Consider the following 50,000-nt stretch of genomic DNA (forward strand, 5'->3'; position numbering starts at 1 on the left):
AGCTCTGAACTGAAGCCCCAGTAAACGGCGGCCGTAACTATAACGGTCCTAAGGTAGCGAAATTCCTTGTCGGGTAAGTTCCGACCCGCACGAAAGGTGTAACGATTTGGGCACTGTCTCAACCAGAGACTCGGTGAAATTATAGTACCTGTGAAGATGCAGGTTACCCGCGACAGGACGGAAAGACCCCGTGGAGCTTTACTGTAGCCTGATATTGAATTTTGGTACAGTTTGTACAGGATAGGCGGGAGCCTTTGAAACCGGAGCGCTAGCTTCGGTGGAGGCGCTGGTGGGATACCGCCCTGACTGTATTGAAATTCTAACCTACGGGTCTTATCGACCCGGGAGACAGTGTCAGGTGGGCAGTTTGACTGGGGCGGTCGCCTCCTAAAGTGTAACGGAGGCGCCCAAAGGTTCCCTCAGAATGGTTGGAAATCATTCGTAGAGTGCAAAGGCATAAGGGAGCTTGACTGCGAGACCTACAAGTCGAGCAGGGACGAAAGTCGGGCTTAGTGATCCGGTGGTTCCGCATGGAAGGGCCATCGCTCAACGGATAAAAGCTACCCCGGGGATAACAGGCTTATCTCCCCCAAGAGTCCACATCGACGGGGAGGTTTGGCACCTCGATGTCGGCTCATCGCATCCTGGGGCTGTAGTCGGTCCCAAGGGTTGGGCTGTTCGCCCATTAAAGCGGTACGCGAGCTGGGTTCAGAACGTCGTGAGACAGTTCGGTCCCTATCCGTCGTGGGCGTAGGAAATTTGAGAGGAGCTGTCCTTAGTACGAGAGGACCGGGATGGACGCACCGCTGGTGTACCAGTTGTTCTGCCAAGGGCATAGCTGGGTAGCTATGTGCGGAAGGGATAAGTGCTGAAAGCATCTAAGCATGAAGCCCCCCTCAAGATGAGATTTCCCATAGCGTAAGCTAGTAAGATCCCTGAAAGATGATCAGGTTGATAGGTTCGAGGTGGAAGCATGGTGACATGTGGAGCTGACGAATACTAATAGATCGAGGACTTAACCATATAATATGTAGCAAATGTTATCTAGTTTTGAAGGAATATGCCTTCATAGTTTGGTGATGATGGCAGAGAGGTCACACCCGTTCCCATACCGAACACGGAAGTTAAGCTCTCTAGCGCCGATGGTAGTTGGGACCTTGTCCCTGTGAGAGTAGGACGTCGCCAAGCAACTAAAAACACAAGTCTTTTGACTTGTGTTTTTTTGTGTTTTCAAACAGTATGCAAAAAGAAGTAATGGTAATACAAACACGTTGCCCAAGGATGAATCATATTATATAAGAAATCGATGTATATTTTTCTGTAAATTGTTAAGGAATAGAAGTATAAAATATGTCCATTTAAATAGGGAGGAAAAGATATGAAATCACAAAACGAAGTTTGTATTGTTTGTGAGACAGAAAGAAAAGAAGGGATATATGTTTATAATAATTTAATATGTTATGAATGTGAAAAGGACATGGTGAATACAGAAACAAATGATCCGAAGTATATATATTATTTAAAACAGCTTCGGAAATTAGAAGTATCATATTTTTAAATAGGCATATGCCTATTATTTTTTTTGTTCTGTATAATAGATAAAGAATGAAATAATAAGGAAGAGATATAGATGAATCAAAATCGCATACCTTTATATGAAGCATTAATAGAGTTTAAAGAAAGAAGGCCGTTATCTTTTCATGTTCCAGGTCATAAAAATGGTTTAAACTTCCCTCAAGGGGCAGTAGAGGGGTTTAAAGATATACTATCTATCGATGTAACTGAGTTATCAGGGTTAGATGATTTACATAGTCCGTTTGAATGTATAGATGAGGCACAACAATTATTAGCTGATGTATATGAAGTGGAAAAAAGTTATTTTTTAATTAATGGTTCAACAGTCGGGAACTTAGCAATGATTTTGTCTTGCTGTAGGGAACATGATATTGTTCTTGTACAAAGAAATTGTCATAAATCAATTATTAATGGTTTAAAATTAGCAGGAGCAAATCCAATTTTTTTAGATCCATGGATTGATGAAGCTTATAACGTACCCGTGGGAATTCATGATGAGATTATTAAGGAAGCAATTGAAAAATATCCAAATGCGAAAGCACTTATTTTAACACATCCTAATTATTATGGTATGGGGATGGATTTAGAGGCAAGCATTGCTTATGCACATGCACATAAAATTCCTGTGTTAGTAGATGAAGCGCATGGAGCTCATTTTTGTTTAGGCGGGGCATTTCCAAAGTCAGCTTTAGCATATGGTGCAGATATTGTAGTTCATTCCGCACATAAAACATTACCTGCGATGACGATGGGATCCTATTTACATATAAATAGCCGCTTAGTGAAAGAAGAAAGAGTTTCTACTTATTTAAGTATGCTACAATCTAGTAGTCCATCGTATCCAATTATGGCTTCTCTTGATATTGCACGCTTTACGATAGCGCGTATAAAAGAAAAGGGACATGATGAAATTGTCGAGTTTTTACGGGAATTTAAAGAAGAATTGTCTTCTATCCCACAAATAGCTATTTTACAATATCCATTACAAGACGAGCTAAAAGTTACCGTACAGACACGTTGTCAGTTATCAGGATACGAATTACAATCTGTATTAGAAAAGGTTGGTATATATACCGAAATGGCAGATCCATATAATGTCTTATTTATTTTGCCTTTGCAAGTAAATAAGACGTATATGAAGGCTATAGAGATGATCCGGGCGGCATTGCAATCTTATGAGGTGAAAGACAAGACAGAATCTATTCGTTATACTTATAAAGGAGAAATTTCTCCTTTACCGTATACATATAAACAACTGGAAGGATATGAAACAAAAGTAGTATCTGTAGAAGAAGCAGTTGGGATGATAGCGGCGGAAATGGTAATTCCATATCCACCTGGTATTCCATTGATTATGTATGGGGAAAGAATTACTTCAGAACATAAAGAACAAATTATGCATTTAGAGAGAGCAGGCGCCCGTTTTCAAGGTAGCACGAAATATATGAAAGTGTATGATATAGAAAGTAGGTTTTAGGATGAAGGGATTATTTGTAACAATTGAGGGGCCAGAAGGTTCGGGTAAAACAACGTTAATTCAAGGTTTATTGCCATACTTTGAACAAAAGGAACAAAAGGTAATGGCGACGAGAGAACCAGGTGGTATTGCAATTTCTGAGGATATTAGAACGATTTTACATAAGCAAGAATATACGATGATGGAAGCACGTACAGAGGCACTTCTATATGCCGCTGCACGTAGACAACATTTAGTGGAAAAAGTTATGCCGGCACTTAATGAGGATTACCTTGTATTATGTGATCGTTTTATAGATAGCTCTTTAGCGTATCAAGGCTATGCAAGAGGGTTAGGTATGGATAAAGTATTTGAAATCAATCGTTTCGCAACAGAAGATTGCATGCCTAGTTTAACAATTTACCTAGACATTGAACCAGAGGTTGGTTTAGCTCGAATTGCAAAAGATGCAGGACGTGAAGTGAATCGGTTAGATATGGAAGATATCACTTTCCATAAACGTGTGCGTGAAGGGTATTTACAAGTTGTAGAACGTTTCTCGGATCGTATTGTATTAGTAAATGCTGATCAACCAATGGAAAAACTTATAGAAGAAGTTATTCAAGTTATAGAAGATAAATTGTTATAATAGAAGGAAAGAATGAAATAAGTGAGGTATGCATTATGACGAAGACGTGGGAGCAGCTTTCTGCTATACAACCCATCGGTGTAAAAATGTTGATGAATAGCATCGCAAAAGAGCGTATATCCCACGCTTACTTGTTAGAGGGAGGGAAAGGGACAGGAAAGTTTGCGACAGCAATTCAAATGGCAAAGAGTTTCCTCTGTTCTCAGCGGAATGGGGTAGAGCCTTGTCATGTATGTACAAATTGTAAGCGAATTGATTCAGGTAACCACCCAAACTTACATATTGTAAAACCAGACGGATTATCTATTAAGAAGCAGCAAATTCATGATTTACAAGAAGAGTTTTCAAAAACAGGATTAGAAGCAAATAAAAAAGTATATGTTATTGAGCACGCAGACCGTATGACAGCAAATGCGGCGAATACACTGTTAAAATTTTTAGAAGAACCAAGTAGTGATACAACAGCTATTTTACTTACTGAACAAAGTCATCAAATTTTAAATACGATTTTATCTCGTTGTCAAGTTGTTACATTTAGACCGTTACCTACGGAATCTTTAATTAGAAGATTACAGGATGAAGGTGTTACGACATCTTTATCGACACTTGCTGCACAACTCACAAATAGTTTTGATGAAGCTTTAGCTTTATGTAGTGATGAATGGTTTGCACAAGCACGAGCTTTAGTGATAAAATTATGTGAAGCGCTCGAAAAAGATAAAGCCTCTATTTTTTTTGTACAAGAAAAATGGGGAAAACACTTTGGAGAGAAAGAACAATTACAGCAAGGTTTAGATATGTTACTCCTTATTTATAAGGATTTATTATATGTTCAACTTGGAGAAGAAGATCGTCTTGTTTTTCATGAGCAGAAAGAGATGTTTGAATCTTTCTCCTACGCTCAGAAGCGCATTGTATCAGCTCTCTTTAATATATTAGAGGCAAAAAATAGAATCAACGCTAATGTAAATGCGCAGCTTGTGTTCGAACAGTTAGTGTTGCGGTTGCAGGAGGGATGACCGTTTTGTATGATGTAGTAGGTGTTCGCTTTAAGAAGGCCGGAAAGGTGTATTACTTTGATCCGAATCAGTTCGATATCTCTGAAAATGAGTTTGTAATTGTAGAAACGGTAAGAGGTATTGAATACGGAAAAGTAGTTATTACCAAAAAGCAAGTTGATGAAAACGACGTTGTATTACCGCTAAAAAAGGTTATTCGCATTGCAAATGAAAACGATCGTACCATTGTTGAAGAGAACAAACATGCTGCAAAAGAAGCATATCAAGTTTGTCAGCAAAAGGTAGTAGAACATAATCTTGATATGAAACTTGTAGATGTAGAGTATACGTTCGATCGCAATAAAATTATTTTCTACTTTACTGCGGATGGTCGGATTGATTTTCGCGAACTAGTGAAGGACTTAGCAGCAATTTTTAGGACAAGAATTGAACTAAGACAAATTGGTGTTCGTGATGAAGCGAAAATGCTTGGTGGTATTGGTCCATGTGGTCGTATGCTTTGTTGTTCTACTTTTTTAGGGGATTTTGAACCTGTATCCATTAAGATGGCAAAGGATCAAAATTTATCATTAAATCCTGCAAAAATCTCTGGTTTATGTGGTCGCTTAATGTGTTGCTTAAAATATGAGAACGATGAATATGAGGCAGCAAAGGAACAACTTCCTGATTTAGATCAACGTATACAAACCCCGCATGGTACTGGCCGTGTTATCGGATTAAATATTTTAGAAAGATTAATTCAAGTGGAACTAGTAGACAAGGAACGGATAGTAGAATATACGTTAGATGAGTTAGTGAATAAAGGGGTCGTTTCGAGTCAAACCACAGATTAATGAGGTGGGTGCTTGTGGAGAAAAAAGATATTTTTGCATCGGTTTCTAGTATGGAAGAGCAAATTGGACATTTATACAAACAGTTGGGAGAATTAAAACAACATCTTGCAGAGTTACTGGAAGAAAACCAACATATAAAAATGGAAAATGAAAATTTGCGACACCGCTTTGAAGAAGTGCAGATTAAAGAAAAACAAAAAACTCAAAAACGTAAAGAAGTGAAGCCGAAGACAGATATTGGTGAAGGCTACGATAATTTAGCAAGACTATATCAAGAAGGTTTTCATATTTGTAATCTGCATTATGGAAGTGTACGTAAAGAGGGAGATTGTTTATTCTGCCTGTCATTTTTAAATAAAAAGTGAAATTACCTTTCCAATAATAATTGGAAAGGTAATTTTTTATACATGAGAGTAGAATCGAATATGTTTTTTATTAGTAGAAGATGAAATAGGGTAGGTTAAGTGTAAGAAAAGGAGCAACATATGAATTTATATGAAGATGAACGTTTAGATTACTTATTAGCACAAGATTTGAAGATTATACAAAGCCCATCAGTATTTAATTTCTCGTTAGATGCTGTTTTACTTGCAGACTTTGCTTGGGTGCCAATTCAAAAAGGTAATTTACTTGATTTGTGTACAGGTAATGCCGTTGTGCCCCTTCTATTAAGTACAAGGACGAAAGGGAATATTACTGGTGTAGAAATTCAAGAACGCTTATATGATATGGGAATAAGAAGTGTTCAATACAATAAGTTGGAAGAAAGAATTCACTTAATACACGGGGATTTGAAAGATATGCCGGAGAAACTTGGACGTCATCAATATGATGTTGTCACATGTAATCCGCCTTATTTCCAAACACCTGCAACTTCTGAAAAAAATATGAATGAACATTTAGCAATAGCTCGTCATGAAATTATGTGTACACTAGAGGATGTTGTATCTGCAAGTAGTCAGCTAGTAAAGCAAGGCGGGAAAGTAGCATTTGTACATCGTCCAGGTCGTTTACTAGACATTGTTACATTAATGCGTAAGTATAAAATTGAACCGAAGCGTGTACGATTTGTTTATCCTAAGGCAGGAAAAGAAGCGAATACATTGTTAATTGAAGGAATTAAGGACGGAAACGCAGATTTAAAAATATTGCCACCTCTTTTTGTATATGAAGAAAATAATGAATATACAAAGGAGATTCGTTCTATTTTATATGGAGAAGAATAAGCATTGTTTTTATGTAGTGGAGTGCTCTGATGGAAGTTACTATGCTGGATATACAAATCATATAGAGAAGCGGATTGAGACCCATAATAGCGGAAAAGGGGCTAAGTATACGCGTGCTAGACTTCCTGTTGCTTTAAAATACGTAGAGTTTCATGAAGATAAGCGTACAGCTATGCAAGCAGAGTACTATTTTAAGCAATTAAATAGAAAACAAAAAGAAGAATATATGCAAAAAGGAGAACCTTATGTGGCAACAAAAAAGTTTTCAACAAAATGAAAAGGGCGTTTTATATTTAGTACCAACCCCTATTGGGAATTTAGAAGATATGACATTTCGTGCAATCCGAATTTTAAAAGAAGCGGATTTAATTGCTGCTGAAGATACGAGACAAACGAAAAAACTTTGTAATTACTTCGAAATTGAAACGCCTGTTATGAGTTACCATGAGCATAATAAGGAAGTAAGTGGGAAGAAAATATTAGATAAGTTAGACGAAGGAAAGACAGTAGCACTTGTTAGTGATGCTGGTATGCCGTGTATTTCCGATCCAGGTTACGATATTGTTGTAGAGGCTGTAGCGGAACAGTATCATGTTATCCCGCTTCCTGGGGCAAATGCAGCCCTTACAGCATTAATTGCATCAGGCCTTGAAACAAAACAGTTTTATTTCTATGGATTTTTACAAAGAAATAAAAAAGAAAGAAAAATGGAGTTAGAGAAGCTTCGTTATATACAAACTACAATGATGTTTTATGAAGCACCTCACCGTTTGGATGATACTTTAATCTCGATGCAAGAAGTATTGGGAAATAGAGAAATTGTATTGTGCCGAGAGTTAACAAAAAAATTCGAGGAATTTATTCGTGGAACAGTTGAAGAAGCAATTGAGTGGACGAAACAAAATGAAGTTCGTGGTGAGTTTTGTATTTTAGTAGCTGGTTCAACGGAAGAACCTGCTCCAGAGGAACAATGGTGGGAAACTATTTCGGTATATGACCATATTGAACATTATATAAACGAAAAAGGTATGAATTCAAAAGAGGCGATAAAAACAGTTGCTAAAGATCGAGATTTGTCGAAACGCGATGTATATCAAATCTATCATGTCGATAAAAAATAAGCTTCTCATAATTGAGAAGCTTATTTTGCTGTTTCGATATAATCTTGAAGCTCGTTTAAGATTTGCTCAGCGCCTTCTTTGCTTAAGATAATTTTACCTTCAGCTAAAGATAGGTTACCATCAGATACTTCACCAGTTACTTGGCAAGTCATGTTTGGCTTATATTTTTTTAAGATGATTTTCTCGTCATCAACATAGATTTCAAGAGCATCCTTTTCTGCAATACCTAAAGTACGGCGTAATTCAATCGGAATTACTACACGACCTAATTCATCAACTTTACGAACGATACCAGTAGATTTCATAATTCTTTTCCTCCTAAAGAAATAGTTTATAAGTTTCGAGTCTATTTTTAGATTCGTCATTTTTCGACAAAATACCCTATGGACATATGATACCAATCATTTACATTTCCGTCAATTCTTTAATTCTATATTTTTTAAAAAGATTTATAGATTTCTTACTTCTTATATATAATAGAATTTGAGTAATTTCTACTATTATTTCACTTTATTTTCAGAAAAGTTCAGAAATTATAGGTAATGACTGTATATTTTCTTGAAATATGAGTAATAGATGATAAATATAAAAATATGAAGTTGTTTTTATCCTGCATTAACGAGTAGTAAGATTCTAAATTTTAAATTCGGCTGGGCCAAAGAAGTTAAGTGGAAGTCGGATTGCTCGTAAAAGTCCGATGGGTGTGGGTTGATAATCCGTGGGAATGAACAAGATCCTCACAGATTAAAGTTTCACTTTATATATAAGTTTTTGATATACTATTTATAAATACATATGAGGTTATCCGGGAGGTCCAAAACAATGACAAAGGAAAACAAATCCTTTTATATTACTACCCCAATTTATTATCCAAGTGGAAAATTACACATTGGACATGCTTATACAACAGTAGCAGGGGATGCTATGGCACGATATAAGCGTATGCAAGGATATAATGTTCATTATTTAACAGGAACTGATGAGCATGGACAGAAGATCCAAAAGAAAGCAGAAGAATTAAATGTTACACCACAAGCATATGTGGATAACATCGTTGCAGGAATTAAAGAACTTTGGGAGAAGATGGATATCTCCTATGATGATTTTATTCGTACAACGGAAGATCGTCATAAAGATGTTGTCGAAAAAATCTTCAAGCAACTAGTAGATCAAGGTGATATTTATCTTGATGAATATGAAGGTTGGTATTCTGTACAAGATGAGACATTCTATACAGAGCATCAATTAGTAGATCCAATTATGGAAGGTGACAAAGTAGTTGGGGGAAAAAGTCCAGACAGTGGTCATGATGTAGAACTTGTTCGTGAAGAATCATATTTCTTTAGAATGGGTAAATATGTTGACAGACTATTAAAGTTCTATGAAGAGAATCCACATTTCATTCAGCCAGAGTCTCGTAAGAATGAAATGATTAATAACTTTATTAAACCAGGCTTAGAAGATTTAGCAGTTTCTCGTACTTCATTTGACTGGGGAGTTCGTGTTCCAGGTAATCCGAAACACGTTATTTACGTATGGGTTGACGCATTATCTAACTACATTACAGCATTAGGTTATGGAACAGAAAATGAAGAGATGTATAAGAAGTTCTGGCCAGCAGATGTGCATTTAGTTGGAAAAGAAATCGTTCGTTTCCATACGATTTATTGGCCAATCATTTTAATGGCATTAGATTTACCTCTTCCGAAAAAAGTCTTTGCTCACGGTTGGATTCTAATGAAGGATGGAAAGATGAGTAAGTCAAAAGGAAACGTAGTAGATCCAGTTACATTAATCGATCGTTACGGATTAGATGCATTACGTTATTACTTACTTCGTGAAGTTCCATTTGGATCTGATGGCGTATTCACACCAGAAGGATTTGTGGAGCGTATTAATTTCGATTTAGCAAATGACTTAGGTAACCTATTAAATCGTACAGTAGCTATGATTGATAAGTACTTTAACGGAGAAATTCCTGCATTTAAAGCAAATGTAACGGAATTTGATGAAACATTAGTAACGTTTGCACAGGATACATTGAAAAAAGTGGAAGAAGCAATGGAGAACATGGAATTCTCTGTAGCTCTAAGCTCAATTTGGCAATTGATTAGCCGTACGAATAAATATATTGACGAAACACAACCGTGGGTATTAGCGAAAGATGAGAATGATCGTGAAAAGTTAGCCTCTGTAATGGCTCACTTAGCAGAAGTACTTCGTCAAACAGGTATTATGCTTATGCCATTCTTAACAGTAGCACCAAGCAAGATGTTTGCTCAGCTTGGCCTTACTGAAGAAGCACATACATCTTGGGAAAGCCTGTCTACAATTGGATGCATTCCAGCTGGAACAAAAGTAGAAAAAGGAAACCCGATTTTCCCTCGTTTAGAAATGGAAGTAGAGGTAGCGTACATTAAAGAACAAATGAAAGCCTCTGCTCCTAAAGTAGAAGAGAAAAAAGAAGAAGAACCGAAGGCAGAAGAGATTACAATTGATGATTTCTTTAAAGTAGAATTACGCGTAGCTGAAGTTCTATCTGCGGAACCTGTGAAAAAAGCAGACAAGTTGTTAAAAATTCAACTAGACTTAGGCACAGAAAAACGTCAAGTGGTTTCTGGCATTGCAAAGTTCTATTCGCCGGAAGATTTAAAAGGTAAAAAAGTTATTTGTGTAACAAACTTAAAACCTGTAAAATTACGCGGTGAATTATCACAAGGTATGATTTTAGCAGGTGAAGAGAATGGCGTATTGTCATTAGCATCAATCGACCAAAATCTACCAAACGGTACAAAAATTAAGTAATTAAGACAAGAAAAGAGATGTTTCACGTGTAACATGTGTGAAGCGTCTTTTTTCTTTTTACACCTCAATTTTTGCATTAAGATTGTAGTATTGTTATCGTTAAGTTATAAAAGAGCTTATTTGCGTAGAATAAATTTGATTTCAATATAAAAGGAGTTATGTATTATGTTGTTTGATACACATTCACATTTGAATGCAGAGCAATTTGAAGAAGACTTGCAAGAAGTGATTGTCCGAATGAAAGAAGCGGGTGTTACTTATACAGTTGTTGTTGGTTTTGATGAAGTAACGATAAAAAAGGCGATTGAATTAGCTGAAGCCTATGATTTTATTTATGCTGCGGTTGGATGGCACCCTGTTGATGCAATCGACATGAAAGAAGAGCATTTAGCTTGGTTAGAAGAACTTGCTTCTCATCCTAAGGTCGTTGCACTTGGAGAGATGGGCTTAGATTATCACTGGGATAAGTCTCCAAAAGAAATACAGAAAGAAGTATTCCGTAAACAAATTGCATTAGCGAAAAAAGTAAAATTGCCGATTATTATACATAACCGCGATGCAACTCAAGATATTGTGGATATTCTAGAAGAAGAGAATGCAGCTGAAGTAGGAGGCATTATGCATTGCTTTAGCGGTAGCGTAGAGGTAGCGGAGCGATGTGTTGATATGAACTTTTTAATTTCGTTAGGTGGACCAGTTACATTTAAAAACGCTAAGAAACCGAAAGAAGTTGCTACGGAGATTCCATTAGAGAAATTATTAATAGAGACGGATTGTCCGTATTTAACACCGCATCCATTTCGCGGGAAACGAAATGAACCAAGTTATGTAAAACTCGTAGCAGAAGAAATTGCGAACTTAAAAGGAATTTCTTATGAGGAAGTAGCAGAAATGACAACGAAAAATGCAAAAGCTTTATTTGGCGTTGAATAAAAGAGTGGGAGAACCCATTCTTTTTTATTTTTGTGAAAAAATAGCAGGCGTGACAGAGAAGATAAGGGCGAATGAGTAAGTGGTACAATAAGGAGAGAGAACAAAGTTTTGGACATTCTACTTTTTAAAATGTAACAATGGGGAAAATAATAATGGAAAAGTCGTCATTTTTTTGTTTTACTAAGTAGAGACGAAACGAGTGTGGAGGCAAGCATGAAAATTAAAGAGATTATCGTTGTAGAAGGTAAAGATGATACAGTTGCGATTAAGCGTGCTGTTGATGCGGATACAATTGAAACGAACGGTTCAGCAATCGGTGATCATGTTATTGAACAAGTTAAATTAGCGCTGCAAAAACGAGGCGTTATTATTTTCACAGATCCGGATTATCCTGGAGAGCGTATTCGAAAAATTATTTCTGATAAGGTGCCTGGATGTAAACATGCGTTTTTACCGAAGGAAGAAGCACTTGCTAAGAGGAAAAAAGGTGTCGGAATTGAACATGCTTCTAATGAATCAATTCGCCGTGCTTTAGAGAATATACATGAAGAAATGGAAGCTTACACAAGTGAAATCAGTTGGAGCGATTTAGTCGATGCAGGTTTAGTGGGCGGAGAAATGGCAAAGAGTCGCAGAGAAAGAATGGGTAAGCTATTAAAGATTGGTTATACAAACGCAAAACAGTTACATAAACGTTTACAAATGTTTCAAGTTTCAAAAGAATCATTTGCAGAAGCGTATAAGCAAGTCATACAGGAGGAAAGAAAATGAAGGATATCGCAACGCCAAATCGTACGAAAGACATTGTTGAAAAGTATGGATTTTCATTCAAAAAAAGTTTAGGACAAAATTTTTTAATTGATACGAATGTATTAAATCGTATCGTTGATCACGCTGAAATTGGTTCAGAAAGTGGTGCAATTGAAATTGGACCAGGTATCGGTGCATTAACAGAACAATTAGCGAAGCGTGCTAAAAAAGTAGTGGCTTTTGAAATTGATCAAAGGTTATTACCGATTTTAGATGAGACGTTAGCTCCATATGGCAACGTTACTGTTATCAATAAAGATGTACTAAAGGCAGATGTACATGAGGTGTTTAGTGAGCAATTTGAAGAAGGGCAAGATGTAATGGTAGTAGCTAACTTACCATACTATATTACGACGCCAATTTTATTTAAATTGCTGGAAGAGAAATTACCGGTTCGTGGATTCGTTGTTATGATGCAAAAAGAAGTTGGGGATCGTTTAGCGGCTAAACCTGGAACGAAAGAGTATGGTTCTTTATCCATTGCTATTCAGTATTATACAGAGGTAGAAACAGTTATGACTGTACCGCGTACGGTGTTTGTACCACAACCAAATGTTGATTCTGCAATTATCCGCCTCCTAAAGCGTCCGAAACCAGTGGTAGAGGTAACAGATGAGACATTCTTCTTTGAAGTAGTACGAGCAAGTTTTGCACAGCGTCGTAAAACTTTAATGAATAATTTATCAAATAATTTAAATGGTTTCCCGAAAGATAAAGAGCTGTTGGATCGAATTTTAACAGAAGTAGGAATTGATCCGAAACGAAGAGGCGAGACGCTATCTATCGAGGAGTTTGCAACATTAAGTAATGCATTAGTTCTTCATAAGTTATCATAAGAATATAAAAGGGACAGTTCAACTTGAACTGTCCCTTTTGTCACCTTTCCCCTCTTACATTCATACTTTAAAAACAGGTAAGATGGCCTAATGAGTTTGGAGGTAGGAGAATGGCTTTACATGTTGGAGAATTAGTGGAACGATACTCTCATAATAGGGATATTCTTTTTCGTATTATAGAAATAAAAGGCGAGATAGCTATATTGTTTGGAGAGGAAATTAGATTGGTGGCAGATGCGCCACTTGAAGATTTAATTAGTATAGATCAACGAGAACATAAAAAGAGAGCGAAGCGTGAGAAAGAAACGATGGAGCGGACGTATCGTTTGTTTCAACAAGATTACGTATTAATGAAACAAAGGCATGAACACACTTCAACTGGTGGATATACAAGTGAAGTGAATTATTTTCAAATGCCAGGGCGTGTCTTGCACATAGATGGAGACCCGTTATATTTGCGCAAGTGTCTAGATTTATATAATAAAATTGGTGTTCCTGTACAAGGTATTCATTGTAAAGAAACAGAGATGCATGAAAAGGTAGTAGATTTAATAGATCATTTTCGTCCGGACATTTTAGTTATTACAGGGCACGATGCGTATACAAAATCAAAAGGAGTAAAGGGAGATTTAGCAGCATATAGGCATTCAAGGCATTTTGTACAGGCTGTTCGAGAAGTGCGAAAAAAATATCCATCGTTGGATCAACTCGTTATTTTTGCTGGGGCATGTCAATCACACTTTGAAGCATTAATTCGAGCAGGCGCTAATTTTGCTAGTTCCCCATCTAGAATTAATATTCACGCACTAGACCCTGTATATGTGGTTGGTAAAATTAGTTTTACGTCATTTATGGAAAGGGTTAATGTATGGGATGTTGTACGTAATACGATTACTGGTGAAAAGGGACTTGGCGGGATTGAAACAAGGGGGATTTTACGAACTGGATTACCTTTTCAACATTATGAAGAATAAGCAAGGTACATATGTATCTTGCTTTTTTGTATGGAAAGGATTTAAATCAGTTTGGATAAAAAGAGACAAGAACGCACAGACTACATAATGATACTTTTACAATATAGTATTTCTTCTATCTATTCGAACGCATGATGCTTTTATAATGATATTGTCTGTGAGTTGCGGTTAATAATTGGGATAGATATATCGTGTTTTAAGTGTTCAATCTAAATTACAGCGAGGTGTAACGAAGTATATGTCAAAACGTTTAGATGAAATTAAAAGCGAATTAGATCACCATCTTGGACAGAGACTGATGTTAAAGGCGAACAGTGGGAGAAGAAAAACTGTAGAACAATCAGGTGTACTTGCAGAAACGTACCGTTCTGTTTTTGTTGTACAACTGGATCAACAAGAAGATGCGTTACAACGTGTATCGTATAGCTATGCGGATGTTTTAACAGAGACAGTAGAGTTAACATTTTATGGTGAACCTCATAATGAAGTGATTTTATAATTCATGTATCGTTACATATATTCCCACAAATGAAAAGCTATATTATTTTGCATACTAATGATACCGTAGCAAAATAAGGAGGGACTCTGCATTGAGTAGACGAAGAGGTGTCATGTCAAATCAATTTAAAGAAGAGCTTGCAAAAGAGTTGGGCTTTTATGATGTTGTTCAGAAAGAAGGATGGGGCGGAATTCGTGCGAAAGATGCTGGTAACATGGTGAAACGTGCTATAGAAATTGCAGAACAGCAATTAATGAAACAAAACCAGTAGTTGTAAGATACTTTCTATGCTACGGTAGCCGAGGAGTGATTCCTCGGCTTTTTGTACTATAAAAGGTGCCATCATTTTACATAAGTAGTTTCATTCTGAATGCTTTTCGTTATAATTAGGGAAGTGTCATCGTCTTACTATAAATTTATGGTAAAATAAACGATAAAAGATTGAGTACATAGAGTGGGTGAATAGATTGAAGCTACTAGTGAAAGCACCAGCAAAGATTAATCTGTCGTTAGATGTACTGGGAAAAAGACAAGACGGATATCATGAAGTGAAAATGATTATGACAACAATTGATTTAGCGGATCGTTTAGAACTAATGGAATTAGCAGAAGACCGTATTGAAATTTTATCCCATAATCGGTATGTCCCAGACGACCAAAGAAATCTGGCTTATCAAGCAGCGAAATTATTAAAAGAGAAGTTTAATGTAAAAAAAGGTGTATCTATTACTATTGAAAAAACGATTCCAGTAGCAGCTGGATTAGCGGGTGGAAGTAGTGATGCAGCAGCAACATTACGTGGTCTTAATAAATTATGGAATTTAGGGCTTACAATTGATCAGTTAGCAGAGCTTGGCGCAGAAATTGGGTCAGACGTATCGTTTTGCGTATATGGTGGGACAGCAATTGCCACTGGAAGAGGAGAGCAGATTGAGCACATAAAAACTCCACCTTCTTGTTGGGTTATTTTAGCAAAACCCCATATTGGTGTATCTACTGCTGATGTGTATGGAAATTTAAAGTTAAATCGAGTTACACATCCAAATGTAGATAAAATGGTGGATGTCATAAATGCTGGAGACTACAAAGGGATTTGTGATACTGTCGGTAACGTTTTAGAAGATGTAACGTTTGCGATGCATCCTGAAGTTGCACGTATTAAGGCACAGATGAAGCGATTTGGGGCAGATGCTGTATTAATGAGTGGTAGTGGTCCAACTGTATTCGGTCTGGTGCACCATGATTCGCGAATGCATCGTATATATAACGGGTTAAAAGGATTTTGTGAACAAGTATACGCAGTACGTTTATTAGGAGAGCGAGAAACGCTTGAATAAAGACGTATAATACGTTATGATTTGTTTAGAATATTCGTGATTTGAGGTGAGAGTATGAAAATTAGACGAAGTACAAGATTAGTCGATATGACTTATTACTTGTTACAAAACCCTCGTCAGCTAGTTTCTCTCACTTTTTTTGCTGAAAGGTATCAATCAGCTAAGTCTTCTATTAGTGAAGATTTAGTTATTATTAAGCAAACGTTTGAACAACAAGGGGTCGGCACATTGCAAACGATACCAGGAGCAGCAGGAGGAGTGAAATATATACCATATATAAGTGAAGAAGAGGCAGATCTAATTATTGGTGAGCTTTGTAGCTTATTCGAAAATCCAGATCGTATTTTGCCTGGTGGTTACTTATATATGACAGATCTTTTAAGTAATCCTCGTCATATTAATGGCGCAGGTCGTTTGTTTGCTTCTGTTTTTGCTAGGCAACCAATTGATGCAGTTATGACGGTGGCAACGAAGGGGATTCCACTTGCATATGCAGTGGCGAACTACTTAGATGTACCGGTAGTGATTGCAAGAAAAGATAATAAGGTAACAGAAGGACCCACTGTTAGTATTAACTATGTATCAGGTTCTTCTAAGCGAATTCAAACAATGACGTTAGCAAAGCGTAGTCTTCCGGAAGGATCAAATGTTTTAATTATTGATGACTTCATGAAAGCTGGCGGGACAATTCAAGGTATGATGAGTATGTTAGAAGAGTTTAAGGCTAATGTTGTTGGTATTGGTGTATTAGTAGAATCCACGGATATTGAAGAAAGACTAATTAATAACTATGTATCATTGATTCGTCTATCGGAAGTTGATGTGAAAGAAAAAGCGATTCAAGTGGAAAAGGGAAATTATTCACTGGCACCATTTGATGAAGGGCTTGTAGAGGCTGAGTAAAAAGGTAAAGCAAATAGCTTTATCTTTTTTTATTCTATTTATAAGTTACAAAATAGATGGACAAACTGCTTTTCGTGCACTATTTTTAAAGAGTAAAAATAAATAATAAAAGGGTGAAAAGTATGAAAGTTGTTCAAACAAAAAATGCACCACAAGCAATTGGACCATATTCACAAGGGATTATTGTAAATAATATGTTTTACAGTTCAGGACAAATTCCGTTAACTGCAAGTGGAGAGCTTGTAGCAGGAGACGTAACAGTACAAACAGAGCAAGTATTTCAAAATTTACAAGCAGTATTAGAAGAAGCAGGTGCTTCATTTGATACGGTAGTAAAAACAACAGTATTCTTAAAAGATATGGATGATTTTAATGCTGTTAATGAAGTATATGGATCTTATTTCTCTGCTCATAAGCCAGCTCGTTCTTGTGTACAAGTAGCAAAATTACCGAAAGATGTTTCAGTTGAAATCGAAGTAATTGCCCTAGTTAAGTAATTCTTTGTAAGCGATAACCTCTACTAATCTCTATATTCAATTACATTAAAAATTTTTATCTTAAAAATTTTTAAAAAATTAAAGGGAAAATAGAAATTTTGTGGAATTTATACAAATATATCGCTTATTTAGAAAAGGGTGGTGAACACAAGATGGAAGTGACTGACGTAAGATTACGCCGCGTAAACACAGAAGGCCGCATGAGAGCAATTGCCTCTATTACTCTAGACCATGAATTTGTTGTTCATGATATTCGTGTAATTGATGGTAATAATGGATTATTTGTAGCAATGCCAAGTAAACGTACTCCAGATGGAGAATTCCGTGACATTGCACATCCAATTAATTCTGGTACACGCTCTAAAATTCAAGATGCGGTTTTAACAGAGTATCATCGTTTAGGCGAGTTAGAAGAGGTTGAGTTTGAAGAAGCGGGTGCTTCGTAAAATTCGAATGAAAAGGGCTTTTTAGAGAAGCCCTATAATTTTGCAACAAACTCCTGTAAGCATTTACAGGGGTTTGTTTTTTTGTGTTTATACATATATTTTATTCGGAAAATTCTAAATTGAGAAAAAGAAGGGTGGGAACTTCTAATTTTTTCAAAATCATTTTAAATAGTATAGCTTATTTCTTAAAAAAGATACTAAAGAGTAAAACATCTTATAAGAATTATGGTAAAATTTAATAGTTAAAATGTGTTTCTTGAAATATATGATGATTTAGGATAATATCGTTAATGGATAAATAGGTTGCGATGGAGGGTCTATATGTCAAACAGATTTGCAGTGATTCTAGCGGCAGGTAAAGGCACACGTATGAAGTCTAAGCTATACAAGGTGCTTCATCCTGTATGTGGAAAACCTATGGTACAACATGTTGTCGATCAAGTATCTCAATTAGGATTGCAGAAACTTGTAACAGTCGTAGGACATGGTGCTGAAATGGTACAAGAACAGCTAGGAAACGTAAGTGAGTTTGCATTACAAGCAGAACAACTTGGTACAGCACATGCTGTAGATCAAGCTGCAAGTGTACTTGCAAACGAAGAAGGAACAACTTTAGTTATTTGTGGTGATACACCGCTAATAACTGCTGAAACGATGGAAGCATTACTTCAGCAACATAAAGAAGCAGGGGCAATGGCAACGGTATTAACAGCTTACATAGAAGAACCTGCTGGATATGGTCGTATCGTTCGTAATGAGAATGGTCACGTTGAAAAGATTGTTGAGCATAAGGATGCAAATGAGAAAGAATTAGCTATTAAAGAAATCAATACAGGTACGTATTGTTTTGATAATAAAGCTTTATTCGCTTCACTTTCTAAAGTTTCAAATGATAACGTACAAGGTGAATATTACCTGCCAGATGTTATTGAAATTTTAAAAAATGAAGGTCATATTGTATCAGCTTATCAAACAGAGCACTTCGATGAAACGTTAGGTGTTAACGACAGAGTCGCTCTATCGCAAGCGGAAATTATTATGAAAAACCGTATCAACCGAAAGAACATGGTAAATGGTGTTACTATTATTGATCCAAGTAACACGTATATTTCTGCTGATGCAATTATCGGTAGTGATACAGTTCTTCATCCAGGAACAATTATTGAGGGGAACACTGTAATTGGTTCTGATTGTGAGATTGGACCGCATACAGTAATTCGCGATAGTGAAATTGGAGATCGTACGACAATTCGTCAATCTACTGTACATGATAGTAAGCTTGGTACAGAAGTATCGGTTGGCCCATTTGCACATATTCGCCCAGATTCAGTTATTGGAGATGAAGTACGCGTTGGAAACTTCGTGGAAATCAAAAAAACTGTTTTTGGTAATAGAAGTAAAGCTTCACACTTAAGTTATATCGGGGATGCACAAGTTGGAGAAGACGTGAATCTTGGTTGTGGTTCAATTACGGTGAACTATGACGGTAAGAATAAATTCAAAACTGTGATTGGTAACGGGGTATTTATTGGATGTAATTCAAACCTTGTTGCTCCTGTAACAGTTGAAGACGGTGCTTATGTGGCAGCAGGCTCTACAATTACAGAGAATGTTCCATCAAAAGCATTGTCTGTAGCACGTGCACGTCAAGTTAACAAAGAAGACTATGTTGATCAATTGCTGAATAAGAAAAAATCATAATGTGGAGGGTTAATCTAGATGTCGACTCAATATCTAAATTCTAATTTGAAAGTATTCTCTTTAAACTCTAATAAGGAACTTGCTGAGCAAATTGCAAAGCATATTGGAGTAGGACTAGGAAAATGTTCTGTTGATCGTTTTAGTGATGGAGAAGTTCAAATTAACATTGAAGAAAGTATCCGTGGTTGCGATGTATTCATTATTCAATCTACAAGCTTCCCAGTAAACGAACATATCATGGAATTACTTATTATGATCGATGCATTAAAGCGTGCATCTGCAAAAACAATTAATATTGTTATTCCTTACTATGGTTATGCGCGTCAAGACCGTAAAGCGCGTTCTCGTGAACCAATTACATCGAAACTTGTAGCAAACTTGCTTGAAACAGCAGGTGCAACTCGTGTAATCACTCTAGATTTACATGCTCCACAAATTCAAGGGTTCTTTGATATCCCAATCGACCACCTAATGGGTGTACCGATTCTTTCAGATTACTTTGAAACAAAAGGTCTTAAAGATATCGTAATCGTGTCACCTGACCACGGTGGAGTAACTCGTGCTAGAAAAATGGCAGATCGCCTAAAAGCACCAATCGCTATTATTGATAAGCGTCGTCCTCGTCCGAACGTATCTGAGGTAATGAACATTATCGGTAATATTGAAGGTAAAACAGCAATTTTAATTGATGACATCATTGATACAGCTGGTACAATTACATTAGCAGCAAACGCTCTTGTTGAGAACGGTGCTTCTGAAGTATATGCTTGCTGTACACACCCAGTATTATCTGGTCCAGCAATTGAGCGTATCCAAAACTCAAATATTAAAGAGTTAGTTGTAACGAACTCTATCGTATTACCAGAAGAGAAGAAAATCGACAAAGTACATGAACTTTCAGTTGCTCCACTAATCGGAGAAGCAATCATTCGTGTATACGAAGAAGAATCTGTAAGTGTATTATTCAATTAATTGGATAGAATGAGACGTAACCAAGATTGGTTACGTCTTTTCGTATCGAAAAAAGAAAGTAGTGGTACAAGAATGAAATTGATAGTAGGACTTGGGAACCCAGGTAGAGAATATGAATTAACAAGGCATAATATTGGATTTATGGCGATTGATGAACTTGCAAAGCGTTGGAATATTTCTTTGAACGAACAAAAATTTAAAGGAGTATTTGGTGCAGGATTTGTTAATGGAGAAAAAGTAATCTTATTAAAGCCACTTACATATATGAATTTATCTGGGGAAAGTATTCGTCCGTTAATGGATTACTATAAAATTGATGTAGAGGACTTCGTTGTTCTGTACGATGATTTAGACATCCCTGTAGGTAAATTACGTCTTCGTATGAAAGGCAGTGCGGGTGGACATAATGGTGTGAAATCAACAATTTCACATTTAGGAACACAAGAGTTTCAACGTATCCGCATGGGGATCGATCGTCCGAAAAATGGAATGAAGGTAGTAGATTACGTATTAGGACGTTTTACATCAGAAGAGATTCCTGATGTAAATCATTCTATTGAAAAAGCAGCAGATGCATGTGAAGAATGGTTAAATAAACCTTTTCTTCAAATCATGAATACTTTCAATAGTTAAGGGTACGATTGGGAATATTTTATTTTATTTTTACCCATACTAGCAGTAATTGGATTTTTAGGAGGCTAGTATGGAAGGGTATTATTATTGCAGACATTGCGGGAGTAATGTAGGCTCCGTTACCGCAGAAAAAGTATATAGCGACGTTTTATTTCAACTAACAGAGCAAGAAGTAGTAGAAATGATTCATTTTCATGAGAATGGAAATATATATATAAAAACGATTTGTGAATTGTGTCAAGAAACGCTCGCATCTTATCCTGAGTATTATGAATATGAAAAATTTCTGCAATAAAATGTTGTCGCTTTGGCATGTCCAAAGCATTTTTCTGTTTTCTTTTTCCGAAATATTTGCATAAAATATAGTGGCTTGCTCTTTTATGTTGAGAGGGGTTTTGAAAATGATAGGTTTATTAGAGCAATTTTATAAAAATGAAGAGATCCAATCGGTCATTAATGGATTAGAAGATGGTTTAAAAGAGCAACTTGTATCAGGTATGGCAACCTCTTCTCGTTCGTTATTAATGGCGGCCTTATATAAAAAAACAAAAAAATCACAACTTATTGTGACGCATAATTTATATCAAGCACAAAAAGTACATGAAGATTTAGTGGCGTTACTTGGTGAAAAAGATGTATGGCTATATCCAGTAAATGAATTGATAGCATCAGAACTTGGTGTTGCAAGCCCAGAATTGAAGGCGCAACGTATTGAAGTGTTAAATCGCTTAGCTGCAGGAGAGCACGGGATTATTGTAGCACCAGTTGCAGGACTACGCAGATTTTTACCAATGAAAGAGTTGTGGAAGCAAAGGCAAATCGAAATCAGTCTAGGGCAAGAGATTGATTTAGATACATTTTTGCATACTTTACATCATATCGGCTATGAGCGTAAGTCTATGGTAGAAGCTCCTGGAGAATTTAGTTTGCGTGGGGGAATATTAGATATATATCCACTAACTGAAGAGTTACCATTTCGTATTGAATTTTTCGATACAGAAGTCGATTCTATTCGATTATTTGATGTGGATGAACAGCGCTCTCAAGATAAAAAAGAAAGTGTTAGATTTGGTCCAGCAACAGAGTTTTTATTTTCGCAGGAAGAATTGAAATCAGGAATTAAGCATCTTGAAGAAGGTCTGACTAAGACGATGCAAAAACTTTCTGATGATAAGTTGAAGACTACAGTGCTTGAGACGGTAAGTCATGAAATTGAGATGTTAAAAAACGGGCAAAGTATAGAACAGATGTTTAAATATTTATCTATTTTCTATAACGAACCTGCTAGTCTGATAGATTATTTACCAGAAGATGGTGTTGTTATTTTAGATGAGATTTCACGTATTCAAGAAACAGCATCACATCTTGAAACGGAAGAGGCGGAATGGTATATATCCCTTCTCGGTGAGGGAACAATTATTCAAGATTTATCTTTCTCTCATTCGTTTGAAGAATTTCTTCATCATAAAAAAAGAAGTTTTGTATATTTAACGTTATTCTTACGTCATATAGCACATACACATCCGCAAAACATTGTGAATGTGACATGTAAAACAATGCAAGATTTCCATGGGCAGATGCAGTTGTTGAAAACTGAAATTGATAGATGGAACGAAGGGCATTTTACGACTGTTGTGTTAGGTACAGATGATGAACGTGTGAAAAAACTACAACATATTTTAAGTGATTATGATATTGAGGCAGATATTGTAGAAGGCACAGATATATTATTGCCTGGAAGGTTACAAATTGCTGTAGGTGATTTACATGCAGGATTTGAAATGCCGATGCAAAAGCTTGTTGTCATTACTGAAAAAGAGCTTTTTCATAAGAAAGTTAAAAAATCACAACGTAAGCAAAAGTTATCGAATGCTGAACGTATTAAAAGTTATTCGGAATTAAAAGTTGGGGATTATGTAGTTCATGTAAATCATGGTATAGGTAAATTCTTAGGTATTGAAACATTAGAGATTAACGGTGTTCATAAAGATTATTTGAATATTAAATATCAAGGTAATGATAAGTTATACGTTCCAATTGAACAAATTGACCAAGTGCAAAAATATGTAGGATCTGAGGGTAAGGATCCGAAAGTTTATAAACTGGGCGGAAATGATTGGAAGAAGGTCAAAACGAAAGTTGAAAAATCTGTACAAGACATTGCGGATGACCTAATTAAACTATATGCTGAGCGCGAAGCTTCAAAGGGTTATGCATATACACCGGATACGGCAGAACAACAAGAATTCGAGTCCTCTTTCCCGTATCAAGAGACAGAGGATCAATTACGTTCTATTGAAGAGATTAAAAAGGATATGGAACGCGGACGTCCGATGGATAGGCTTCTTTGTGGTGATGTAGGATATGGAAAGACGGAAGTAGCTATTCGTGCGGCGTTTAAAGCAATTATGGATGAAAAACAAGTTGCAATTTTAGTGCCGACAACGATCCTTGCACAACAACACTATGAAACAATTCGAGAGCGTTTTCAAGATTATCCAATCAATATAGGATTATTAAGTAGATTCCGTACGAGAAAGCAGCAAAATGAAACAATTAAAGGTTTAAAAGATGGCACAGTAGATATTGTAATCGGAACGCACCGTATTTTATCTAAAGATGTTACTTATAAAGATTTAGGTCTTCTTATTATTGATGAAGAACAAAGATTTGGTGTAACGCATAAAGAAAAAATTAAACAACTAAAAGCAAATGTTGACGTATTAACACTAACGGCAACTCCGATTCCGCGTACGCTCCATATGTCTATGCTTGGTGTGCGTGATTTATCTGTTATTGAGACGCCACCGGAAAATCGTTTCCCGGTTCAAACATATGTAGTAGAGTATAATCCAGCATTAATGCGAGAAGCGATAGAACGGGAGCTTGCAAGAGGTGGTCAAGTTTACTTCCTATATAATCGTGTAGAGGATATCGAACGAAAAGCAGATGAAATTTCGATGTTAGTTCCAGATGCGCGTGTAACTTATGCACATGGGAAAATGAACGAGAGTGAATTAGAGTCTGTTATGCTATCGTTTTTAGAAGGACAGCATGATGTTCTTGTAAGTACAACGATTATTGAGACGGGTGTAGATATTCCAAATGTAAATACATTAATTGTATTTGATGCAGATCGTATGGGATTATCGCAGTTGTATCAGCTTCGTGGGCGTGTTGGACGTTCTAATCGTGTTGCATATGCTTACTTTGCATACAAACGGGATAAAGTGTTATCGGAAGTTGCGGAGAAGCGCCTGCAAGCCATTAAGGAGTTCACAGAGCTTGGATCTGGTTTCAAAATTGCGATGCGAGATTTATCAATTCGTGGTGCTGGTAACTTGTTAGGAGCCGAACAACATGGATTTATTGATTCTGTCGGATTTGATTTATATTCTCAAATGTTAAAAGATGCAATTGAACAGCGTAGAGGAACAGACGGAGTTGAAAATACAGTTAATGTTGAAATTGATTTAGAAGTAGATGCATATTTACCGGATGCTTATATTTCTGATAGTAAACAAAAAATTATGATGTATAAACAGTTTAGAGGTGTTTCTGCAATTGAGGATATTGAAGAGTTGCAGGAAGAGATGATAGATAGATTTGGTGATTACCCGCAAGAAGTTGGTTACTTATTACAAATCGCAAATATTAAAGTATTAGCAATGAAAGAACAAATTGAATTAATTAAGCAAAATAAATTTGAAGTAACAATTCTGTTCTCAGAACAAGCGAGTCAAAACATTGATGGCGGAAAATTATTCATGCTTGGAAATAGTTTTGGACGAATGATCGGTCTAGGAATGGAAGGATCACAATTGAAAATCGTCATGAAAACAAATGGCTTAGAGACATCGAAGTGGTTAACAATTGCTGAAAATTTATTAAAAGGCTTGCCAGATGTAAAAAAAGAAGTCATAAATGCCTAATATTAGATAAAAAAATGCAATTCGACGTGCATAGAAGAACTAATGTGTAAAATACTATGTCTAACAGTTGGTGATTTTTACATGAACAGGTAAATTCACCACTTTGATCATCAGTAGAAAGTGAGGCAGCATTAGAATGAAAGCAACTGGAATCGTACGTCGAATTGATGATTTAGGTAGGGTAGTAATCCCGAAGGAAATTCGTAGAACTTTACGTATTCGAGAAGGGGACCCACTAGAAATATTTGTAGATCGCGATGGAGAAGTAATTTTAAAGAAATATTCTCCAATTAGCGAGCTAGGTGATTTTGCAAAAGAATATGCAGATGCTTTATATGATAGCTTAGGACATAATGTGCTTGTATGTGATCGAGATTCTATTATCGCAGTATCAGGTGTATCAAAAAAAGAATACTTAAATAAAAGCGTTGGCGATCTAATTGAAAAAACGATGGAAGAAAGAAAGTCTGTTATTATGACGGACGAAAGTGATATTTCCATTATTGATGGTGTAACAGAAAAGGTTCATTCTTATACAGTTGGGCCGATTGTTGCAAATGGAGACCCAATTGGGGCTGTCATTATTTTTTCAAAAGAAGCGATTATAAGCGAAATAGAGCACAAGGCGGTCAATACTGCTGCCAGTTTCTTAGCGAAACAAATGGAACAGTAAAGGTGTATGGTTTTAGAAGTAGCAATCTTTCCTAATTATGATATTTCTTCTTGAGAAATCAATTATTTGGAGATATATGTATATTGAATGAAGGTAGCGCTTTGCTACCTTTTTTCATTGAATATTTCTAGCGTTGCACGAACGTATTCTTACTTGTGTAGGTAAGGAAGCTTGTCCTTTTCTTTATGATATAATACGAGGGGTGAGAATAGAAAAAGGAGTTTTCTTGCATGGAATCGAAGAAGTATCAAGCCTTTTGGCGTGGGGCTATTATATTAACAATCGCAAGTTTTGTTACAAAGGTATTAAGCGCCTTTTACCGTATTCCATATCAAAATATAGCGGGTGACGTTGGTTTTTATATTTACCAACAAATTTATCCATTTTATGGATTTTGTTTAATTTTAGCTACTTATGGGTTCCCTATTATAATTTCAAAAATGGTTGCGGAACGATTAGAGCGAGGGAAAAAACAAGAAGCAGAGGAAATTATTTGTGTATCTTTTTGGTTTTTATTAGGTATTGGTTTCATAGGATTTTTTACATTGTTCTTTGGTGCCGAAGCAATTGCGATAGCTATGGGCGATATACACTTAGATAAGCTATTACGCGTTATTTCCTTTTCATTCATATTGATGCCGTTTTTATCTGTAGCAAGAGGATATTTCCAGGGATTCAATAATATGATGCCAACAGCTGTTTCGCAAGTGATAGAACAAACGATTCGTGTTTCTATTATTGTATTTTTATCTCTATTCCTAATTGCTCACGAATTTGATTTATATACAGTTGGTGCAGGTGCTATGCTCGGTTCAATCGCAGGTGGATTGATTGGGATTATCGTACTTATACTTTATATGCGTCATGACTTTCGTTCTATATTCTTCAAAAGTGTAAAGAGGATTAAAGGGAAAAAGAAGATTATAAAAATCCTGTTTTGGCAGGGGTTAGCGATTTGTGTTAGTAACTTAGTGCTTATTTTTATACAAATGGCTGATTCTATTTCTTTCTATTCTCTACTTATTGGAGCGGGAGAGCCAGCTGAAAGTGCAAAGGTGTTAAAAGGTGTTTATGACAGAAGTATCCCGCTTATGCAATTAGGTACTGTCGTGACAACTTCCTTCTCGTTGTCGCTTATTCCAATTATTACAGCAGCGAAGGAAAGAGGAGATCTTACCTTTATTCGAGAAAAGGTAAGGTTAGCGATGAAAATAACATTTGTTATCGGGTTTGCAGCAGCCATTGGATTAACTTGTATTATCCAACCTACGAATATTATGTTGTTTGAAAATAGTGATGGGTCAGATGTTTTATCTATTTTATCTTTATCTATTCTATTTAGTTCATTGTCGATTACAACTGCTTCTATTTTGCAAGGGTTAGGACAAACATTAAAACCAGCAATATTCGTTATATTTGGCGGTTGTTTAAAGTTAGCTTTAAATTATATATTAATGCCATATTTTAGTGTGAAGGGAGCTGCAATTGCGACGCTAGTTGCGTTAATTGTAATTTCTATACTAAATAGTGTATTACTTATGCGAGCTGTATCCGAATCGCTTATCGACAAACGGAATATGTTAGGTGTAGTTATTAGTGGTATCGGTATGGGATTTGTACTAATAATGTTTATGCGTGTATTGCAAATGTCTGGATTAGTGATGGATACAAGTCATAGAGGTGTTGCAACACTTGAGGCGTTGTTAGGTGTAGCCATCGGCGGATTGGCATATATGTTTTTCATTTTAAAATTACGTGTATTTACAAAAGCGGAAATAGGAACCGTTATGAAAAAAGAGAAAAAAGAAGGTTCATTGAAGAAGAGTGGATAGAGGTGGCAGGTTGTGAGTGGAATCATTACTATTTTAGGATTAGGTGCTGGTGAATTAGATCAGTTAACGATGGGTGTATATCGAAAAATAAAAGAAGCAGATCACATGTTTGTTAGAACGAAGGAACATCCCGTTATAGAAGAGTTGGAGAAAGAAGGTATACAATATACTGCCTTTGACAATGTATATGAAGCACATGATACATTTGAAATTGTATATGAAACAATTGCGAATACATTGTTAGAACAAGCTGAAGATACAGAAATCATCTATGCTGTTCCAGGGCATCCGCTTGTAGCGGAAAGAACGGTTCAGCTACTATTGGAAAAAAGTGAAGTAGCGAATGTTGAAGTGCGAATTGAAGGTGGGCAAAGTTTCCTTGATCCTATGTTTGCAAGTCTTAAGATTGATCCGATTGAAGGGTTCCAATTAATTGACGCCACATCATTTGAAAGAGGACAATTAGAATTACGTCAACACTTAATCTTTTGCCAAGTATATGACGCATTCGTTGCATCAGATGTGAAATTAACATTAATGGAGATGCTGCCAGATGATTATGAAGTGTATATCGTAACAGCTGCGGGGACTTCATTTGAGCAAGTGAAAAAGGTGCCGTTGTACATGTTAGATCATGAAACGGAGTTGAATAACTTAACGAGTGTATATGTACCACCAGTTCAGGAACGTGCGTCCTTATATCAACAGTTTGATGTACTTCGAGAAATTATTGCAGACCTTCGTGGTCCAAATGGTTGTCCGTGGGATAAAAAGCAAACACATCAATCTTTAAAGAAGTATTTAATTGAGGAAGCGTATGAAGTGTTAGAAGCAATTGATGAAGAGGATGATGATCACTTAGTAGAAGAACTGGGTGATGTATTATTACAAGTTATGCTTCATGCCCAAATCGGAGAGGACGAAGGTTGGTTCTCTATAGATGATATTATTCGAACTTTATCTGAGAAAATGGTTCGTCGTCATCCGCATGTATTTGGGAATACGGATGTAAATAATGCCGATGAAGTAATTGCCAATTGGGAAGAAATTAAAAAACAAGAAAAAGGGTTTGTAAAAGAATCTGTTTTAAATGGAGTTCCAAAAAGTTTGCCGCAGTTACTACGCGCTTATGAAATCCAGAAAAAAGCTGGTAAGGTTGGTTTCGATTGGGTGGATGTACAGCCGATGATAGAGAAAGCCTTAGAAGAATGGCAAGAGTTCCAACAAGAAGTCGCAAACATGGATGAGGCGAAGATGTTAAGTGAATTTGGCGATTTACTATTTGCGTTTGTTAATATAGCTCGTCATTATAAAATAGATCCAGAAGAAGCGTTACGTTCAACAAATGAGAAATTCGTCAGTCGTTTTTTATACATGGAAGCAAAGGTAGCTGAAATGAATAAAGAGATGCAAGATTTATCATTAGAGCAGTTAGATGTTTTCTGGGAAGAGGCAAAACAAACAGAGCGTTAATAGGGGGATTTAATATGCGTCTAGATAAGTTTTTAAAAGTATCACGTTTAATTAAAAGAAGAACATTGGCGAAAGAAGTAGCTGATCAAGGAAGAATATCCATTAACGGTCAAGTGGCAAAAGCGAGTTCGGATGTGAAAGTAGCTGATGAATTAACAATTCGTTTTGGTCAAAAAATAGTAACTGTAAAAATAAATGAATTGAAAGAAACGACTAAAAAAGAAGATGCAGCAAATATGTATAGCTTAGTTCGTGAAGAAAAAGTAAAGGCCGAAGAAGGCTTGTTCTAAAATCGATTATCCCTTCATACATTACTATTAGCTAGTATAAATGTATGGGGGGATTTACGTGAATAATGGTTACTCACCTATGTCTTCTAATCAACAAAATGTTTCTGTAGAGCATGATATTATTATGCGTGGCAGACGTGTAATTGATATTACCGGTGTAAAGCAGGTAGAGAGTTTTGATAGCGAAGAGTTTTTACTTGAGACTGTAATGGGCTTTTTAACAATTCGTGGTCAAAATTTGCAAATGAAAAATTTAGATGTAGAAAAAGGTGTTGTATCGATTAAAGGGAAAGTTCATGAGATGCTGTATATTGATGAGAATCAAGGGGAGAAAACTAAAGGCTTCTTTAGTAAGTTGTTTAAATGAGTCTAACAATTCAGTTGTATACGATGCTCTCAATGATCGGAATGGGTGCTTGGATTGGAGCGTCTTTAGATACATACCAACGATTTTTAAAACGTCAAGAACGTAAGCGTTGGATTGTATTTATACATGATATACTATTTTGGATTGTCCAAGCATTATTCGTTTTTTACGTATTGCTTCTTGTAAATGAAGCTGAACTACGTATATATGTATTTTTAGCATTATTATGTGGTTTTGCGGCATATCAAAGCATGTTGAAAGCAATATACATGAGACTGTTAAATTTTCTCATCTATATTTTTGTGCAAACAACACACTTTTTTGTTCAAATTATACAGCTACTCATGATAAAACCTGTTATTATTATAGCGCAGCTATTTATTGCATTTATATTATTCTTATTTCGTATACTGCTTTCAATTGGACATGTGTTATGGAAAATGGTGATTTGGATATTACTTTTCATATGGAAAGTTTTTTTCTGGCCTGTTCGATTTATTGCTTCGCTCATATGGAAACTTCTCCCTAATCGTGTTAAACTTTTTATAATGAAGCATGTAGGGTTCCTGCAATATATAGCAAAATTGAAGGGACATATCTTCCAATTATGGGAGCGTATAAAAAAGAAGTTAGGGGGACCTCGGAAATGAGGGAACTGAGACAAAGAACAATCGAAAAACAGAGTCCAAATCCTGTTAAAGAGCATATAATACAAACGGATGAGAACAGGAAGCGACTTTATCGCCGTTTAGCGGTTTTTCTTGTCTTTGCTTTTACAATTATTGCGAGTATTAGTGTAACGTTTTATCAACAAAACAGTTCCATTAAAGCAAAAGAAGCAAAAGTTAAGGACATGAAAAAAGAACTGGATTCATTAACGAACAAAGAAAAGAGTCTAAAAGACGAAGTTCAAAAGTTAAATGATGAAGAGTACGTATTAAAGATTGCTAGAAGGGATTATTTCTTCTCTGGAAAAGGGGAGATAATTTTTCCTGTTTCTAAGTAGAGTATGTCTTATTGACACTATATTTTAGGATTATATATAATAAAGTAAAATTTGACTTTTTAACCACTAAGGAGGAGCATTTTTTTTATGTCAATCGAGGTAGGCAGCAAGTTACAGGGTAAAGTAACAGGTATTACAAATTTTGGGGCTTTTGTGGAGCTGCCAGAAGGCTTAACGGGTCTTGTTCATATTAGTGAAGTTGCTGATAATTATGTGAAAGATATTAACGATCACTTAAAAGTGGGCGACCAAGTAGAAGTAAAAGTTATTAACGTTGAAAAAGATGGTAAGATCGGTCTATCTATTAAAAAAGCGAAAGAGCGTGAAAAAACAGAAGGAGATCGTCCACGTGGTGAATACCAACGCGGTGGTGATCAACAACGTTCTGGACGTCCACAACGTAATCGTTCTTTCAACAGAGATAACCGTGGTGGCGGTAACGACCGCGCTCCAAAAGAAACATTCGAGCAAAAGATGGCACGTTTCTTAAAGGACAGTGAAGATCGTTTAACTTCTTTAAAGCGTAACACTGAATCTAAACGTGGTGGCCGTGGCGCACGTCGCGGATAATAAGAACGTTTAATTCTTAGAATATAGAGAGGTGCCCAGGGCGATTGCTCAGGGTGCTTTTTTATATGTGAAAATATATTTTTAAAAAAGTTTTCAAGATGTGTTGACTTTAAATTATATCTGAGGTAAGATAATAATTGTCCGTTAAATAAGACGACATGGCGGTGTAGCTCAGCTGGCTAGAGCGTACGGTTCATACCCGTGAGGTCGGGGGTTCGATCCCCTCCGCCGCTATATTTAATTTAACGGCCCGTTGGTCAAGTGGTTAAGACACCGCCCTTTCACGGCGGTAACACGGGTTCGAATCCCGTACGGGTCATCTAAAAAGATCATGCAAATGCGCATGATCTTTTTTTGTTAAATAAATTAAGACATACAACACTTCTACAAAATCACCCTATATTTTCTGAATGTTCGATTAAAATATTAAAAATAAAATACATACTGTGTATATATGTAGAGTTATTTCGAATAAAAAGTCGAACGATTATAAAAGTGAAAACTGTTGTTTTGACAAAAATCCCAATAATCATCTTTTATAATGACAGTAATTAAACTATGCAGGTGGTGTTAAAAATATGCCTAAAGCAGGAAGGAATACTATGAATACAAGTGCATTGGCAATGAATGAAGGTCAGCTTGGAGGAGTAAAGTGGACGAGTAAGTTGCGAATGAAGTTTGAGCAAGTTTTCTTTAGATGGGGATTTATTATTGTTGTTATTGGTTTTCTTTTGGGACGAGCATATATATTAACAAACATTTTACCGTTTGCACTGCCGTTTTTTGCAGCTGTTTATGTTATGAAGCGGGATAAAATGCCGCTCGCGTTCTTGGCTCTAATGGGGGGCGCACTTTCAGTTTCGATAGATAATTTATTCTTTACCTTTGCATCTATTTTTACTTTCTTCATTTATAATATCTTCTTTAGTCGGTTTACACGTAAAACTGTTGGACTTGTACCATTCCAAGTATTTATCTCCGCATTAACTGCACATTTAGTTGTCGTATATTTTGCACAACAAACTGTTACCATGTACGATTTACTCGTTAGTACGATTGAGGCAGGGCTTAGCTTCGTATTAACTATGATATTTTTACAAAGTGTCCCGCTTTTAGTAGAAAGAAAAGGGAAACAACAAGCGTTAGAGACAGAAGAAATTGTTTGTTTAATTATATTACTAGCATCTGTTTTAACTGGTACAACAGATTGGTTCATATATGACGCTTCTATTCAACATATTTTTACTAGGTATTTAGTGCTTGTGTTTGCGTTTATCGCAGGAGCGGCTACAGGATCTACAGTAGGGGTCGTCACTGGGTTAATATTAAGCTTAGCAAATGTCTCTAGTTTGTCCCAACTTAGTCTGCTTGCTTTTTCTGGATTGCTTGGTGGTTTGTTAAAAGAAGGGAAACGCTTAGGTGTTAGTTTAGGTTTATTAATTGGGACAAGCTTGATTACGCTATATGTAGACAAGCAAACAAACATTGTGACAACTTTAATTGAATCTGGTGTGGCGATTGCTTTCTTTTTATTAACACCGAAACTTGTTATGGATCGTATTGCTAAATTTATGCCAGGTACACAGGAGCATTCGCAAGATCAACAACAGTATTTAAGAAGGATGCGTGATGTTACAGCGAATAAAATCAATCAATTTGCCAATGTATTTGCTGCTTTATCTAATAGCTTTTCTGTATATGGATATGTGGAGGAGGAAGATAAAGAGACGGAGGCAGATTTGTTTTTAAGTACAATTACTGCAAAAACATGTCAAACATGTTTTAAAAAGGACCAATGCTGGGTAGTTAATTTCGATAAAACGTACGATTATATGAAACAAATAATGAGCGAAACAGAAGAAGGAACTCTGCAGCATAATCGGAAGTTAGTTCGTGAATGGGACAAGCATTGTGTGAGAGGAAAGAAAGTGACGGATTTAGTAGCAGGTGAATTAGATCACTTCTATGAGGGACAAAAATTACGAAAACAAATGAAAGAAAATCGTAGAATAGTAGCAGAGCAATTGTTAGGTGTATCAAAAGTTATGGAGGATTTTGCCAAGGAGATACAAAGGGAAAGAGAAAATCATCAAGTACAGGAAGAGCAGATTCTGCAAGCATTTCGTGATTTTGGTGTAGAAATAGAGCATGTTGATATTTATTGTTTAGATAGAGGAAGTATTGATATTGAAATGTTGATTCCAGTTGCATCTAATGAACATGGAGAGTGTGAAAAATTAGTTGCACCAATGCTTTCTGATATCCTGAAGGAAAACATAGTTGTGAAACATGAAGAAAAATCTTCTTATCCGAACGGCCACAGTTTAATATCATTTGGTTCAGCAAAAACGTATTCCCTTGATACCGGCTTGGCCACAGCCGCGAAAGGCGGTGGGTTTGTTTCGGGTGATTCTTATGCAATGATGGATTTAAGTGTTGGGAAATATGCCCTTGCAATTAGTGATGGCATGGGAAATGGGCAAAGAGCTCATATGGAGAGTAAAGAAACAGTGAAATTATTACAAAAAATACTTCAGTCAGGCATTGATGAGGAGATAGCGATTAAATCTATTAACTCTATTCTTTCTTTAAGAACAACAGAAGAGATGTTTACGACATTAGACTTAGCTATGGTAGATTTGCGGGATGCGAGTGCGAAGTTTTTAAAGATTGGATCGACGCCGAGTTTTGTTAAACGCGCAAATAATATTTTGAAAATTGAAGCAAGTAATTTACCAATGGGAATTATTGAGGATGTTGAAGTTGATGTAGTGGGTGAGCAATTAAAAACAGGTGATATTCTTATTATGATGAGTGATGGGATTTTTGAGGGCGCGCAGCATGTGGAGAATCATGAATTATGGATGAAGCGGAAAATTAAAGAATTACAAACTGAAGATCCGCAAGAAATTGCTGATATCATTATGGAAGAGGTGATTCGATCTGGCGATGGTTATATAAATGATGATATGACTATTGTAGTAGCGAAAGTGAAGAAAAATATGCCGAAGTGGGCTACCATTCCAATTGTAGGAATGCAAGCGCAATAAAGTGAAACTTGAAATATGATGTTTCTTTCTAAAAACCTAGGTGGATGCCTAGGTTTTTTGCTTTAAAAGATAATATTATTATTTTTGTGAATATGTACGAATGATGTAAGATAAAAATGTAATTTTTGTATATCTTTTTTTTGCACAATGTTTGTAAAAGTTGTACCATTATAAACAAGGTAACTAACGTTGCTGTTCTTGTTTAATGAAAGGTGATTACGAAGTTGAAAGATACATTTGTTGAAAAGGTAGATGACTTTGTAAAGCAGCATGATGTATTAAAGGAACGCTCAACAATTGTTGTGGGTGTTTCTGGTGGTCCTGACTCTGTGGCTCTTCTATATTATTTGTTAGAAAAAAGAGCAGCAAAACAGTTTGAGATTGTAGTGGCGCATGTGGATCATATGTTTCGAGGTGATGAATCTCATGAGGACCTACAGTTTGTGCAAGACCTTTGTAAAGAGCTAGGAGTTATTTGCGAAACGATAAGGATTAATGTGTCGCAATATCAACAGCAATACGGGATGAATGCACAAGTTGCTGCTAGAGAATGCAGATATGCATTTTTGGAAAGAATAATGAAGAAATATGATGCGAGGTATGTAGCTCTTGGACATCATGGTGATGATCAAGTAGAGACAATTTTAATGCGCCTTGTACGAGGGAGTACTCCGAAAGGATATGCAGGCATTGCAGTGAAGCGTCCTTTTCATAATGGGTATTTAATTAGGCCGTTACTTGGAGTAACGAAGGAAGAGATTGTTGATTACTGTCATAAGTTAAAAATAATTCCTCGTATAGATCCAAGTAATAAAAAGGAAGTATATACAAGGAATCGATTACGTAAATATGTTCTTCCTCATTTGAAAGAAGAAAATCCACAAGTGCATGAGAAATTCCAAAAATTTAGCATGCAGATGCAAGAGGATGAGGCGTATTTGCAGGAATTAGCTTTTGAGAAAATGAATAAAGTAATTACAAAAAAAAGTGATAAACAAATTAGCTTATCAATTCCTGCCTTTGAATCCATGTCTATGCCTTTACAAAGAAGAGGGATTCAACTAATATTAAACTATCTTTATGAATATAAGATTCCATCTTCTCTTTCCTCTATACATATTGACAAAGTGATTGAGTTTTTTAAGCGGACACAACCTTCGGGTTCACTTGATTTCCCAGGTGATTTAAAAATTGTTCGCGCATACGAGGAGTGCAGCTTTGGATTTAAACAAGAAATTGTTTCCCCTTTTTTACAAGATTTATCAGTGCCCGGGACAATTACGCTATCGAACGGGGATAAGCTTGTAACAGAGGTGAGCGAAGATATACCAAGTAACATGAATGAAACAGTTTTTGTTGCTAAGTATAATGATATATCATATCCACTTCGTGTTCGTTCTAGAGAAAATGGAGATCGCATGTCAATACAAGGTATGAATGGCACCAAAAAGATAAAAGCTATTTTTATCGAAGCGAAAGTACCAAGAGAAAAAAGAGAAGAATGGCCGGTCGTTTGTGATGCAAGAGGGAATGTTATTTGGTTACCCTTGTTGAAGCGATCTGCATTTGCTATCTCGAAAGAGACAGCAAAGAAGGATAAATATATGATTATTCACTACAAAAGCAAGGAGTCTTCCGGGAGGATAATGAAATGATGAATCAAGATATCGAAAAAGTATTAATTTCTGAAGAGCAAATACAAGAAAAGGTGCTCGAATTAGGCGCGATTATTGCAGAGGATTATAAAAACACAGTACCTCTTGCGATTGGTGTACTAAAGGGTGCAATGCCATTCATGGCAGATTTATTAAAGAGAACAGATACATATCTTGAAATGGATTTTATGGCTGTATCTAGTTACGGTCACTCAACTGTTTCAACAGGCGAAGTGAAAATTTTAAAAGACCTTGATACTTCTGTAGAAGGTCGCGATATTTTAATCGTTGAAGATATTATTGATAGTGGTCTTACGCTAAGCTACTTAGTAGACCTATTTAAATATCGTAAAGCGAAGTCTGTAAAAATTGTTACGTTATTAGATAAACCAACAGGCCGTAAGGTAGATTTGAAAGCGGATTATGTTGGATTTACTGTACCGCATGAATTTGTTGTAGGGTATGGATTAGATTATAAAGAGCAGTACCGTAATCTTCCTTATGTAGGAGTACTAAAACCAAGCGTTTACTCAAATTAATTAAATACAGGCGTCACAATTGTATAGGAAAGTTTTTCTATGTTACGATTTACTATAGTGTTTATGCCGTGAGAGGAGGTTAGGAATGAATCGTATCTTCCGTAATACCATCTTTTATTTACTGATATTCCTAGTAGTAATTGGAATCGTGAGCTATTTTAATGGTTCGACACAAAAAACGACATCAGTTAGCTACGATAAATTCATTACTAAACTAGAAAAAGGTGAAGTTCGTAATGTGCAACTTCAACCGAAAAATGGTGTGTTTGAGGTAAAAGGACAATTTAACAACTCTAGCCAAGGAGAACAATTTGTTACTTACGCACCAAATACTGAGGAATTACAAAAGAAAATTAATGACAAAGCGCAAGGTGCTGAAGTTAAGTATCAACCAGCAGAAGAAACAAGTGCTTGGGTAACATTCTTTACTTCTATCATTCCGTTTGTTATTATCTTCATTTTATTCTTCTTCTTGTTAAACCAAGCTCAGGGCGGCGGTAGCCGTGTTATGAACTTCGGGAAAAGTAAGGCGAAGTTATATAATGACGAAAAGAAAAAGGTTCGTTTCAGAGATGTTGCTGGGGCGGATGAAGAGAAACAAGAGCTTGTTGAGGTAGTTGAATTCTTGAAAGATCCTCGTAAGTTCGCTGAAGTTGGTGCCCGTATTCCGAAGGGTGTTCTATTAGTTGGACCTCCAGGTACAGGTAAAACTTTATTAGCACGTGCTGTTGCAGGTGAGGCAGGCGTTCCGTTCTTCTCTATCAGTGGTTCTGACTTCGTAGAGATGTTCGTCGGTGTCGGTGCATCACGTGTACGTGATTTATTCGAAAATGCAAAGAAAAATGCTCCTTGTATCATTTTCATTGATGAAATTGATGCAGTAGGACGTCAACGTGGTGCGGGTCTTGGTGGTGGCCATGATGAGCGCGAGCAAACGTTGAACCAATTACTTGTTGAAATGGATGGCTTCGGTGCAAACGAAGGTATTATTATCATCGCTGCGACAAACCGTCCTGATATTCTTGACCCAGCATTATTACGTCCAGGTCGTTTTGACCGTCAAATTACAGTAGATCGTCCAGATGTAAATGGCCGTGAAGCTGTACTGAAAGTACATGCTCGTAATAAACCGCTTGATGAGAATATCAACTTAAGAGCAATTGCAACTCGTACACCGGGATTCTCTGGTGCCGATCTTGAAAACTTATTAAACGAAGCTGCGTTAGTAGCTGCGCGTCAAGATAAGAAGAAAATTGATATGAGTGACATTGATGAAGCAACGGATCGTGTTATTGCAGGTCCGGCTAAGAAAAGTCGTGTTATCTCTGAAAAAGAACGTAATATCGTTGCTTTCCATGAAGCAGGCCATACTGTAATTGGTGTTGTTCTTGATGAAGCAGATGTCGTTCATAAAGTAACAATTGTCCCTCGTGGTCAAGCTGGTGGATATGCAGTAATGCTTCCGAAAGAAGATCGTTACTTCATGACAAAGCCAGAGTTACTTGATAAAATTACTGGTTTACTTGGTGGTCGAGTAGCCGAGGAGATTGTATTTGGTGAAGTGAGTACAGGTGCTCACAACGACTTCCAACGTGCGACTGGCATTGCAAGACGTATGGTAACGGAATTTGGTATGAGTGATAAGCTTGGACCAATGCAATTTGGTAGCTCACAAGGTGGTCAAGTGTTCTTAGGAAGAGACTTCCATTCAGAACAAAACTACAGTGATGCAATTGCACACGACATCGATGTGGAAATGCAAACGATTATGAAAGAATGTTATGCTCGTGCAAAAGACATTCTTACTGAAAATCGTGATAAGTTAGATCTTATTGCAAAAACGTTACTTGAAGTAGAAACGTTAGATGCTGAGCAAATCAATCATTTATGTGATTATGGCAGATTGCCAGAACGTCCAACATCTTCAGCTGATGTGAAAGTAAACATCAACATGAAGAAGGATGATGAAGAATCAGAAGATAAGTAAGAAATGAAGGAGTGACGGTGGTCACTCCTTTTTTTTTATTTGTGTAACGAAATGAAGTAGAAAAAGAATTTAAATAAATCTGGTATTAAAAATTGAAATAGGGAGTAATCTTTTTGTAAAATGATGAGGACAGAAAAGCTGATTATATAAGTATGTGTGATATGATGTTTTTATAAGTTTTATACATACTGCACAAATATAGATTAAATAAGATAAGTGGTGAGAATATGATTTTTGTATTGGATGTAGGGAACACAAATGCTGTACTGGGCGTGTTTGAAGAGGGGGAACTTCGTCAACATTGGCGCATGGAAACAGATCGTCATAAGACAGAAGATGAATATGGAATGCTTGTAAAACAATTGCTTGAGCATGAGGGTCTTTCGTTTGAAGATGTGAAAGGTATTATCGTGTCTTCAGTCGTACCACCAATTATGTTTGCTTTAGAGCGCATGTGTGAAAAGTATTTTAAAATTAAGCCGCTTGTAGTAGGCCCTGGAATAAAAACGGGGCTAAATATTAAATATGAAAATCCACGTGAAGTAGGTGCGGATCGAATCGTAAATGCAGTAGCAGGAATTCACTTATATGGAAGTCCGCTTATTATTGTCGATTTTGGTACGGCTACTACATATTGTTATATTAACGAAGAAAAGCATTATATGGGTGGCGTTATTACACCGGGAATTATGATTTCAGCAGAGGCTTTATATAGTAGAGCGGCAAAACTTCCTCGTATTGAAATTACAAAACCAAGCAGTGTTGTTGGGAAGAATACGGTAAGTGCGATGCAATCTGGTATTCTTTATGGTTATGTTGGACAAGTGGAAGGTATTGTTAAGCGCATGAAAGAGGAAGCTAAACAAGAACCAAAAGTTATTGCAACAGGTGGATTAGCGAAATTAATTTCAGAAGAATCGAATGTAATTGATGTTGTAGATCCATTCTTAACATTAAAAGGTTTGTATATGTTATATGAGCGTAATGCAAATTTACAGCATGAGAAAGGTGAATAAATAAATATGAAAGATTATTTAGTAAAAGCGTTAGCGTTTGATGGTGAAGTGCGTGCGTATAGTGTACGTACTACAAATACGGTAAGTGAGGCGCAAAGACGTCATGATACATGGAGAACAGCTTCAGCAGCACTTGGTCGTTCTTTAACTGCAGGTACAATGATGGGTGCAATGTTAAAAGGTGACCAAAAGCTAACGATTAAGGTAGAAGGTAATGGCCCGATTGGTCCGATCTTAGTAGATGCTCATGCAAATGGGGATGTGCGTGGTTATGTAACGAATCCACATGTTGACTTTGAAGGAACAGAACAAGGGAAATTACGTGTATATCAGGCGGTAGGTACTGAAGGATTTGTAACGGTAATTAAAGATATTGGTATGCGTGAGCCGTTTATTGGTCAATCTCCAATTGTTTCAGGAGAATTAGGAGAAGACTTCACGTATTATTTTGCAGTTTCTGAGCAGACGCCTTCTTCTGTAGGTGTTGGTGTCCTTGTAAATGGAGATGATAGCATATTAGCAGCGGGTGGATTTATTCTTCAAATTATGCCAGGTGCACAGGAAGAAACAATTTCATTCATTGAAGAGCGTTTACAGAAGATTCCTCCTGTATCAACATTGATCGAACAAGGGCTTTCTCCAGAAGAGTTACTGTATGCAGTCCTTGGAGAAGATAAGGTAAAAGTATTAGAAACGATGGATGTTCAATTTAATTGCACATGCTCTCGCGAACGTATCGAGAGTGTGTTAATTAGTTTAGGTAAAACGGAGTTAGAGCAAGTTCGTGAAGAAGAAGAAGAAACAGAAGTTCATTGTCATTTCTGTAATGAGCGATACAAGTTCTCTAAAGAAGATATTACAAATTTAATTGAGAATTTGTAATAAGGGAATTCGCCCTCTAAATACATTGACAAACAGGGAATTTTCTGACAAAATCTAAATATAGATAAAACCAATAAAAATACTCGGTGTTAGGAGTGACAGGAATGCGAGTGGCACAATCAGTTTCAGAATTAATCGGGAAAACGCCGATCGTTAAGTTGAACCGCATCGTAGAATCAGACAGCGCAGATATATACTTAAAATTAGAATTTATGAATCCAGGGAGCAGCGTTAAAGATCGTATCGCATTAGCTATGATTGAAGATGCTGAGAAAAAAGGATTATTAAAAGAAGGCGATACAATCATTGAACCGACAAGTGGTAACACGGGAATTGGTTTAGCGATGGTAGCGGCTGCTAAAGGATATAAGGCAATTTTAGTAATGCCAGAAACAATGAGTATTGAACGTCGTAATTTATTACGTGCTTACGGTGCGGAATTAGTATTGACTCCAGGGCCTGAAGGAATGGGTGGAGCAATTCGTAAAGCGACTGAATTAGCAAAAGAGAATGGTTACTTTATACCACAACAGTTCAAAAACCAATCGAATCCAGAAATTCACCGTTTAACAACAGGTCCAGAAATTGTTGAACAAATGGGCGACCAATTAGATGCGTTTATTGCAGGTATTGGTACGGGTGGAACGATTACTGGTGCTGGTGAAGTGCTGAAGGAAGCGTATAAAGATATTAAAATTTATGCAGTAGAACCTGCGGATTCACCAGTATTATCCGGTGGGAAACCAGGTCCACATAAAATCCAAGGAATTGGGGCTGGATTTATCCCAGAGACATTGGATGTAGAAGTATATGATGAAATTGTTCAAGTGAAAACGGAGCAAGCGTTTGAATATGCAAGAAGAGTGGCGAAAGAGGAAGGTATTCTAGTTGGTATCTCTTCTGGAGCAGTTATTTATGCAGCAACAGAAATTGCGAAAAAGTTAGGCAAAGGGAAAAAGGTACTTGTTATTATCCCAAGTAACGGTGAACGTTATTTAAGTACACCACTTTATCAATTTGAGTCTTAATTATATGTGATTGAAAAAGCATCCTTGAAAAAGGATGCTTTTTCTTTTTGGATTGGAAATAGGAAAAGAGTGAATGACTAGAAAACTTCATGTAAAATAAGAGGTAGTATAATTAATTTATTTTCACTAGCCCTCGAGTATAATCATTCTCCATATACATAACACATGTAGTTTGAAATGATTAATCTAAGAGGGTGGGATAAAAGAAGACGGGGTGTTGATATGCAACGAAGAAAATCTTTAGCGCTTTCTATTCCATATCAGTTAGATTTCTTTAAGCAATATAAATTTCTTTCTAAGGATAAACCGCAACATATTTTGTTAGAGAGTGGGCGTGGCGGTCGTTATAACATTGTGGGGTTAAACCCGGTAGCGGTAATCCGAGGGAAGGGTGAAACGTTACATATAAGTGAAAGTGGTAAGGAAACAATAAAGCAAGGAAACCCATTAGATTTAATGCAGGAATATATGGGGCGATGGAAAACGGATTATAATCCGGAATACCCGCCTTTTCAAGGTGGTGCAATTGGTTATTTTAGTTATGATTGCATCCGTTATATTGAAAAACTTCCTTCTCTTGCGGAGGATGATATTAATATACCTGATATATTCTTTTTATTATTTGATGATGTGTTTGTGTATGATCAAGAAGAAAAAGTATTATGGATTATTACACATTATGCAGATAAGCATGAAGAGGCAAAAGAACGATTAAATGAATGGAAGGTTCTTTGGACGACAGAAGCGCCAGAAGTGACTATGCCGTTTGCGTGCCCTGAAAAGAAAAGTGAAGCAGTTGCTTTTACTGAAGAAGGTTTTATGAAGGCAGTTGAATGTATTCAAGAATATATTGGTGCTGGTGATGTGTTCCAAGTGAACTTGTCAACAAGACAAGAAAGAACGTTACAAACACACCCATTAGAAATTTATACAAGTCTTCGCGAAATTAATCCATCTCCATATATGGGTTACTTGGAGCTTGGGGATTTTCAAATTGTTAGTGGATCGCCGGAGTTGCTAATTAAGAAACAAGGAACTGAAGTAAGTACAAGACCAATTGCTGGAACGAGATCTAGAGGGGCGAATGAGCAAGAGGATGAAGAGTTGGCAAGAGAATTAATTGAGAATGAAAAGGAACGAGCAGAGCATGTCATGCTTGTAGATTTAGAGCGAAATGATTTAGGGCGTGTTTGTAAATATGGAACTGTAGAAGTAGATGAATTTATGGTAATTGAGAAATACTCACACGTTATGCATATTGTTTCTAATGTGCGTGGTGAGGTGGAAGAAGATAAAGATGCTTTTGATTTAGTGAAGGCTGTATTCCCTGGGGGGACAATTACTGGTGCCCCGAAAATACGTACGATGGAAATTATTGAAGAACTAGAACCTGTTCGCCGAGGGATTTATACAGGTTCAATTGGTTGGATTGGTTATTCTGGAGATACAGAATTGAATATTGTGATTAGGACACTTCTTGCTAAAGATGGAAAAGCACATGTACAAGCGGGAGCGGGAATTGTAATTGATTCAAATCCGGAAAATGAATATAAAGAGTCGTTAAAAAAGGCGATTGCTTTATGGCGTGCAAAAGAACGTAGCGAAGAAACGGTTAGGTGAGAGAAATGATATTAATGATTGATAATTATGATTCTTTTACATTTAATTTAGTGCAGTTTCTTGGAGAACTTGGACAAGAGCTTGTTGTTAAACGTAACGATGAAGTGACTATTTCAGATATTGAGAATATGAAACCAGACTTTTTAATGATTTCACCAGGTCCATGTAGTCCGAATGAGGCAGGGATTAGTATGGAGGTTATTCGATACTTTGCTGGAAAGATTCCGATTTTTGGGGTTTGTCTAGGGCATCAATCTATTGCGCAAGTGTTTGGTGGAGAGGTTGTCCGTGCAGAGCGATTAATGCATGGGAAAACATCGCTTATGCATCATGATGAGAAGACGATTTTTTCGGATATCCCTAATCCATTTACTGCGACGCGCTATCATTCCCTTATTGTTAAGAAAGAGACATTACCGGAGTGCTTAGAGGTAACATCTTGGACGGAAGAAGGGGAAATTATGGCGCTCCGTCATACAACATTACCGATTGAAGGTGTACAGTTCCATCCGGAATCTATTATGACTTCTCACGGAAAAGAGTTGTTGCAGAATTTCATTCGTAAATATAGTCCAAGTGTGACATCATGTTAATTTACGTAAATGGTCAGTATGTAGAAGCGAGTGAAGCGAGAATTTCGCCGTATGACCACGGTTATTTATATGGACTTGGAGTTTTCGAGACGTTTCGTATTTATAATGGTCATCCTTTCTTATTGGATGATCATTATGACCGTTTAATAGATGCGCTGGATACGTTGCAAATTAAATGGTCGATAACGAAAGATGAAGTAATACTTATTTTGAAGAATTTACTCGTTAAGAATAAATTAGAGCATGCGTATGTCCGTTTTAATGTATCGGCGGGTATAGATGAAATTGGATTGCAAACAGAAATGTATGAAGAGCCGTCTATTATTGTTTTTATAAAACCTTTAGCGGCCCCGGGAGATGTAGTGGAAAAAGAAGGGGTTGTCTTAAATCAAGTGAGAAATACACCAGAGGGTGCATCTCGCTTGAAGTCTCACCATTATTTAAATAACATTTTGGGGAAACGCGAAATAGGCAATGTTGTGAATAAGGAAGGTATTTTCCTTACTGAAACAGGTTATGTTGCAGAGGGCATTGTTTCGAATCTCTTTTTTGTAAAAGGTGATATTTTATATACACCTTCTTTAAAAACGGGGATTTTAAATGGTATCACTCGTGCGTTTATTATAAAGGTTGCTGAAAAGATGGGTATAGAAGTAAAGGAAGGTCTCTTTACAAAAGATGAATTACTTTCAGCTGATGAAGTCTTCGTAACAAACTCGATTCAAGAAATTGTTCCGCTTAATCGTATAGAGGGGCGAGATTTCCCGGGTAAAGTAGGTGTGGTTACAAAAAGGTTTATGGATCTTTATGAAATGCAGAGAGAGAAATTGTGGAGCAGAAATGAATTACGAAGAGGAGATGTGTAGTTTGAAGTGGGATTATGATTTGCGCTGCGGCGAATATACATTGAACTTAAATGAAAAAACGTTAATTATGGGGATTTTAAATGTAACACCAGATTCGTTTTCTGATGGTGGGAGTTACAACGAGGTAGATGCTGCAGTGCGCCATGCGAAAGAAATGCGAGAAGAAGGTGCTCATATTATTGATATTGGTGGCGAATCTACTCGTCCGGGCTTTGCTAAAGTATCGGTGGAAGAAGAAATAAAACGAGTTGTTCCAATGATTCAGGCTGTTTCAAAAGAGGTGAAATTGCCTATTTCTATCGACACGTATAAAGCGGAAGTTGCAAAACAAGCAATTGAAGCTGGTGCTCATATTATTAATGATATTTGGGGAGCGAAGGCGGAACCAAAAATCGCTGAAGTTGCAGCTCATTACGATGTACCTATTATCTTAATGCATAATCGCGATAATATGAATTATCGTAATTTAATGGCTGATATGATTGCTGACTTATATGACAGTATTAAAATTGCTAAAGATGCTGGCGTGCGAGATGAGAATATCATTTTAGACCCAGGTATCGGTTTTGCTAAAACGCCTGAACAAAATTTAGAAGCGATGCGTAATTTAGAACAGTTAAACGTACTAGGTTATCCAGTTCTCTTAGGTACTTCGAGAAAGTCCTTTATTGGGCATGTGCTAGATTTACCGGTAGAAGAACGTCTTGAGGGGACGGGAGCTACCGTTTGTCTTGGTATTGAAAAGGGTTGTGAGTTTGTTCGTGTTCATGATGTGAAGGAAATGGCGCGTATGGCTAAGATGATGGATGCGATGATTGGTAAGGGGGTAAAGTAATTGGATAAAATTTATATTCATGATATGGAGTTTTACGGTTATCATGGTGTATTCCCAGAGGAAAATAAATTGGGCCAGAGATTTAAAGTGGACTTAACGGTGGAATTGGATTTGAAACAAGCAGGAGAAAGTGATGACTTAGAGCATTCTGTTAATTATGGAGAGCTTTTCGAATTATGTAGGAAAGTTGTAGAAGATAGAACATATAAGCTTGTAGAGAGTATTGCTGAAAATATTGCTACAGATATATTGAAACAATATGAGAGTATTTCAAGATGTACGATAAAGGTAATTAAACCAGATCCGCCGATACCGGGACATTATCGTGCTGTAGCGGTAGAAATTACGAGAGAACGTCCATGAATAATATAGCTTACATTGCATTAGGTTCAAATATTGGAGAACGTTATACGTATTTAACTGAAGCGATTCAGTTTCTGAATAAAAATCCTTATATCAAAGTTGAGGATGTTTCGTCTGTATATGAGACGGAACCGGTTGGCTATACTGACCAGAGTTGCTTTTTAAATTTAGTTATAAAAATTTCTACCAATTTATCACCGCAAGAATTATTGAAAGTAACGCAAAAAGTAGAAAATGATCTAGGAAGAAAAAGGGAAATTAGGTGGGGACCTAGGACTATCGACCTTGACATTTTACTATATAATCAAGAAAATATTGAAGCAGAGAATCTTATTGTTCCGCATCCGCGGATGTTCGAAAGAGCTTTTGTTATCGTTCCGTTGTTAGAGATTAATCAAGATATAAAACAAAACATTTCACGTTCACAAGTAGAAGAAATGAAAAGGCGAGAGGGAGTAACGGTATGGAAGCAGAAAAATGGGGAAGACGCATTCGTGCTTTTCGAAAACTAAAAGGTTATACGCAAGAAGGTTTTGCAAAAGAATTAGGGGTATCTGTATCTGTTTTAGGTGAAGTTGAGCGAGGGAATCGATCGCCTTCCCAAGACTTTGTAGTGGAAGTTGCTAAAGCATTGAAGGTCTCGATAGATGAGCTAATGCCAAAGTGACCATGAAGGAAGGAGTAAATCGAGTGTTAAAAATCGCAAATATTGAGATGAAAAATCCGGTTGTATTAGCACCGATGGCGGGAGTGTGTAACTCTGCATTCCGTTTGACAGTAAAAGAATTCGGTGCAGGCCTAGTTTGTGCTGAAATGGTAAGTGATAAGGCGATACTACTGAACAATAAAAGAACATTAGATATGCTATATATTGATGAGAGAGAAAAGCCATTAAGTTTACAAATTTTTGGTGGCGAGAAAGAAACTCTTGTAGATGCTGCGAAATACGTAGATCAATATACGACAGCAGACATCATTGATATTAATATGGGGTGCCCAGTACCAAAAATCGTTAAGTGTGATGCAGGAGCAAAGTGGCTTTTAGACCCAAATAAAATATATGAAATGGTAGCGGCAGTTGTAGATGCTGTAGAAAAACCAGTTACAGTTAAAATGCGTATTGGTTGGGATGAGGATCATATTTTCGCAATCGAGAATGCGAAGGCTGTTGAGCGTGCTGGTGGACAAGCGGTAGCGGTTCATGGGCGCACACGAGTACAAATGTATGAAGGAAAAGCGGATTGGGATATTATTAAACAAGTAAAGCAAGCTGTAAATATCCCGGTTATCGGAAATGGTGATGTCGCAACGCCACAAGATGCAAAGCGTATGCTTGATGAAATCGGTGTAGATGGTGTTATGATTGGCCGCGCTGCCCTTGGAGATCCATGGATGATTTATCGTACGGTAAAGTATTTAGAGACGGGTGAATTAATGCCAGAACCGACAGTACGTGAGAAAATTGACGTATGTATGTTGCATCTAGATCGTCTGATCGATTTAAAGAATGAAAATGTCGCTGTAAGAGAGATGAGAAAGCACGCAGCTTGGTATTTAAAGGGCATTCGTGGTAATGCAACTGTACGTAATGGTATCAATGCTTGTAATACGCGTGAAGACTTAGCGAATGTATTAGGTACATTTGTAGAAGAAGTAGAAGCGAAACAACAAACAATTCACGTTGGTTAATAATAGGGAGGGAAGATTGACATTCTTCTATACACTTCCTATAATTACGTGAAAGAAAGAAGAACTGCCAGTTAGTTGCTGGCAGTTTTTCTAGTTGAGTAGAAAATGCTATACTGTATATATTGTAAAAATTAATAGAGCTGGAGTGATATCAATACCATGGATAACATGAACCACGAAGAATTAAACGACCAATTGCTTGTTCGTCGTGAAAAGCTACATAACTTACGTGAGCAAGGGATCGATCCGTTCGGTAAACGTTTTGAACGTACAAATGCAACAAATGAATTATTAAGCCTATATGGAGAGTTCTCTAAAGAAGAATTAGAGGAGAAAGAAATCTCTGTTTCTATCGCTGGTCGTATTATGACAAAACGCGGTAAAGGAAAAGCTGGATTTGCACATATTCAAGATTTACATGGACAAGTTCAAATTTACGTTCGTAAAGATGCTGTTGGAGATGAAGAGTACGAATTATTTAAAACAGCAGATTTAGGTGACTTAGTAGGTATTGAAGGTAAAATTTTCAAAACGAACGTTGGAGAACTTTCGGTGAAAGCAACGAGCTTTACGCTATTAACGAAATCTCTTCGTCCATTACCGGATAAATATCATGGATTAAAAGATGTTGAACAACGCTACCGTCAACGTTACTTAGACTTAATTACAAGTATGGAAAGCCGTGAAACATTTGTTACTCGCAGTAAAATCATTCGTGAAATGAGAAGATACTTAGATGACAATGGTTATCTTGAAGTGGAAACACCTATGATGCACGCAATTGCAGGTGGAGCTTCTGCGCGTCCTTTCATCACGCACCATAATGCGTTAGATATGGAATTATATATGCGTATCGCAATTGAACTTCATTTAAAACGCCTTATTGTGGGTGGATTAGAAAAAGTTTATGAAATCGGCCGTGTATTCCGTAACGAGGGTGTATCAACTCGTCATAATCCCGAGTTTACGATGATTGAATTATATGAAGCGTATGCTGATTATAAAGATATTATGAAACTAACAGAAAATATGGTTGCTCATATCGCGAAGCAAGTACTAGGTACAACAACAATCCAGTATGGTGATTATGAAATTAATCTAGAACCAGAATGGACACGTCTTCATATGGTAGATGCAATTAAAGAACATTCTGGAGCAGATTTCTGGAATCCGATGAGTGTAGAAGAAGCGCGTGAACTTGCAAAAGAACATAATGTAGAAATTAAGGATACAATGGAAGTTGGTCATATTATTAATGAATTCTTCGAGCAAAAAGTAGAAGATAAATTAATCCAACCAACATTTATTTACGGTCATCCGGTAGAAATTTCGCCACTTGCGAAAAAGAATGACGAAGATCCACGATTCACAGATCGTTTCGAATTATTTATTGTTGCACGTGAACATGCAAATGCATTCACTGAATTAAATGATCCAATCGATCAGAAAGAACGTTTTGAAGCACAATTAAAAGAACGCGAACAAGGTAATGATGAAGCTCACATGATGGATGATGATTATATTGAAGCTCTTGAGTATGGTATGCCTCCTACAGGTGGACTAGGAATTGGTATTGATCGTCTTGTTATGTTATTAACGAATGCACCATCTATTCGTGACGTACTATTATTCCCTGCTATGCGTCATAAACAAGACTAAGCTTTGGAGATTTTTCCAAAGCTTTTTTTATTTGAGTATGAACGTGGGGCATTAGATGCCGATGTTGGGAGAAATTATATTTATATAGAAGAAAAGTGCTGTTTTTATACTTTTTTACTAAGTTAAAAATTTTATTAGAAAAACTATTGCATTTTAATAATCAAACTGGTATATTTATATTCGTTGCCACGAAAGGTAACAAGCAAAACAAACGAAAAACAACTTATTGAAAAAAGTTGTTGACGAAAATATAACGAAATGTTATATTAATAAAGTCGCTTCTGAGCGACGAAGCAGTTCTTTGAAAACTGAACGAAACAAACAACGTGAAACGTCAATTTTTATTTTATGATGCTAGACAAACTAACTTTATTGGAGAGTTTGATCCTGGCTCAGGATGAACGCTGGCGGCGTGCCTAATACATGCAAGTCGAGCGAATGGATTAAGAGCTTGCTCTTATGAAGTTAGCGGCGGACGGGTGAGTAACACGTGGGTAACCTGCCCATAAGACTGGGATAACTCCGGGAAACCGGGGCTAATACCGGATAACATTTTGAACCGCATGGTTCGAAATTGAAAGGCGGCTTCGGCTGTCACTTATGGATGGACCCGCGTCGCATTAGCTAGTTGGTGAGGTAACGGCTCACCAAGGCAACGATGCGTAGCCGACCTGAGAGGGTGATCGGCCACACTGGGACTGAGACACGGCCCAGACTCCTACGGGAGGCAGCAGTAGGGAATCTTCCGCAATGGACGAAAGTCTGACGGAGCAACGCCGCGTGAGTGATGAAGGCTTTCGGGTCGTAAAACTCTGTTGTTAGGGAAGAACAAGTGCTAGTTGAATAAGCT

50 protein-coding genes, 2 tRNA genes and 3 rRNA genes (2 of these 55 running past the window's edge) are annotated in these 50,000 nt (G+C 36.8%); 54 read left to right on the top strand and 1 reads right to left on the bottom strand.

The annotated features are described in order from the left end of the window. The 11 genes from MKY00_RS00165 to rsmI all read left to right on the top strand — a co-directional run. Nucleotides 1-1,023 (top strand): 23S ribosomal RNA (locus MKY00_RS00165); it begins 1,900 nt to the left of the window's first position. A gap of 49 nt (nucleotides 1,024-1,072) precedes the next feature. Continuing rightward, nucleotides 1,073-1,188, top strand: a 5S ribosomal RNA gene (gene rrf, locus MKY00_RS00170). Between the two features lie 190 nt (nucleotides 1,189-1,378). After that, nucleotides 1,379-1,558, top strand: coding sequence for a sigma factor G inhibitor Gin (locus MKY00_RS00175; RefSeq protein WP_000842028.1), 180 nt, complete (start codon nucleotides 1,379-1,381; stop codon nucleotides 1,556-1,558). A 72-nt stretch (nucleotides 1,559-1,630) separates the two neighbouring features. Next, the gene (locus MKY00_RS00180; RefSeq protein ID WP_016716238.1) at nucleotides 1,631-3,052 is read left to right on the top strand and encodes an aminotransferase class I/II-fold pyridoxal phosphate-dependent enzyme; all 1,422 of its coding nucleotides are present in this window, start codon (nucleotides 1,631-1,633) and stop codon (nucleotides 3,050-3,052) included. A 1-nt stretch (nucleotide 3,053) separates the two neighbouring features. Beyond that, the gene (gene tmk / locus MKY00_RS00185; protein WP_000677230.1) at nucleotides 3,054-3,680 is read left to right on the top strand and encodes a dTMP kinase; all 627 of its coding nucleotides are present in this window, start codon (nucleotides 3,054-3,056) and stop codon (nucleotides 3,678-3,680) included. Nucleotides 3,681-3,715: 35 nt separating this feature from the next. Then, a complete protein-coding gene (gene holB / locus MKY00_RS00190) occupies nucleotides 3,716-4,699 on the top strand; it encodes a DNA polymerase III subunit delta' (protein WP_000169574.1) in 984 nt (327 codons plus the stop codon). A 5-nt stretch (nucleotides 4,700-4,704) separates the two neighbouring features. Continuing rightward, nucleotides 4,705-5,532 (top strand): PSP1 domain-containing protein, encoded by an 828-nt coding sequence (locus tag MKY00_RS00195; protein WP_000272429.1) that lies wholly within the window; start codon nucleotides 4,705-4,707, stop codon nucleotides 5,530-5,532. A gap of 14 nt (nucleotides 5,533-5,546) precedes the next feature. Beyond that, nucleotides 5,547-5,897, top strand: coding sequence for a DNA replication initiation control protein YabA (gene yabA, locus MKY00_RS00200; RefSeq protein WP_000412056.1), 351 nt, complete (start codon nucleotides 5,547-5,549; stop codon nucleotides 5,895-5,897). A 120-nt stretch (nucleotides 5,898-6,017) separates the two neighbouring features. Further along, nucleotides 6,018-6,758 (top strand): tRNA1(Val) (adenine(37)-N6)-methyltransferase, encoded by a 741-nt coding sequence (locus MKY00_RS00205; protein WP_001055351.1) that lies wholly within the window; start codon nucleotides 6,018-6,020, stop codon nucleotides 6,756-6,758. Further along, nucleotides 6,745-7,035 carry a GIY-YIG nuclease family protein gene (locus MKY00_RS00210; RefSeq protein ID WP_000414339.1) on the top strand — a complete coding sequence of 97 codons (291 nt, stop codon included), beginning with the start codon at nucleotides 6,745-6,747 and terminating at the stop codon, nucleotides 7,033-7,035. The genes MKY00_RS00205 and MKY00_RS00210 overlap by 14 nt, the downstream gene beginning before the upstream one ends. Continuing rightward, entirely contained in the window at nucleotides 7,004-7,879 is an 876-nt protein-coding gene (gene rsmI / locus MKY00_RS00215; protein WP_000267806.1) for a 16S rRNA (cytidine(1402)-2'-O)-methyltransferase, read from the top strand. The genes MKY00_RS00210 and rsmI overlap by 32 nt, the downstream gene beginning before the upstream one ends. Before the next feature lie 20 nt (nucleotides 7,880-7,899). Here rsmI and MKY00_RS00220 read toward each other — a convergent pair whose 3' ends face one another. After that, nucleotides 7,900-8,184: an AbrB/MazE/SpoVT family DNA-binding domain-containing protein gene (locus tag MKY00_RS00220; protein WP_000843036.1), complete on the bottom strand. Its 285-nt coding sequence runs from the start codon at nucleotides 8,182-8,184 to the stop codon at nucleotides 7,900-7,902. 517 nt (nucleotides 8,185-8,701) lie between these two features. Here MKY00_RS00220 and metG point away from each other — a divergent pair. From metG to MKY00_RS00435, 43 genes are all read left to right on the top strand, one after another. After that, nucleotides 8,702-10,684: a methionine--tRNA ligase gene (gene metG / locus MKY00_RS00225; protein WP_000159677.1), complete on the top strand. Its 1,983-nt coding sequence runs from the start codon at nucleotides 8,702-8,704 to the stop codon at nucleotides 10,682-10,684. Between the two features lie 165 nt (nucleotides 10,685-10,849). After that, nucleotides 10,850-11,617 carry a TatD family hydrolase gene (locus MKY00_RS00230; RefSeq protein ID WP_016716239.1) on the top strand — a complete coding sequence of 256 codons (768 nt, stop codon included), beginning with the start codon at nucleotides 10,850-10,852 and terminating at the stop codon, nucleotides 11,615-11,617. A 213-nt stretch (nucleotides 11,618-11,830) separates the two neighbouring features. Beyond that, a complete protein-coding gene (gene rnmV, locus MKY00_RS00235; RefSeq protein ID WP_000692830.1) occupies nucleotides 11,831-12,388 on the top strand; it encodes a ribonuclease M5 in 558 nt (185 codons plus the stop codon). After that, on the top strand, nucleotides 12,385-13,263 hold the full coding sequence (rsmA, locus tag MKY00_RS00240; RefSeq protein ID WP_000651552.1) for a 16S rRNA (adenine(1518)-N(6)/adenine(1519)-N(6))-dimethyltransferase RsmA: 879 nt from the start codon (nucleotides 12,385-12,387) through the stop codon (nucleotides 13,261-13,263). Before rnmV ends, rsmA begins: the two co-directional genes overlap by 4 nt. 110 nt (nucleotides 13,264-13,373) lie before the next feature. Then, nucleotides 13,374-14,237 (top strand): sporulation peptidase YabG, encoded by an 864-nt coding sequence (gene yabG, locus MKY00_RS00245; RefSeq protein WP_001173738.1) that lies wholly within the window; start codon nucleotides 13,374-13,376, stop codon nucleotides 14,235-14,237. A gap of 238 nt (nucleotides 14,238-14,475) precedes the next feature. Then, nucleotides 14,476-14,736, top strand: a complete 261-nt coding sequence (veg, locus tag MKY00_RS00250) for a biofilm formation stimulator Veg (RefSeq protein WP_000044349.1) — start codon at nucleotides 14,476-14,478, stop codon at nucleotides 14,734-14,736. 91 nt (nucleotides 14,737-14,827) lie between these two features. Next, nucleotides 14,828-15,007 carry an acid-soluble spore protein SspF gene (gene sspF / locus MKY00_RS00255; protein WP_001985066.1) on the top strand — a complete coding sequence of 60 codons (180 nt, stop codon included), beginning with the start codon at nucleotides 14,828-14,830 and terminating at the stop codon, nucleotides 15,005-15,007. Between the two features lie 196 nt (nucleotides 15,008-15,203). Then, entirely contained in the window at nucleotides 15,204-16,073 is an 870-nt protein-coding gene (gene ispE, locus MKY00_RS00260; RefSeq protein ID WP_000772094.1) for a 4-(cytidine 5'-diphospho)-2-C-methyl-D-erythritol kinase, read from the top strand. A 54-nt stretch (nucleotides 16,074-16,127) separates the two neighbouring features. Then, on the top strand, nucleotides 16,128-16,976 hold the full coding sequence (purR, locus tag MKY00_RS00265) for a pur operon repressor (protein ID WP_000702474.1): 849 nt from the start codon (nucleotides 16,128-16,130) through the stop codon (nucleotides 16,974-16,976). A gap of 122 nt (nucleotides 16,977-17,098) precedes the next feature. Continuing rightward, complete coding sequence (locus MKY00_RS00270) at nucleotides 17,099-17,473, top strand: RidA family protein (protein WP_000869804.1); 375 nt, start codon at nucleotides 17,099-17,101, stop codon at nucleotides 17,471-17,473. 152 nt (nucleotides 17,474-17,625) lie between these two features. Then, entirely contained in the window at nucleotides 17,626-17,919 is a 294-nt protein-coding gene (gene spoVG / locus MKY00_RS00275) for a septation regulator SpoVG (RefSeq protein WP_000454041.1), read from the top strand. A gap of 321 nt (nucleotides 17,920-18,240) precedes the next feature. Beyond that, complete coding sequence (gene glmU / locus MKY00_RS00280; RefSeq protein WP_000071036.1) at nucleotides 18,241-19,620, top strand: bifunctional UDP-N-acetylglucosamine diphosphorylase/glucosamine-1-phosphate N-acetyltransferase GlmU; 1,380 nt, start codon at nucleotides 18,241-18,243, stop codon at nucleotides 19,618-19,620. Between the two features lie 18 nt (nucleotides 19,621-19,638). Then, the gene (locus MKY00_RS00285; protein ID WP_000107420.1) at nucleotides 19,639-20,592 is read left to right on the top strand and encodes a ribose-phosphate diphosphokinase; all 954 of its coding nucleotides are present in this window, start codon (nucleotides 19,639-19,641) and stop codon (nucleotides 20,590-20,592) included. A 72-nt stretch (nucleotides 20,593-20,664) separates the two neighbouring features. Further along, a complete protein-coding gene (gene pth, locus MKY00_RS00290; protein WP_001979768.1) occupies nucleotides 20,665-21,225 on the top strand; it encodes an aminoacyl-tRNA hydrolase in 561 nt (186 codons plus the stop codon). A 70-nt stretch (nucleotides 21,226-21,295) separates the two neighbouring features. Next, complete coding sequence (locus MKY00_RS00295) at nucleotides 21,296-21,520, top strand: anti-sigma-F factor Fin (protein ID WP_000399440.1); 225 nt, start codon at nucleotides 21,296-21,298, stop codon at nucleotides 21,518-21,520. Nucleotides 21,521-21,626: 106 nt separating this feature from the next. After that, nucleotides 21,627-25,157 (top strand): transcription-repair coupling factor, encoded by a 3,531-nt coding sequence (mfd, locus tag MKY00_RS00300; RefSeq protein ID WP_000579716.1) that lies wholly within the window; start codon nucleotides 21,627-21,629, stop codon nucleotides 25,155-25,157. Between the two features lie 136 nt (nucleotides 25,158-25,293). Next, a complete protein-coding gene (gene spoVT, locus MKY00_RS00305; protein WP_000648302.1) occupies nucleotides 25,294-25,830 on the top strand; it encodes a stage V sporulation protein T in 537 nt (178 codons plus the stop codon). Between the two features lie 230 nt (nucleotides 25,831-26,060). Further along, nucleotides 26,061-27,662 (top strand): putative polysaccharide biosynthesis protein, encoded by a 1,602-nt coding sequence (locus MKY00_RS00310; protein WP_000444152.1) that lies wholly within the window; start codon nucleotides 26,061-26,063, stop codon nucleotides 27,660-27,662. A 12-nt stretch (nucleotides 27,663-27,674) separates the two neighbouring features. Further along, a complete protein-coding gene (gene mazG, locus MKY00_RS00315) occupies nucleotides 27,675-29,135 on the top strand; it encodes a nucleoside triphosphate pyrophosphohydrolase (RefSeq protein ID WP_000014256.1) in 1,461 nt (486 codons plus the stop codon). Nucleotides 29,136-29,149: 14 nt separating this feature from the next. Further along, on the top strand, nucleotides 29,150-29,425 hold the full coding sequence (locus tag MKY00_RS00320) for an RNA-binding S4 domain-containing protein (protein ID WP_001234876.1): 276 nt from the start codon (nucleotides 29,150-29,152) through the stop codon (nucleotides 29,423-29,425). A 58-nt stretch (nucleotides 29,426-29,483) separates the two neighbouring features. Beyond that, on the top strand, nucleotides 29,484-29,792 hold the full coding sequence (yabP, locus tag MKY00_RS00325) for a sporulation protein YabP (protein ID WP_001059101.1): 309 nt from the start codon (nucleotides 29,484-29,486) through the stop codon (nucleotides 29,790-29,792). Next, nucleotides 29,789-30,442 carry a spore cortex biosynthesis protein YabQ gene (gene yabQ / locus MKY00_RS00330; protein WP_000059762.1) on the top strand — a complete coding sequence of 218 codons (654 nt, stop codon included), beginning with the start codon at nucleotides 29,789-29,791 and terminating at the stop codon, nucleotides 30,440-30,442. Before yabP ends, yabQ begins: the two co-directional genes overlap by 4 nt. Further along, nucleotides 30,439-30,798, top strand: coding sequence for a cell division protein DivIC (divIC, locus tag MKY00_RS00335; protein WP_001208736.1), 360 nt, complete (start codon nucleotides 30,439-30,441; stop codon nucleotides 30,796-30,798). The genes yabQ and divIC overlap by 4 nt, the downstream gene beginning before the upstream one ends. Before the next feature lie 87 nt (nucleotides 30,799-30,885). After that, complete coding sequence (locus MKY00_RS00340; protein ID WP_000021452.1) at nucleotides 30,886-31,368, top strand: S1 domain-containing RNA-binding protein; 483 nt, start codon at nucleotides 30,886-30,888, stop codon at nucleotides 31,366-31,368. Between the two features lie 160 nt (nucleotides 31,369-31,528). Then, nucleotides 31,529-31,602 (top strand) — tRNA-Met (locus MKY00_RS00345). Nucleotides 31,603-31,615: 13 nt separating this feature from the next. Further along, a tRNA-Glu gene (locus MKY00_RS00350) sits at nucleotides 31,616-31,687 on the top strand. A 259-nt stretch (nucleotides 31,688-31,946) separates the two neighbouring features. Continuing rightward, nucleotides 31,947-34,418, top strand: a complete 2,472-nt coding sequence (gene spoIIE / locus MKY00_RS00355; RefSeq protein ID WP_001123528.1) for a stage II sporulation protein E — start codon at nucleotides 31,947-31,949, stop codon at nucleotides 34,416-34,418. A 224-nt stretch (nucleotides 34,419-34,642) separates the two neighbouring features. Next, a complete protein-coding gene (gene tilS / locus MKY00_RS00360; RefSeq protein ID WP_000655455.1) occupies nucleotides 34,643-36,073 on the top strand; it encodes a tRNA lysidine(34) synthetase TilS in 1,431 nt (476 codons plus the stop codon). After that, complete coding sequence (hpt, locus tag MKY00_RS00365; protein WP_000981838.1) at nucleotides 36,070-36,612, top strand: hypoxanthine phosphoribosyltransferase; 543 nt, start codon at nucleotides 36,070-36,072, stop codon at nucleotides 36,610-36,612. Before tilS ends, hpt begins: the two co-directional genes overlap by 4 nt. Nucleotides 36,613-36,697: 85 nt before the next feature. Next, nucleotides 36,698-38,599: an ATP-dependent zinc metalloprotease FtsH gene (gene ftsH / locus MKY00_RS00370; protein ID WP_001079658.1), complete on the top strand. Its 1,902-nt coding sequence runs from the start codon at nucleotides 36,698-36,700 to the stop codon at nucleotides 38,597-38,599. A gap of 227 nt (nucleotides 38,600-38,826) precedes the next feature. After that, the gene (locus MKY00_RS00375) at nucleotides 38,827-39,615 is read left to right on the top strand and encodes a type III pantothenate kinase (RefSeq protein ID WP_000578367.1); all 789 of its coding nucleotides are present in this window, start codon (nucleotides 38,827-38,829) and stop codon (nucleotides 39,613-39,615) included. A gap of 6 nt (nucleotides 39,616-39,621) precedes the next feature. Beyond that, the gene (hslO, locus tag MKY00_RS00380) at nucleotides 39,622-40,497 is read left to right on the top strand and encodes a redox-regulated molecular chaperone HslO (protein WP_000656366.1); all 876 of its coding nucleotides are present in this window, start codon (nucleotides 39,622-39,624) and stop codon (nucleotides 40,495-40,497) included. Nucleotides 40,498-40,601: 104 nt separating this feature from the next. Then, the gene (cysK, locus tag MKY00_RS00385; RefSeq protein ID WP_001261701.1) at nucleotides 40,602-41,525 is read left to right on the top strand and encodes a cysteine synthase A; all 924 of its coding nucleotides are present in this window, start codon (nucleotides 40,602-40,604) and stop codon (nucleotides 41,523-41,525) included. A 222-nt stretch (nucleotides 41,526-41,747) separates the two neighbouring features. Beyond that, nucleotides 41,748-43,145, top strand: coding sequence for an aminodeoxychorismate synthase component I (gene pabB / locus MKY00_RS00390; RefSeq protein ID WP_016716241.1), 1,398 nt, complete (start codon nucleotides 41,748-41,750; stop codon nucleotides 43,143-43,145). A gap of 5 nt (nucleotides 43,146-43,150) precedes the next feature. Continuing rightward, complete coding sequence (pabA, locus tag MKY00_RS00395; RefSeq protein ID WP_000602301.1) at nucleotides 43,151-43,738, top strand: aminodeoxychorismate/anthranilate synthase component II; 588 nt, start codon at nucleotides 43,151-43,153, stop codon at nucleotides 43,736-43,738. Further along, on the top strand, nucleotides 43,732-44,604 hold the full coding sequence (pabC, locus tag MKY00_RS00400) for an aminodeoxychorismate lyase (protein WP_016716242.1): 873 nt from the start codon (nucleotides 43,732-43,734) through the stop codon (nucleotides 44,602-44,604). The genes pabA and pabC overlap by 7 nt, the downstream gene beginning before the upstream one ends. After that, nucleotides 44,579-45,439 carry a dihydropteroate synthase gene (folP, locus tag MKY00_RS00405; protein WP_016716243.1) on the top strand — a complete coding sequence of 287 codons (861 nt, stop codon included), beginning with the start codon at nucleotides 44,579-44,581 and terminating at the stop codon, nucleotides 45,437-45,439. The genes pabC and folP overlap by 26 nt, the downstream gene beginning before the upstream one ends. Continuing rightward, nucleotides 45,440-45,802 (top strand): dihydroneopterin aldolase, encoded by a 363-nt coding sequence (gene folB / locus MKY00_RS00410; RefSeq protein ID WP_000358059.1) that lies wholly within the window; start codon nucleotides 45,440-45,442, stop codon nucleotides 45,800-45,802. Beyond that, nucleotides 45,799-46,314: a 2-amino-4-hydroxy-6-hydroxymethyldihydropteridine diphosphokinase gene (folK, locus tag MKY00_RS00415; RefSeq protein WP_001059445.1), complete on the top strand. Its 516-nt coding sequence runs from the start codon at nucleotides 45,799-45,801 to the stop codon at nucleotides 46,312-46,314. Before folB ends, folK begins: the two co-directional genes overlap by 4 nt. After that, on the top strand, nucleotides 46,266-46,469 hold the full coding sequence (locus MKY00_RS00420; RefSeq protein ID WP_000387027.1) for a helix-turn-helix domain-containing protein: 204 nt from the start codon (nucleotides 46,266-46,268) through the stop codon (nucleotides 46,467-46,469). Before folK ends, MKY00_RS00420 begins: the two co-directional genes overlap by 49 nt. A gap of 23 nt (nucleotides 46,470-46,492) precedes the next feature. Further along, nucleotides 46,493-47,491 carry a tRNA dihydrouridine synthase DusB gene (gene dusB / locus MKY00_RS00425; protein ID WP_000912258.1) on the top strand — a complete coding sequence of 333 codons (999 nt, stop codon included), beginning with the start codon at nucleotides 46,493-46,495 and terminating at the stop codon, nucleotides 47,489-47,491. A gap of 159 nt (nucleotides 47,492-47,650) precedes the next feature. Next, nucleotides 47,651-49,150, top strand: coding sequence for a lysine--tRNA ligase (gene lysS / locus MKY00_RS00430; protein WP_016716244.1), 1,500 nt, complete (start codon nucleotides 47,651-47,653; stop codon nucleotides 49,148-49,150). Nucleotides 49,151-49,519: 369 nt separating this feature from the next. After that, nucleotides 49,520-50,000: ribosomal RNA gene (locus MKY00_RS00435) — 16S ribosomal RNA — on the top strand; it runs 1,070 nt beyond the window's last position.

This window comes from Bacillus sp. FSL R9-9834 (genome assembly GCF_038006905.1).
Taxonomy (GTDB): domain Bacteria; phylum Bacillota; class Bacilli; order Bacillales; family Bacillaceae_G; genus Bacillus_A; species Bacillus_A pacificus.

Bases quoted from the DNA above. Each gene is read 5' to 3' on its own strand.
- glmU (WP_000071036.1), top strand. From the start codon at position 18,241: ATGTCAAACAGATTTGCAGTGATTCTAGCGGCAGGTAAAGGCACACGT.
- rnmV (WP_000692830.1), top strand. From the start codon at position 11,831: ATGAAAATTAAAGAGATTATCGTTGTAGAAGGTAAAGATGATACAGTT.
- MKY00_RS00340 (WP_000021452.1), top strand. From the start codon at position 30,886: ATGTCAATCGAGGTAGGCAGCAAGTTACAGGGTAAAGTAACAGGTATT.
- MKY00_RS00205 (WP_001055351.1), top strand. From the start codon at position 6,018: ATGAATTTATATGAAGATGAACGTTTAGATTACTTATTAGCACAAGAT.
- divIC (WP_001208736.1), top strand. From the start codon at position 30,439: ATGAGGGAACTGAGACAAAGAACAATCGAAAAACAGAGTCCAAATCCT.
- folK (WP_001059445.1), top strand. From the start codon at position 45,799: ATGAATAATATAGCTTACATTGCATTAGGTTCAAATATTGGAGAACGT.
- ftsH (WP_001079658.1), top strand. From the start codon at position 36,698: ATGAATCGTATCTTCCGTAATACCATCTTTTATTTACTGATATTCCTA.
- MKY00_RS00295 (WP_000399440.1), top strand. From the start codon at position 21,296: ATGGAAGGGTATTATTATTGCAGACATTGCGGGAGTAATGTAGGCTCC.
- spoIIE (WP_001123528.1), top strand. From the start codon at position 31,947: ATGCCTAAAGCAGGAAGGAATACTATGAATACAAGTGCATTGGCAATG.
- hslO (WP_000656366.1), top strand. From the start codon at position 39,622: ATGAAAGATTATTTAGTAAAAGCGTTAGCGTTTGATGGTGAAGTGCGT.
- MKY00_RS00420 (WP_000387027.1), top strand. From the start codon at position 46,266: ATGGAAGCAGAAAAATGGGGAAGACGCATTCGTGCTTTTCGAAAACTA.
- MKY00_RS00320 (WP_001234876.1), top strand. From the start codon at position 29,150: ATGCGTCTAGATAAGTTTTTAAAAGTATCACGTTTAATTAAAAGAAGA.
- pth (WP_001979768.1), top strand. From the start codon at position 20,665: ATGAAATTGATAGTAGGACTTGGGAACCCAGGTAGAGAATATGAATTA.
- MKY00_RS00230 (WP_016716239.1), top strand. From the start codon at position 10,850: ATGTTGTTTGATACACATTCACATTTGAATGCAGAGCAATTTGAAGAA.
- yabQ (WP_000059762.1), top strand. From the start codon at position 29,789: ATGAGTCTAACAATTCAGTTGTATACGATGCTCTCAATGATCGGAATG.
- pabB (WP_016716241.1), top strand. From the start codon at position 41,748: ATGCAACGAAGAAAATCTTTAGCGCTTTCTATTCCATATCAGTTAGAT.
- MKY00_RS00375 (WP_000578367.1), top strand. From the start codon at position 38,827: ATGATTTTTGTATTGGATGTAGGGAACACAAATGCTGTACTGGGCGTG.
- mfd (WP_000579716.1), top strand. From the start codon at position 21,627: ATGATAGGTTTATTAGAGCAATTTTATAAAAATGAAGAGATCCAATCG.
- hpt (WP_000981838.1), top strand. From the start codon at position 36,070: ATGATGAATCAAGATATCGAAAAAGTATTAATTTCTGAAGAGCAAATA.
- MKY00_RS00175 (WP_000842028.1), top strand. From the start codon at position 1,379: ATGAAATCACAAAACGAAGTTTGTATTGTTTGTGAGACAGAAAGAAAA.
- holB (WP_000169574.1), top strand. From the start codon at position 3,716: ATGACGAAGACGTGGGAGCAGCTTTCTGCTATACAACCCATCGGTGTA.
- lysS (WP_016716244.1), top strand. From the start codon at position 47,651: ATGGATAACATGAACCACGAAGAATTAAACGACCAATTGCTTGTTCGT.
- MKY00_RS00220 (WP_000843036.1), bottom strand. From the start codon at position 8,184: ATGAAATCTACTGGTATCGTTCGTAAAGTTGATGAATTAGGTCGTGTA.
- veg (WP_000044349.1), top strand. From the start codon at position 14,476: ATGTCAAAACGTTTAGATGAAATTAAAAGCGAATTAGATCACCATCTT.
- tmk (WP_000677230.1), top strand. From the start codon at position 3,054: ATGAAGGGATTATTTGTAACAATTGAGGGGCCAGAAGGTTCGGGTAAA.
- spoVT (WP_000648302.1), top strand. From the start codon at position 25,294: ATGAAAGCAACTGGAATCGTACGTCGAATTGATGATTTAGGTAGGGTA.
- MKY00_RS00210 (WP_000414339.1), top strand. From the start codon at position 6,745: ATGGAGAAGAATAAGCATTGTTTTTATGTAGTGGAGTGCTCTGATGGA.
- yabG (WP_001173738.1), top strand. From the start codon at position 13,374: ATGGCTTTACATGTTGGAGAATTAGTGGAACGATACTCTCATAATAGG.
- metG (WP_000159677.1), top strand. From the start codon at position 8,702: ATGACAAAGGAAAACAAATCCTTTTATATTACTACCCCAATTTATTAT.
- MKY00_RS00285 (WP_000107420.1), top strand. From the start codon at position 19,639: ATGTCGACTCAATATCTAAATTCTAATTTGAAAGTATTCTCTTTAAAC.
- purR (WP_000702474.1), top strand. From the start codon at position 16,128: ATGAAAATTAGACGAAGTACAAGATTAGTCGATATGACTTATTACTTG.
- pabC (WP_016716242.1), top strand. From the start codon at position 43,732: ATGTTAATTTACGTAAATGGTCAGTATGTAGAAGCGAGTGAAGCGAGA.
- MKY00_RS00180 (WP_016716238.1), top strand. From the start codon at position 1,631: ATGAATCAAAATCGCATACCTTTATATGAAGCATTAATAGAGTTTAAA.
- MKY00_RS00310 (WP_000444152.1), top strand. From the start codon at position 26,061: ATGGAATCGAAGAAGTATCAAGCCTTTTGGCGTGGGGCTATTATATTA.
- rsmI (WP_000267806.1), top strand. From the start codon at position 7,004: ATGTGGCAACAAAAAAGTTTTCAACAAAATGAAAAGGGCGTTTTATAT.
- folP (WP_016716243.1), top strand. From the start codon at position 44,579: ATGAATTACGAAGAGGAGATGTGTAGTTTGAAGTGGGATTATGATTTG.
- rsmA (WP_000651552.1), top strand. From the start codon at position 12,385: ATGAAGGATATCGCAACGCCAAATCGTACGAAAGACATTGTTGAAAAG.
- pabA (WP_000602301.1), top strand. From the start codon at position 43,151: ATGATATTAATGATTGATAATTATGATTCTTTTACATTTAATTTAGTG.
- MKY00_RS00270 (WP_000869804.1), top strand. From the start codon at position 17,099: ATGAAAGTTGTTCAAACAAAAAATGCACCACAAGCAATTGGACCATAT.
- spoVG (WP_000454041.1), top strand. From the start codon at position 17,626: ATGGAAGTGACTGACGTAAGATTACGCCGCGTAAACACAGAAGGCCGC.
- cysK (WP_001261701.1), top strand. From the start codon at position 40,602: ATGCGAGTGGCACAATCAGTTTCAGAATTAATCGGGAAAACGCCGATC.